Source organism: Vibrio tapetis subsp. quintayensis, from assembly GCF_030409945.1.
GTDB classification, from domain to species: Bacteria; Pseudomonadota; Gammaproteobacteria; order Enterobacterales; family Vibrionaceae; genus Vibrio; species Vibrio quintayensis.
Genome location: NZ_JAUFQV010000032.1, coordinates 288,358 through 346,028 on the forward strand (window position 1 = coordinate 288,358; position 57,671 = coordinate 346,028).

Annotated in this window: 45 protein-coding genes (2 of these 45 only partly in view); 29 read left to right on the forward strand and 16 right to left on the reverse strand. The window is 43.6% G+C overall.

Annotated elements, in window-relative coordinates; all coding sequences use genetic code 11:
- A protein-coding gene (locus QWZ04_RS16910; RefSeq protein WP_290329497.1) for a glycogen/starch/alpha-glucan phosphorylase crosses the window boundary here: on the reverse strand, positions 1-338 show its 5' portion. The gene continues 2,116 nt to the left of window position 1, outside the view; the window shows 338 of its 2,454 coding nt (coding positions 1-338); its start codon is at positions 336-338; the stop codon falls past the left edge of the window.
- A gap of 510 nt (positions 339-848) precedes the next feature.
- Here QWZ04_RS16910 and malT point away from each other — a divergent pair.
- The 3 genes from malT to QWZ04_RS16925 all read left to right on the forward strand — a co-directional run bounded on the left by malT (position 849) and on the right by QWZ04_RS16925 (position 6,135).
- On the forward strand, positions 849-3,557 hold the full coding sequence (gene malT / locus QWZ04_RS16915) for an HTH-type transcriptional regulator MalT (RefSeq protein ID WP_290329427.1): 2,709 nt from the start codon (positions 849-851) through the stop codon (positions 3,555-3,557).
- A gap of 153 nt (positions 3,558-3,710) precedes the next feature.
- Entirely contained in the window at positions 3,711-4,394 is a 684-nt protein-coding gene (locus tag QWZ04_RS16920; protein WP_290329428.1) for a DUF4336 domain-containing protein, read from the forward strand.
- Positions 4,395-5,220: 826 nt separating this feature from the next.
- The gene (locus QWZ04_RS16925) at positions 5,221-6,135 is read left to right on the forward strand and encodes a polyprenyl-phosphate transporter (protein WP_290329429.1); all 915 of its coding nucleotides are present in this window, start codon (positions 5,221-5,223) and stop codon (positions 6,133-6,135) included.
- A gap of 360 nt (positions 6,136-6,495) precedes the next feature.
- Here QWZ04_RS16925 and glpK read toward each other — a convergent pair whose 3' ends face one another.
- The gene (gene glpK, locus QWZ04_RS16930) at positions 6,496-8,007 is read right to left on the reverse strand and encodes a glycerol kinase GlpK (protein ID WP_290329430.1); all 1,512 of its coding nucleotides are present in this window, start codon (positions 8,005-8,007) and stop codon (positions 6,496-6,498) included.
- 96 nt (positions 8,008-8,103) lie between these two features.
- Complete coding sequence (locus QWZ04_RS16935; RefSeq protein ID WP_290329431.1) at positions 8,104-8,955, reverse strand: MIP/aquaporin family protein; 852 nt, start codon at positions 8,953-8,955, stop codon at positions 8,104-8,106.
- Positions 8,956-9,476: 521 nt separating this feature from the next.
- Here QWZ04_RS16935 and QWZ04_RS16940 point away from each other — a divergent pair.
- The 4 genes from QWZ04_RS16940 (at position 9,477) to glpC (ending at position 14,675) form a co-directional block, all read left to right on the forward strand.
- A complete protein-coding gene (locus tag QWZ04_RS16940; protein WP_290329432.1) occupies positions 9,477-10,241 on the forward strand; it encodes a DeoR/GlpR family transcriptional regulator in 765 nt (254 codons plus the stop codon).
- A gap of 170 nt (positions 10,242-10,411) precedes the next feature.
- The gene (gene glpA / locus QWZ04_RS16945; RefSeq protein ID WP_290329433.1) at positions 10,412-12,115 is read left to right on the forward strand and encodes an anaerobic glycerol-3-phosphate dehydrogenase subunit A; all 1,704 of its coding nucleotides are present in this window, start codon (positions 10,412-10,414) and stop codon (positions 12,113-12,115) included.
- Entirely contained in the window at positions 12,112-13,455 is a 1,344-nt protein-coding gene (gene glpB / locus QWZ04_RS16950; RefSeq protein ID WP_290329434.1) for a glycerol-3-phosphate dehydrogenase subunit GlpB, read from the forward strand. The genes glpA and glpB overlap by 4 nt, the downstream gene beginning before the upstream one ends.
- Positions 13,452-14,675, forward strand: coding sequence for an anaerobic glycerol-3-phosphate dehydrogenase subunit GlpC (glpC, locus tag QWZ04_RS16955; protein ID WP_290329435.1), 1,224 nt, complete (start codon positions 13,452-13,454; stop codon positions 14,673-14,675). Before glpB ends, glpC begins: the two co-directional genes overlap by 4 nt.
- A 32-nt stretch (positions 14,676-14,707) precedes the next feature.
- Here glpC and QWZ04_RS16960 read toward each other — a convergent pair whose 3' ends face one another.
- Positions 14,708-15,289 carry a hypothetical protein gene (locus tag QWZ04_RS16960; RefSeq protein WP_290329436.1) on the reverse strand — a complete coding sequence of 194 codons (582 nt, stop codon included), beginning with the start codon at positions 15,287-15,289 and terminating at the stop codon, positions 14,708-14,710.
- Positions 15,290-15,500: 211 nt separating this feature from the next.
- Positions 15,501-16,517 (reverse strand): glycosyltransferase family 2 protein, encoded by a 1,017-nt coding sequence (locus tag QWZ04_RS16965; RefSeq protein WP_290329437.1) that lies wholly within the window; start codon positions 16,515-16,517, stop codon positions 15,501-15,503.
- Positions 16,518-17,015: 498 nt separating this feature from the next.
- On the opposite strand from QWZ04_RS16965, the gene QWZ04_RS16970 reads away from it, so the two are divergent.
- Genes QWZ04_RS16970 through QWZ04_RS16980 form a run of 3 tightly spaced genes read left to right on the forward strand, consistent with a single transcriptional unit; the run spans position 17,016 to position 18,507 of the window.
- The gene (locus QWZ04_RS16970; RefSeq protein ID WP_290329438.1) at positions 17,016-17,453 is read left to right on the forward strand and encodes a hypothetical protein; all 438 of its coding nucleotides are present in this window, start codon (positions 17,016-17,018) and stop codon (positions 17,451-17,453) included.
- Positions 17,450-18,055: an SCO family protein gene (locus QWZ04_RS16975; protein ID WP_290329439.1), complete on the forward strand. Its 606-nt coding sequence runs from the start codon at positions 17,450-17,452 to the stop codon at positions 18,053-18,055. Before QWZ04_RS16970 ends, QWZ04_RS16975 begins: the two co-directional genes overlap by 4 nt.
- Positions 18,055-18,507 carry a copper chaperone PCu(A)C gene (locus QWZ04_RS16980; RefSeq protein ID WP_290329440.1) on the forward strand — a complete coding sequence of 151 codons (453 nt, stop codon included), beginning with the start codon at positions 18,055-18,057 and terminating at the stop codon, positions 18,505-18,507. Before QWZ04_RS16975 ends, QWZ04_RS16980 begins: the two co-directional genes overlap by 1 nt.
- Positions 18,508-18,615: 108 nt before the next feature.
- Here QWZ04_RS16980 and QWZ04_RS16985 read toward each other — a convergent pair whose 3' ends face one another.
- On the reverse strand, positions 18,616-20,970 hold the full coding sequence (locus QWZ04_RS16985) for a hybrid sensor histidine kinase/response regulator (RefSeq protein WP_290329441.1): 2,355 nt from the start codon (positions 20,968-20,970) through the stop codon (positions 18,616-18,618).
- A gap of 379 nt (positions 20,971-21,349) precedes the next feature.
- Between QWZ04_RS16985 and sstT the strand changes: the two genes are divergently transcribed.
- Positions 21,350-22,573 carry a serine/threonine transporter SstT gene (sstT, locus tag QWZ04_RS16990; protein WP_290329442.1) on the forward strand — a complete coding sequence of 408 codons (1,224 nt, stop codon included), beginning with the start codon at positions 21,350-21,352 and terminating at the stop codon, positions 22,571-22,573.
- A 156-nt stretch (positions 22,574-22,729) separates the two neighbouring features.
- On the opposite strand, the gene QWZ04_RS16995 is transcribed toward sstT, so the two are convergent.
- From QWZ04_RS16995 to QWZ04_RS17005, 3 genes are all read right to left on the reverse strand, one after another.
- Positions 22,730-23,863, reverse strand: coding sequence for a tetratricopeptide repeat protein (locus tag QWZ04_RS16995; protein ID WP_290329443.1), 1,134 nt, complete (start codon positions 23,861-23,863; stop codon positions 22,730-22,732).
- 201 nt (positions 23,864-24,064) lie between these two features.
- Positions 24,065-24,940 carry a MalM family protein gene (locus QWZ04_RS17000; protein WP_290329444.1) on the reverse strand — a complete coding sequence of 292 codons (876 nt, stop codon included), beginning with the start codon at positions 24,938-24,940 and terminating at the stop codon, positions 24,065-24,067.
- 74 nt (positions 24,941-25,014) lie between these two features.
- A complete protein-coding gene (locus QWZ04_RS17005) occupies positions 25,015-26,373 on the reverse strand; it encodes a carbohydrate porin (protein WP_290329445.1) in 1,359 nt (452 codons plus the stop codon).
- Between the two features lie 432 nt (positions 26,374-26,805).
- Between QWZ04_RS17005 and glgX the strand changes: the two genes are divergently transcribed.
- Positions 26,806-28,764 (forward strand): glycogen debranching protein GlgX, encoded by a 1,959-nt coding sequence (gene glgX, locus QWZ04_RS17010; RefSeq protein ID WP_290329446.1) that lies wholly within the window; start codon positions 26,806-26,808, stop codon positions 28,762-28,764.
- A 99-nt stretch (positions 28,765-28,863) separates the two neighbouring features.
- Here the strand turns inward: glgX and QWZ04_RS17015 are convergent, their stop codons facing one another.
- Complete coding sequence (locus QWZ04_RS17015; protein WP_290329447.1) at positions 28,864-29,850, reverse strand: arginine deiminase-related protein; 987 nt, start codon at positions 29,848-29,850, stop codon at positions 28,864-28,866.
- 343 nt (positions 29,851-30,193) lie between these two features.
- Here QWZ04_RS17015 and QWZ04_RS17020 point away from each other — a divergent pair, with 343 nt between their 5' ends.
- Positions 30,194-32,056: an ABC transporter ATP-binding protein gene (locus QWZ04_RS17020; RefSeq protein ID WP_290329448.1), complete on the forward strand. Its 1,863-nt coding sequence runs from the start codon at positions 30,194-30,196 to the stop codon at positions 32,054-32,056.
- A 128-nt stretch (positions 32,057-32,184) separates the two neighbouring features.
- Here the strand turns inward: QWZ04_RS17020 and QWZ04_RS17025 are convergent, their stop codons facing one another.
- The 6 genes from QWZ04_RS17025 to QWZ04_RS17050 form a co-directional block, all read right to left on the reverse strand.
- Complete coding sequence (locus QWZ04_RS17025; protein WP_290329449.1) at positions 32,185-33,201, reverse strand: GGDEF domain-containing protein; 1,017 nt, start codon at positions 33,199-33,201, stop codon at positions 32,185-32,187.
- A gap of 207 nt (positions 33,202-33,408) precedes the next feature.
- Entirely contained in the window at positions 33,409-34,287 is an 879-nt protein-coding gene (locus QWZ04_RS17030) for an NAD(P)-dependent oxidoreductase (protein ID WP_290329450.1), read from the reverse strand.
- 69 nt (positions 34,288-34,356) lie between these two features.
- On the reverse strand, positions 34,357-35,073 hold the full coding sequence (locus QWZ04_RS17035) for a YebC/PmpR family DNA-binding transcriptional regulator (RefSeq protein WP_290329451.1): 717 nt from the start codon (positions 35,071-35,073) through the stop codon (positions 34,357-34,359).
- An 83-nt stretch (positions 35,074-35,156) separates the two neighbouring features.
- Positions 35,157-35,366 carry a DUF3283 family protein gene (locus QWZ04_RS17040; RefSeq protein ID WP_290329498.1) on the reverse strand — a complete coding sequence of 70 codons (210 nt, stop codon included), beginning with the start codon at positions 35,364-35,366 and terminating at the stop codon, positions 35,157-35,159.
- Between the two features lie 231 nt (positions 35,367-35,597).
- Positions 35,598-35,798: a PA3496 family putative envelope integrity protein gene (locus QWZ04_RS17045; protein ID WP_102525457.1), complete on the reverse strand. Its 201-nt coding sequence runs from the start codon at positions 35,796-35,798 to the stop codon at positions 35,598-35,600.
- A 704-nt stretch (positions 35,799-36,502) separates the two neighbouring features.
- Positions 36,503-38,479: a replication initiator protein RctB domain-containing protein gene (locus QWZ04_RS17050; protein WP_290329452.1), complete on the reverse strand. Its 1,977-nt coding sequence runs from the start codon at positions 38,477-38,479 to the stop codon at positions 36,503-36,505.
- Positions 38,480-40,042: 1,563 nt separating this feature from the next.
- Between QWZ04_RS17050 and QWZ04_RS17055 the strand changes: the two genes are divergently transcribed.
- The 16 genes from QWZ04_RS17055 to QWZ04_RS17130 form a co-directional block, all read left to right on the forward strand.
- On the forward strand, positions 40,043-41,263 hold the full coding sequence (locus tag QWZ04_RS17055; RefSeq protein WP_290329453.1) for a ParA family protein: 1,221 nt from the start codon (positions 40,043-40,045) through the stop codon (positions 41,261-41,263).
- Positions 41,264-41,266: 3 nt separating this feature from the next.
- Positions 41,267-42,241 carry a ParB/RepB/Spo0J family partition protein gene (locus QWZ04_RS17060; RefSeq protein ID WP_290329454.1) on the forward strand — a complete coding sequence of 325 codons (975 nt, stop codon included), beginning with the start codon at positions 41,267-41,269 and terminating at the stop codon, positions 42,239-42,241.
- A 134-nt stretch (positions 42,242-42,375) separates the two neighbouring features.
- Entirely contained in the window at positions 42,376-44,472 is a 2,097-nt protein-coding gene (locus QWZ04_RS17065) for a tRNA(Met) cytidine acetyltransferase TmcA domain-containing protein (protein WP_290329455.1), read from the forward strand.
- Positions 44,473-44,897: 425 nt separating this feature from the next.
- Complete coding sequence (locus QWZ04_RS17070) at positions 44,898-45,161, forward strand: STAS domain-containing protein (RefSeq protein ID WP_290329456.1); 264 nt, start codon at positions 44,898-44,900, stop codon at positions 45,159-45,161.
- Between the two features lie 21 nt (positions 45,162-45,182).
- Positions 45,183-45,542: a response regulator gene (locus QWZ04_RS17075; RefSeq protein ID WP_290329457.1), complete on the forward strand. Its 360-nt coding sequence runs from the start codon at positions 45,183-45,185 to the stop codon at positions 45,540-45,542.
- Positions 45,543-45,592: 50 nt separating this feature from the next.
- Positions 45,593-47,776, forward strand: coding sequence for a chemotaxis protein CheA (locus tag QWZ04_RS17080; RefSeq protein WP_290329458.1), 2,184 nt, complete (start codon positions 45,593-45,595; stop codon positions 47,774-47,776).
- An 11-nt stretch (positions 47,777-47,787) separates the two neighbouring features.
- Positions 47,788-48,288, forward strand: a complete 501-nt coding sequence (locus QWZ04_RS17085; RefSeq protein WP_290329459.1) for a chemotaxis protein CheW — start codon at positions 47,788-47,790, stop codon at positions 48,286-48,288.
- Between the two features lie 3 nt (positions 48,289-48,291).
- Positions 48,292-48,756: a chemotaxis protein CheW gene (locus QWZ04_RS17090; protein ID WP_290329460.1), complete on the forward strand. Its 465-nt coding sequence runs from the start codon at positions 48,292-48,294 to the stop codon at positions 48,754-48,756.
- 11 nt (positions 48,757-48,767) lie between these two features.
- The gene (gene aer2 / locus QWZ04_RS17095; RefSeq protein ID WP_290329461.1) at positions 48,768-51,188 is read left to right on the forward strand and encodes an aerotaxis transducer Aer2; all 2,421 of its coding nucleotides are present in this window, start codon (positions 48,768-48,770) and stop codon (positions 51,186-51,188) included.
- Entirely contained in the window at positions 51,173-52,036 is an 864-nt protein-coding gene (locus QWZ04_RS17100) for a CheR family methyltransferase (protein ID WP_290329462.1), read from the forward strand. The genes aer2 and QWZ04_RS17100 overlap by 16 nt, the downstream gene beginning before the upstream one ends.
- A gap of 7 nt (positions 52,037-52,043) precedes the next feature.
- Positions 52,044-52,685, forward strand: coding sequence for a chemotaxis protein CheD (locus tag QWZ04_RS17105; RefSeq protein ID WP_290329463.1), 642 nt, complete (start codon positions 52,044-52,046; stop codon positions 52,683-52,685).
- A complete protein-coding gene (locus tag QWZ04_RS17110; protein ID WP_290329464.1) occupies positions 52,685-53,755 on the forward strand; it encodes a protein-glutamate methylesterase/protein-glutamine glutaminase in 1,071 nt (356 codons plus the stop codon). Before QWZ04_RS17105 ends, QWZ04_RS17110 begins: the two co-directional genes overlap by 1 nt.
- A 22-nt stretch (positions 53,756-53,777) precedes the next feature.
- On the forward strand, positions 53,778-54,935 hold the full coding sequence (locus QWZ04_RS17115) for a methyl-accepting chemotaxis protein (RefSeq protein ID WP_290329465.1): 1,158 nt from the start codon (positions 53,778-53,780) through the stop codon (positions 54,933-54,935).
- A 9-nt stretch (positions 54,936-54,944) separates the two neighbouring features.
- A complete protein-coding gene (locus QWZ04_RS17120; protein WP_290329466.1) occupies positions 54,945-55,244 on the forward strand; it encodes an STAS domain-containing protein in 300 nt (99 codons plus the stop codon).
- A gap of 24 nt (positions 55,245-55,268) precedes the next feature.
- Positions 55,269-56,930 carry an ATP-binding SpoIIE family protein phosphatase gene (locus tag QWZ04_RS17125; protein WP_290329467.1) on the forward strand — a complete coding sequence of 554 codons (1,662 nt, stop codon included), beginning with the start codon at positions 55,269-55,271 and terminating at the stop codon, positions 56,928-56,930.
- A gap of 289 nt (positions 56,931-57,219) precedes the next feature.
- On the forward strand, positions 57,220-57,671 hold the beginning of the coding sequence (locus QWZ04_RS17130) for a flagellar assembly protein A (protein ID WP_290329468.1). Its footprint extends 1,228 nt past the window's final position; the window shows 452 of its 1,680 coding nt (coding positions 1-452); it begins with the start codon at positions 57,220-57,222; the stop codon falls past the right edge of the window.

Consider the following 57,671-nt stretch of genomic DNA (forward strand, 5'->3'; position numbering starts at 1 on the left):
TCTTCTTCCAAAAGATCCGTTAGGTTTTGATCTAACTCGCCCATTGCTTCAGTGATTTGCTCGTAAAGACCCATGCTGATGAGGTTGTTGCCCGTAAGACGACCAATCAAAAACTCGAGTGACAGGTAGTTTAGGCTTTTTGCATTTTTGATTTTTGGATCGTTTTCTGTTTCTAACAGGTCAAACGTCGTTAGCTCAGCAAGAGCACGACCCATTGCTAGGTACCATGCACGACTATCAGCATTTTCAACTTTAACAGCGTAAGTAGACGCTAGGTGTTTTTTTACCGAGCGCTTAAACAGCTCTTTATCAAATTTCAGTTGTTCAGTAGGCTTCATCTTGAAATCTCGCTTTAAGGTGTAATCCATTTAATACCCATATCCTGCATGGACAGAGTTTGCGAAACATCCTCCTAAAACAAGGGAGGACAAGGAGGAGAGGCAAGGGCGTAGAGAAGGTGGTGAAACACATTCAGTGAGGCTACTCACAAAAAGTCCGGATTACTCATATCCGGGCGTGACTTCCTTCACATCAAACCGTTCAGTTGACGGTTTAATAACCACCACCAGCTTTCATTACATCCCTGCTTCTCTTTACTAATAATGCAAAGTTGATCACATATCGTCTTGTAATAGAACACTGCATGCATACCAAAATCGACAATTATCGTGTAAATAGCAATAGGTAACTTGATTACAATGCCACACAAGTTGATGATCATCACAAATATAAGGCGTAGTAGGGTCATATTGCGCTGTATATATACAATTCTGAACTTGATCATGGATGTGAGTGGGATCGATGAGTAGTATCAACACCAGCAACCCCAACAAAAAAAGATAATAACTATGTGGATCCCATCAAAACTGACTCGTCCTGGCCGCTTGCACAATGCTATTTTACGCCCTCGAGTTCTTGATATCCTGCAACAAGCGCCATGCTATAAACTTGTTCTTTTCCGCTCGCCAGCCGGGTATGGCAAAACAACCATGGCCGCTCAATGGTTAGCAGATAAATCCAATGTCGGTTGGTTTAGCATTGATGAAAACGACAACGACACTTTTCGCTTCGTAAACTATTTTATTCAAGCCCTTAACAAAGCAACGCAAAATGCCTGCCCAAATGCGCAAGCGTTAGCAGAGCGTCGCCAGTTTTCTTCTGCAACCAACTTATTCGGTGAATTGTTTACCGAGTTAAATGAATATCAACAAGAGTGTTATGTGGTGCTCGATGACTATCACATGATCGATAGCGATGATATTCATGAAGCCATGCGTTTCTTCTTAAAACACATGCCAGAGTGCCTCACAATTGTTGTCACCACTCGCGCCACACCGCCACTAGGGACTGCAAACCTGCGCGTTCGCGATCTATTAATAGAAATCGACAACGAATCCTTGGCGTTTGATAACGAAGAAACCACACGCTTCTTTAATCAACGCGTGACCGAAGGCATTGATGACGACACAGCGAACACCTTGTGTACCTATGTAGAAGGTTGGCCATCCGCATTGCAACTCATCGCGTTGCAAGCACAGCATCAAAAGCGCACCTTAGCTCAGTCTGCTGTTTCTGTAACGCAATTCAATCACGCCCACTTATGGGACTACCTAGTCGAAGAAGTGTTTGACTTACTCGATAGTGAAACTCGCCAATTTTTGATGCAATGTTCTGTGTTAGATACGTTTAATGATGCGTTAGCCGCCGAACTCACCAAGCGAGAAGATACGTTAAACATGATTGAATCGCTCAACCGTTTCGGCTTGTTTATTTACCCGCTGGAAGGGGAACAAAACTGGTATCGCTTCCATAATTTGTTTGGCGAATTCTTATCTCATGAGCGTAAAGCTCGTATCCCACAGCAAGAAGAACAACTCCATAACGATGCTTCCAATGCGTGGTTAAATCAAGGCAACCCGAACCAAGCACTAAGTCATGCACTGAAAGCGAATAGTGGCGAGTTGGTTACACAAATATTGGATCAATACGGCTGGAGCATGTTCAACCGCGGTGAGCTTGTGTTAGTTGAAAAAGCCATGGTGTCCTTAACTGACGACCAACTGTATGCCACTCCTAAACTGCCGTTATTACGAGCATGGCTCGCTCAAAGTCAACATCAATATAACGATGTTGCCGACATGCTTGCATTGGCAGAGCTCGAACTGGAAAAACGCAACATAGAGTTGACCTCTGACGACAAAGGCCAAATCAACGCTCTACTTGCTCAAATTGCCATCAATATGAACAAACCAGAAGAAGCGCTTGAACTTGCTGAACTGGCACTGGAACAAATTCACTCCACCACTTATCGCAGCCGCATTGTCGCTACGTCTGTTGTTGGTGAAGTTAACCATGTGCTTGGTCGCTTAGACAGGGCGCTACCACTGATGCAGCAAACTGAAAAATTAGCCCGTCAGTATCACATCATCCCTCAAGCACTTTGGGCATTGCTACAACAAAGTGAAATATTGATCGCTCAAGGGTTTGTACAAGCCGCTTATGAAGTACAAGACTCTGCATTCAAACTGGTTGAAGAACACCATTTGCACCAGCTTCCTCTGCACGAATTCTTACTAAGGCTACGAGCTCAAGTACTCTGGTGCTGGAATCGTTTGGATGAAGCAGAAGAGTGCGCCTATAAAGGTATCGATGTACTGGGTAAATCAGATCCTAGTAAGCACTTACATAGCTATTCAATGTTAGCACGCCTCGCTTTAGCCCGTGGAGAGCTCGATAAAGCCTCACGCTTTATCGAACAAATTCAGCACCTGTTGCAGCAGTCACATTACCACATAGATTGGACCGCTAACGCCTCACTGTCTTTATTACTTTACTGGCAAACTCGTGGCGATAACAGCGCGATTGAAAAGTGGTTAACCGAAGCTATTCGCCCAGTAAACTACAGCAACCACTTCTATCAATTACAATGGAGAAACATTGCTCGTGCTCAAGCAGCGCTAGGTTTGTGTGACGACGCCAAAGTAACCATCGCAAATCTACAAAAAGAAGCAGCAAGGCACCAATTACTCACCGACCAAAATCGTAACTTGGTTGTTGAAGCCGTGATTGCGGTTAAGCTCGGGGATATTGAGCACGCTGAAGCGCAACTGAAACTGGCATTAAGCTTAACTAATCAAACTGGCATGATAGGTAATTTTTTAATTGATGGCGCATCGATAGATAAAATTCTTGAGCGATTAATGAGTAAACCGGGGCTTGATGACTTAGAACGCCACCGCGCTCAGCAGCTCATGAAAGACATCTCTAGCAAGCAACGAAGCCGCTCTGTTCATTTTGATGAAAGCTTTGTTGAAAAACTCGTGACGCATCCAAACATCCCTGAGCTAATCCGCACAAGCCCACTCACTCAACGTGAATGGCAAGTACTGGGTTTGATCTATTCAGGGTTCAGTAACGAGCAAATAGCCCAAGAGTTGGATGTAGCTGGAACCACCATTAAAACGCACATTCGTAATCTGTATCAAAAGCTCAATATCGCAAATCGAAAAGAAGCGATTGAAACGGCAGAAAACCTCTTAAAATTAATGGGGTATTAACCTATTCTATGGTAATAGTAACACTCACCTATCATCGGATTTTATGCTCTCAAAAAGTAGATGCCAGATAAGTGATACGTATAGTGAGGGTGAAGGATCACGCTCACATGCACGACTTACTAGATCCCTAATAATTACGCTAGGATGCACATTATGTTGATAGAGTGGCACCCAAATAGGCTATGGTACGCAGACATGCCATGCCGTCACATTGTCGGCCATCACTTAAGACGCATGATAGTCTTAAAGCTTAACGATGGTAACTTGGTCGTGTTTTCGCCTATCGAACTCACCACGCAACTTCAAATTGAGCTGTCTGAACTTGGCCCTATTAAAGCCATCGTAGAGCCATCCCCCAATTACCATGACGCCCTATCTGATTGGTGGCTCGCGTACTCCCAAGCTTATTTTTTCGCGACTCCGTCCCTAATCCAAAAGCGCTCTGACTTAAATTTCGACGCCGCGCTTGGTTCAGATACCAATCCATTGTGGAAAGGCCAGTTACTTCAAACCGCTATATTAGGCATACGCAAACCGAGAAAGATTGTATTTTGCGATGTAGAAAGCAAAACCTTAATCCTCGCAGATCAACTGGTAGGCAACCAAGCTCATTTACCTTACCGCCAGAAAATTTCGGCATCATTCGCAGGCGCCTATCGAGAGTTTCGCCTTCCCGTTATCGAACGCATGGCTTTGGAAAACAAAACTCAGCTGCGCGCATCAGTGCAAGAAGTGATGACATGGCCATTTGATCGCATGCTGTCGAGTAATGGTTTGGTCGTTGAACAAGATGCGAAAGAAGCGTTCTATGAGGCTTTTTGGTGGGCATTTCAATAAGATGGAAATAACTCTCTAATTAAAGTTAAATGGAGACGCAGCAGAAGCTCCCACCCCCATTATTATTAAATCAATCAATAGCAATATTCTTGAATCAAGATCACACAAATAACCCACGTTCTCGCCGTTTTCCCACTACTCTTTTATAACCAATCCAAATTTAAGACAAAAAAAAGCCAACTGCTATAAGAAGCAATTGGCTGTAATAAATAAGTGAACAATATAGGTTCACTAACAACGTCAGTTGGCTAGGTGACCCTCGGCTTTAAAAAGGGTCACGTATACATAAGCAGAAACCGTGCCAACTTAATAAATGCTATTTTGGTGACTTACCGCCCAAATTCCATTGCTTTTATCAAGGTTATTCGCATAGTGCACTTGCAAAATGCAAACAGATGCAAAATGTGAAAGTAATTGAGTAATATATAAGTTGATTAGCGCCTCATTTCATAATAAATCCAAATAAATAAGAGCCAAGCTATAGCAAGGGGCCACTTTAGTGTGACAACATCAAATTATTGGAAAATAAACTATAAAAACAATAAGTTACATTTTAATATTTTCTACAAGCAAAAAAATAGCCAATCGCATGAAGCAATTGGCTGATATATAGTGTGAACAATAGGTTCACTAACAACGTCAGTTGGCTAGGTGACCCTCGGCTTTAAAAAGGGTCACTTATATATAAGCAGTATGTGTGCCAAGTTTTATAGCTCTGGTTCGTGCGTGGTACTGCACTAGAACAATACATAGTCAGAATCACTTTCAAAGCCATTCAATCTATATCATAATTCTCGCACCTCGAATTCTAAGACTAAATATTTTAATGAATCTTTTGAAAACCTTTTTTAAAGGCGTTGCCATGGGTGCTGCAGATGTTGTACCTGGTGTTTCTGGCGGCACCATAGCCTTCATTACTGGCATCTACGATACTCTGCTGGAAAGCATCAGACGTATTAACCCTTCTTTATTTGGTATTTGGAAACGCGAAGGGTTTAAAGCCGCGTTTGCTCATATCAATGGCGTATTTTTGATCACACTATTTAGTGGCATCATTTCCAGTATTTTGACCCTTGCCAAACTCATTTCTTGGTTATTGGTTACCCATCCAATTCCAACTTGGTCGTTCTTCTTTGGCTTGATCATTATCTCGGTCATACACGTATTAAAAGAAGTTGAAAGACGAGATCTCTTCACCGGGCTTTTCTTTGTGTTTGGGGTTTTCTTTGCTTATGGCATTACAGTGCTAAGCCCACTGCAAATGTCAGACACTAACTTGAATGTGTTCTTTGCTGGATCCATTGCGATTTGTGCCATGATTTTACCAGGCATTTCAGGCAGCTTTATCTTATTGCTACTAGGCATGTATGCACCTGTATTAGCAGCAGCGAAAGGCTTGCAAATTGATGTACTCATGCTATTTGCACTGGGTTGCGCGGCAGGTCTACTAAGCTTTTCTCACGTATTGTCGTGGCTGTTAAAGCGCTTCCGTAGCTTCACGTTAATGTTTTTAACCGGTTTAATGCTAGGTACACTGCCGAAAATCTGGCCATGGAAAGAAACCATTAGCTGGCGTACAAACTCCAAGGGAGAAGAAGTACCATTGCTTCAGCACAATTTAAGCCCGTTTGAATTTGAATCTATCACTTCAGAGCCATCGCACGTTGTTCTAGCCGTGGTCATGATGCTTGCAGGTATCGGATTAGTTTGGGGTCTTGAGAAGTTTTCTAGTAAAGATTAATGAAGAGTGGAGATTGCCCTTCCGTGTGCATGCGCACTTGGGCGATTTAAGCTGATAACGTGATTAATAGAAAATGATTGCGATAGCCATTAATAAAATTGGCATGCCGTAGACTGCAAGCTCACGAAAAGTAACAGCGGTACGGTAAGTTAGGTTATCTAACGTTGGGTTCATGGGAATTCTCCGGTTGATTTTTGACCGGCGCTATTATCACTGTTTGCCGATGGCGACTCAAGCATTAATTGAACATTAATCAAACAATTTGACTGGTAAATAACAAAGCGGAAGGTATACCTTCCGCTTTTTTGTTTTAGGCTAATCAAACCTATAATAATTTAGACTTAATCCTAGCATGAAACACTACTCGTCTTTCATTTCAGCCCAAACTTGAGCACATCGTACTGCTCGTTTCCACCCCGTGTAACGCTGCTCTCGCTTAGATTTGTCACTATTCGGAACAAAGCTTCGATCAATTTCTGCTTTGCCTTGCAACTCTTCCAAGCTATCCCAGTACCCCACAGCAATACCCGCTAAGTAAGCAGCGCCAAGTGCTGTTACTTCCGTTACTTTAGGTCTGTGTACCTCGGTATCCAACACATCTGATTGGAACTGCATTAAGAAGTTATTGGCAACAGCGCCACCGTCTACGCGCAGAGCTGCAAGCTTGATGTCGGAATCCGCTTGCATCGCATCCAACACGTCACGTGTCTGATAAGCAATACTTTCTAATGTCGCACGAATAATATGATTCGAGTTAACACCACGCGTAAGGCCAACAATGGTTCCACGTGCATAGGCATCCCAGTAGGGAGCACCTAATCCGGTAAATGCTGGCACGACATACACACCATTCGATGTGTCTACCTTAGTCGCAAAATACTCTGAATCGTGCGCGTCATCGAGCAGCTTCATTTCATCACGCAACCATTGAATAGAAGCGCCCCCCATAAATACAGCCCCCTCTAATGCATAAGCAGGCTCACCGTTTGGACCACAAGCTAGGGTGGTTAATAGACCATTTGTGGAGGTCACTTTTTCTTGCCCAGTATTCATCAACAAGAAACAACCCGTACCATAGGTATTCTTCGCCTGACCCGCTTCGACACACATCTGCCCATATAAGGCCGCTTGTTGGTCACCAGCAATGCCCGCAATAGGAATACGAGTTCCGCCTTTACCACCAATATTGGTTTGGCCGTACACTTCTGAAGAACGCTTAACTTCTGGCATCATTGCTAAAGGAATATCGAGCGCTTTAAGCAGCTTTTCATCCCACTGAAGCGTGTTGATGTTGAATAACATAGTTCGAGATGCATTGGTGTAATCAGTCACGTGAACACGCCCCTGAGTCATCTTCCACACCAACCATGTATCAACCGTACCAAATAACAATTTTCCAGCAGCGGCGTCTTCACGTGCCCCTTCTACGTTATCCAGTATCCATTTTACTTTGGTTCCAGAAAAGTAAGGGTCAAGCACCAGTCCTGTATTCTCGCGGACGTATTCTTCTAAGCCTTCCGCTTTGAGCTCTTCACAGATACTCGCAGTACGGCGACACTGCCAAACAATTGCATTATAAATTGGTTTACCAGTGTCCTTGTTCCAGACAATTGTGGTTTCACGCTGGTTGGTAATGCCGATACCGGCGACTTGATCACTGCTAATGCCTGCTTTACCAAGTGCTTCAACTAACGTTGAACTCTGAGTTGCGTATATTTCCATTGGATCGTGTTCTACCCAACCTGCTTGAGGGTATATTTGGGTGAATTCACGCTGTGACACGCTGACAATATTTGCGTCGTGATCAAGTACTACAGCACGTGAGCTGGTGGTCCCTTGATCTAGGGCTACCATATATTTTTGCTCTGTCATGATGGGATCCTTGTTGTTTCATGTTCTGTTATTGATATAAGTGTAGGTACAATTTCGTTTATTCTTATTCGCAGCCTTTATGAGGCATTCTATTTATTAAGCATTTGCTTCTTCTGCTTCATCGGTATCGCATTGATTAGGGATAGTACAACCTTGCCCTTCAACCGGTAAGTAAGCCGCTATCGCTTTTGGATATAACCAACCACCAAAACACGCACCAGCAATAGGCCCTAGAATAGGCACAATGAAGTAAGGAATGTCTTTAGCTCCCGTTAATGCATGCTCCCAACCTGCAAAATAGGCAAAAAGTTTAGGTCCAAAGTCGCGAGCAGGGTTCATTGCAAAGCCAGTCAGTGGACCGAGTGAACCACCAATAACGGCAATTAATACACCAATTAACAGCGGATTCATCGGGCCACGAGACGCTCCATTACTCTCATCACCTAATGCCAAAATGCCAAACATAAGCACCGCTGTGATAACAAATTCAACCGCAAGAGCACCTAAGAAAGAAAGTGAGGCATGAGGGTAGGTAGAAAAAATGCCTGCAGTCGACAATGCTTCTTCGCTGCTACGTGCAAAGTTATGCAAAATTTCATAGTCGGTAAATAAGTTGCTGTATAAGCCATAAACTAATGCCGCAGAACAAAACGCCCCCGCCATCTGCGCCACGATATATGGCAATACTTTTTGCTTGTCAAAACCGTGAAATGCAGCAAGTGCAATGGTCACAGCAGGGTTAATATGTGCCCCAGATACGCCAGCGGTGCAGTAAATCGCAATCGCAACTCCAAAACCCCATACAATGCTTACTTCCCATTGACCGAATTCCGCGCCCGTTAATACCAGTGCTGCAACGCAACCAACACCAAAGAAAATTAACAACCCCGTACCTATAAACTCTGCCAAGCACTCTCCGAAAAGAGTGTGTTGCCTTTTCGTCGTCATGATTTAGTCCTTTATTTATCTGTTTGTCATCATTCACGTTATGTTTCTTTTCACACGTTGCCTGTATTCACTCTTTGTCGCTTTTCACGCATTGTCTCTTATCACGCATTGTGTGTGAGGCTATTTTGCACACAATCTGTCATTCGAAAACACTTTACGCTCGAAATTGAGCGTTCGAACACGGATTTCGTTAATGAAACCTTACAAAATGTTAATTAGCTCATATATCACCCGCATTAGAATAATAGCTCTATGGCATTTGAAGCCTTTACCACCAACCCAGCAAGCGATATTCTTTTAAAACCCGATTCGCGCATCAAATTTTCGTCACTCACTACCAATTAATAACAGTTTTGTAATATCTCTCTCCGTAAGTAGCTGTTCAAGTTAACGATAAATTTGAAACAGCAAACTCTGTTTGCAATCAATATTGCTAGCAACAACCGCTTTCGTTAATTGAAATCACCACTCCAACGAGTACACTTACTGGGTAAATGATTACGTTTAGAAGGGAACAGTGCGTGAAAGCGAGCAAACGCCATCAAGAAATTATCGATTTAGTTCAAACTCACGGCTATGTAAGCACGGATGATTTAGTCGAACGCTTTAATGTGAGCCCACAAACAATCCGCCGCGATCTCAATGAACTGGCCGACAGTAACCGAATTCGTCGCAATCATGGTGGAGCAACCATCATCACCAGCTCTGAAAATTCGTCTTATAACAGCCGCAAGGTGATGTCTTCACAAGAGAAACAACGTATCGCCCAAACCCTGGTAAAACACATTCCAGATGGTGCGACGTTATTCATTGATATTGGCACCACCCCTGAAGAAGTTGCGAGAGCATTACTAGATAATCATCAACAACTTAGGATTGTCACCAACAACATCAATGCGGCAACGATTCTTATGACCAAACCTGATTTTAAGGTCATTTTGGCCGGTGGTGAGGTTCGTAACCGAGATGGTGGAGTCACAGGGGAAGCAACCCTCGACTTCATATCTCAATTTCGATTGGACTTTGGTATCTTAGGGATCAGTGGTATCGACTACGATGGTTCGCTACTGGATTTTGACTACCATGAAGTTCGCGTTAAAAGAGCCATCATCGAAAATAGTCGCTGTGTTTACTTAGGTGTCGATCACTCAAAATTTGGCCGCAATGCGATGGTCAAACTGGGCAGTATTACCGAAGTCGATCTCATCATTACCGACCAAACACCGCCTGAAGCACTTAGTGCGATCATTAAAGAGCATGAAGTGGCGATTGAAATAGCCAACTAACAATAATGTTCAAAAATTCAGAACCCACCAACACGGTGGGTTTTTTTGTTTATCACAAACTCAAAACGAAATTAAAATGCTCGTTCGCGCATTTGTGAGCATGATCATTCACTCATAATGAAAATAATGACACACTAACACTGTGTCTAATTGGCTTAAGAGTGCGTTATATGACTAAGTACCCTCGCTTTGAAACTCAAGTTGTCATCATTGGTGGTGGAGCAACCGGTACGGGGATCATGCGTGACTGCGCGTTGCGTGGCATCGACTGTATTTTAATAGAGAGAGACGACTTAGCATCTGGCACTACAGGCCGAAATCACGGCTTATTGCACTCCGGGGCACGTTACGCTGTCACTGATATTGAATCAGCGAAAGAATGTATTCAAGAAAACGAAATATTAAAGCGAGTGGCCAGTCACTGCGTCGAGTCAACCAATGGATTGTTTGTCACCCTTCCCGAAGACGAACTCAGCTTCCAAGACACATTCATCTCCGCCTGCCAACAAGCCGGGATCAGTACCGAAAAACTAACACCAAAACAAGCACTGCTGCGCGAACCTAACGTTAACCCAGCTTTACTTGGAGCGGTACAAGTACCAGATGGAACACTCGACCCATTTAGGTTGTGCTCTTCTAATGTACTCGATGCTAAAGAGCGCGGCGCACGTCTGTTTACCCATAGTGTGGTAACACAGCTTATTCGAGAACAAGATACCGTTATTGGCGTGCGGTGTTTTAACAGCCGGAATCAAAGCAAGTTTGAAATCTATGCTACCGAAGTGATCAACGCCGCGGGTATATGGGGGCAACAAATCGCTGAGTACGGCGATTTACGCATCAAAATGTTCCCAGCCAAAGGCTCTTTACTGATCTTGGACTATCGTATCAATAACTTGGTGATTAACCGCTGCCGCAAACCATCCGACGCAGATATATTAGTCCCTGGCGACACAATATCTCTAATCGGAACGACGTCAGAACACATTGATTACGACCAAATAGACAATTTACGAGTCTCAAACAAAGAAGTTGATACCTTATTGGAAGAAGGAGCAAAACTCGCCCCAATCATGGCCAACACTCGCGTCTTGAGAGCCTATGCCGGAGTAAGGCCACTCGTTGCTGTCGATGACGACGGCAGTGGTCGCAACATCAGCCGTGGTATTGTGTTACTCGATCATGCGGAGCGAGATGGTTTGCAAGGATTCACTACCATTACTGGCGGCAAACTGATGACCTCTAGGTTAATGGCGGAATGGACAACCGATCTGGTCGCTAAAAAACTGGGCAACACTGTCCCATGTACAACCCACAGTGAACTGCTTCCGGGCTCATCCGAGTTAAAAAAACCGCTTAAGAAAACCGCCAGCCTCGCAAAACCTGTTTATCAATCTGCGGTTTATCGTCACGGTGAACGCGCAGAACAATTTCTCACGAGCGACGCCCAGCGCCAAGCCGTAATTTGTGAATGCGAAATGGTCACCGCAGGAGAGATTGAATACGCCATCAAGAAACTCGACGTACATAACTTGGTCGACCTGCGTCGTCGCACTCGATTAGGCATGGGCCCATGTCAGGGGGAATTATGCACCTATCGTGCCGCGAGTTTATTTGAGCAACACGCACAACTGGACGGCCACGAAGCAAGCTTGCTATTAAGTGAATTCTTGGAAGAGCGATGGAAAGGCATTAAACCTGTATTTTGGGGCGACGCACTGCGTGAAGCCGAATTTAGCTACTGGATTTATGAAGGCCTATTTGGTGCCGGTCAACTTGAAACGCTAGCAGGCGCATCCAGCAATAAAGCGCAAACAACCACTAAAACGAATAAACAAAATAAAACGGCGATTCGCCCGCAGGAGCAACTATGAATTTCGACACGATTGTGATTGGAGGAGGCCTTGCAGGCTATAGCGCGGCGTTACGAAGTTTAGAGCTTGGCCGTAAGACTGCTGTCATTTCTCATGGTCAAAGTGCACTGCATTTTTCTTCAGGTTCAATTGACGTACTAGCGAAACTACCTAATGGCTGCGACATCGATAAACCGCAGCAAGGAGTGAAATCCCTCACGCAACTCGCTCCTCACCATCCTTATAGCAAATTAGGTAACGACAATATTTGGCCTGCGCTAGAGTGGTACAAAACGATCATGGCCTCCTTGGGGATTCCGTTAACTCATCAAGACGACGGCAGTAATCATCTACGAATCACACCTTTAGGGACACTAAAATCAACTTGGTTATCGCAACCCTTTGTTTATCAGATGCCAACTGACCTCGATTGCCATGAATTGAGCAAAGTTACCTTTGTCGGCATTGATGGGTTTCGAGACTTTCACCCAGAATTAGCTGCGGACAATTTTCGACGCTATGCCGCCTTTGAGCGACTCACAATTTCAAGTGCTCGTGTAACAGTACCAGGTTTCGAACAATTGAAGCGCAACCCGTGTGAATTGCGCTCTATCGATATTGCAAGGTTGCTGCGCAGTGATGACGCCCTTAAGGCCTTTGCCGATCAACTGCTTCGCATTGCGGCACCGTCGGATTTGGTTGTGATGCCGGCCATCATGGGAAATGGCGACGGCCTAGTATGGCTGAATAAACTTCGTGACTTAACCGGACTACGAATACATGAAGTCCCTACTATGCCCCCATCATTACTGGGTATTCGTTTAGAAGAGGCGATGAGCCGAGCATTTATTCGCCAAGGAGGCGTTCATCTTCGCGGCGATCAAGTGATCAGCGGAGAGTTCAAATACAGCGGGCAAACCGCTCAGTTAGACAAGATCTACACACGTAACCTACAAGATCATGCACTGCAGGCTAAGCGCTTCATCCTTGCGACAGGCAGCTTTTTTAGCCAAGGATTACACGCAAGCCACCAGCTGATCGCCGAGCCAGTTTTTGGCCTTGATCTCGCGCCTTATCAACAACGTGAAAACTGGCATCAGCATGATTTTTTCACTGACCAATCGCATCCGTTTTTGGAAATGGGCGTCGTCACCAACCACAGATTAAACCCAAGCATTAAGCAGCACACCGTAAAAAACCTATTTTGTGCTGGTGCCATCTTGGCTCATTACAATCCTATTTCCGAGGGCTCCGGTGGCGGAGTGGCGATCTGTACTGGCTTTCATGCCGCAAACCAAGCACTGGCATCAACAGAACATGTTCAAACCGATCACCACGTTCAATCGGAGGCTCCATTATGAGTGACACTTTGACTCCTATCCGAAAAGACACCAGCTTTGATCAGTGCCTAAAATGCACCGTTTGTACCGTCTATTGCCCAGTAGCCAAAGCTAACCCCGACTACCCAGGACCTAAAGAGTGCGGCCCTGATGGCGAAAGGCTACGAATGAAAAGCCCAGCGTTTTATGACGAAGCGTTAAAACACTGTACCAACTGCAAACGCTGCGAAACCGCCTGCCCATCAGGGGTAAAAATTGGCGACATGATTGCCGCCGCACGGGGTGAGTTCGGCGAGTTAAAACTCAACCCGAAAACGATGCGAGACTTCGTTCTTAGCCATACGGATTTATTCGGAAGCATCGCAACCCCTTTTGCACCGATCGTTAATTTTGCCACTTCTATTCCGGTGGTAAAAAAGATCATGCATAAGACTATCGGTGTGCACGACCATAAGTCTCTGCCAAAATATTCCCATGGAACCTTTCGACGCTGGTTCAAACAAAACTGCACCAGTCAGCCGCTTTATCCTAGGCAAGTCGCCTATTTTCATGGCTGTTACGTCAATTATAACCATCCTCAGTTGGGCAAAGATTTCATCAAAGTCATGAACTCGATGAGTGTTGGAGTTCGTCTACTCGATAAAGAAAAGTGCTGTGGCGTGCCATTAATTGCCAACGGATTTCATGACAAAGCTCGGAAGAATGCAGAGCTAAACGTCAAGCAGTTGCAAAACACAGTAGATACATACAACACCACCGTGCTGTCTACGTCTTCTACATGTTCATTCACATTAAAACAAGAATACCCCCACGTGTTGAACGTCGACAACAGTGGTGTTGCTGACCGAATTCAGTACGTGACTCGCTTTCTACTGCGTGAATTTATGAGTGGTAATATGCCGACAATGAAGCCTCTAAACAAACGCATTGTTTACCATACTCCTTGCCACCTTGAGCGCAGTGGTGGTGCTATCTTCACCATAGAATTGCTTAAGATGATCCCTGGGTTAGAGGTCATTGTCTTAGATAGTGAATGCTGTGGCCTTGCAGGTACTTACGGATTTAAAGAGGAAAATTACGATGTGTCTATGAAGATTGGCCAGCACTTATTTGACACCATCAAAGCCTCTGGCGCCGACTATGCCATTACCGATTGCGAAACCTGTAAATGGCAAATCGAAGAGAATTCTGGGCTAGAGACCATTCACCCGATTAGCCTCATCGCCCAAGCGCTGGCATAAAACACAGCACATAAATGGCAAGCACTTAAGGCTTAGATAGCGGCCGATTTCACGTGCTGCCATAACTCAAATAGGTGCTGCGTCGCTTCCATGTATTGCGGATATTCGCTGAATTTTTGGCGTAATTCCGCATTCATGTTGAAGACATCATCACTCAATTCCCAATACAAAACGGTCGTATAGAGCATTGCTTTAAGAGTTTTGCATACTTGCTGCTCATAGATGACTTCTATCTCAACTAACAGATCCTGTCTTTGAGCTTCGTTGGCGATACCTTGCTTAATGGATGCCACCAGGCGCTGGTAGGGTTCATGCTGCGTTAAGCTGACCATTACCGCAGGGGTTGCTTTAGCTAAAGGAATAAGCGCCTGTTCGATGATTGCCAACCAATTTTCTTTGGTCAAATCGCTGTCACTAATGCTGGTAAAATCGGAACGTATTTGTTTCTCAACCGAAGCCTGTGACTTTTTAAGGACAGAACGAACCTTTTGAAACGGCAGTTGATGCTCTTTACACAGATCAACAATGAGTGCGTGAAAGCCACCACCCGGTAAATGAAGGTTTTCTTTGAATATTGAAATGGCTTGTTCTTGTTGCTCTGTCAGTGCGCTCATTGTGTATTTTATCCATCGAAGCAATAATCTGCCGTAAGGCTAGAGATTTTCTGGTCTCGATTCAAGTACCCCATCACAACAATTTCCCTAACTCGGCATGAAAACAAAAAAGCGGATGAAAAACGCAGAGTCATTCTGCCCATTTCTATCCGCTACTTTATTTAGATCCATACCTTATAGTACGTACCCATCAACATTCAATATGCAGGTTTTACTTAACCACAGCATCTACAGGTGTTTCTGCAGGCGCTGCGCCATCTTGCTTACGTTGTCTGTCTTGTAGGCTTTTCACTACATAAACAGGCCTTGCCTTGGACTCAATAAAAATTCGCCCAATGTATTCGCCCAACAGGCCGATACTCAACAGCTGAATGCCCCCCAAAGCTAATTGCACAACCATTATAGTTGGGTAGCCTGACACGGTTTCACCAAAAACCATGGTTTTAACCACAATGAACCCACCAAAAATGAGCGCACCAAGCGCAACAATCGAGCCAAAGAAAGTCGCCAGTCGAAGAGGCCTGATAGAGAAGGAGGTGATGCCATCGACAGCTAAACCAAGCAGTTTAAAATAATTCCACTTCGTTTCGCCTGCGCAGCGAGAATCACGTTGATATTGAATCGTCGCGTGCTCAAAGCCCGGCCACATAAACAAACCTTTCATGTATCGGTTACGTTCAGGCAGTTCATTAATGTGTTCCACTACTCTGCGGCTCAATAGGCGAAAATCTCCGACGTTTTCGGGGATATTATTCTTAACTAACGAGTTCAACAGTCGATAGAAAAGCGCCGCAGACGCGCGCTTCATGCGTGTTTCACCTAAACGCTCGCTACGCTGCATATTTACGACATCATAGCCTTCGCGCCACTTCGCGATCATGTCCGGGATAAGCTCTGGCGGATCTTGTAAATCAGCATCAAGCAAGATAACCGTTTGACCTCTGCAGTACTTCAAACCCGCACTCATTGCCGCTTCTTTGCCAAAATTTCGGCTCAATACGATGCTTCTAGTACACGTAATTTCGTCACTAAAGCCATCAATCACTTCATGGCTTTTATCGGTGCTGCCATCATCGATATACACAATTTCGCAAGATTCAGGCAGTTCATTTAAAACCTTAACGAGCCTGGCATGGAGAATAGGCAAAACGGTTTTTTCATTAAAGTAGGGAACAATAACCGACAGCAGAATTTCATCGTTATCTTTGCCGCTCTTTACTAATTCCACTTCATTTCCTTTCAAACTATATTTATCCAAATCGATACTTCACTCACCTATACCGTACGAATACCACAATAATGGATAAATGTGAGGAAAATAAGGAGGAAGTGATAAGTAAACACTATATTAGCTAAAGATTGAATTTAAAATAATTTTATATGGAATCATTTTGATTGTTATTTACACAAAATATAATAGGTAAAATGAAAAACTCTCATTGATCATACGCTTGAAACATAAACGCTCAGCGAGGGAAGAATAAACACACCGTCAATACTCACATATTGTTACACTCTTTCTTCATAGGCCTATTTTGGCTGATATCCACTATTTATTTAAAAGCTCAAACCATTTTATTTAAAGCACTTAACTAGACTCTACGTAGCCATAATTCGCATCACAATAACGCAACCTAATTCATTAATAAGTAAGACTTTGTGGTAACATCGCCGACATTATCTGACTGCTGATACGCTGTTTTCAGTCCTCTAAGGAAGCGACGACATGATTCAGGCAAAACAATTAATGCCAATGACGTTAGTAGTGGCCGCCCTCGCGACAGGCTTCTATGCACAAGACCTGCTGACTTTGGTCAAACCCTCTAACGACCCTATCGACCTTTCCCAATATTGCCACCTAAGTAATGAGACCTGTACTCAAGAAGACATGAGCGCGCAACTTGAGCAAAATGTCCTTCACCCCTTAAAGCCAACCGTTTTATCCGTAAACTGGCCTAACAGTGATGCCGAACAATTGCGGCTAGAACTCAATGGTATGGAGATGGAAATGGGCACTCTGCGCTTCCAACTTGATAGAAATGAAGAAGGGGTGTACCAAGGCATTTTATTGTTGCCAGTATGCACCACAGACAACATGACTTGGTTAGGGCAGATCACAGGAAATAATCAAAAAATGAACGTTGCAATAAGGATGGAACGATGAATAAAAACTGGTCACTCGTCATTGTTGTTGCGTTTGCGCTCGGTTTAGGCACTAAGGCCTACATAGATGAACAAGCAAAAGTACGAGTAGAAACACAGCAAACGCACGCGAACTCCATTAATGGCCTATTGGTAGGAAAAGACAATAAAAGCATTGATATTTTCGATGGCGAAGACACTCGCGTTCGTGTTGTTTATTTTGGTTTTACGCGCTGCGCAGATGTATGCCCAACGTCACTTGCCATGCTTGCTGGTGCGCTAAATGAGTTAGACCCACAACAATTGAACCAATTTAGGCCTATGTTTATCTCGCTCGATCCTGAGAGAGATGGCGCCGAAGACTCTGCAACCTATGCCCACTATTTTCATCCAAATATCGAAGGGTTATCAGCTCCTTTAACGGTAACCAAACCATTGGCTGACAAATATGGCGTGATCTTTCGTAAAACCGAAATGAAAGACTCTGCAATGAAATACACACTTGATCACAGCTCTTATTTCTATTTTCTAAAACCAGATGGAACCCTGATCTCCAAAGTTCCACACACTTTATCACCAGCACCTATTGTTGCGGCGATGACCTCCATAATGAAGGAACAATAATGAAACTTAAGCCTCTACTGTTAACAGCTCTATTGCTAACTCCATTCGCACAGGCGGCGTCTCTTGAACCTCTTGAAGTTCATAACCCTTACGCAAGAGCCACACCGCCCAATGCGCCAGCAAGTGCGGCCTTTATGATGCTGCACAACAACAATGATGTTGCGCGCTACATTGTTTCAGCGACAAGCGCTGCAGCTGAAAAGGTGGAACTACACAACCATGTAAAAGAAGGCGATATGATGAAAATGCGCCAAGTCTCTGAAATTGAGATTCCGGCCAACGGTATGGCGACACTGAAACCAGGAAGCCTACACATCATGTTTTTTGACCTTAAAAAGCCATTTGCTGAAAATGACAGCATTGAGCTTACGCTTACCATGAAAAATGGCGACACCCAAATCATCACAGCTCCGATAAAAAAAGTGATGAAAGGCATGAAGCATAAGCACTAGGCACTAGGCACTAGGCACTAGGCACTAGGCGCTAGGCGCTAGGCAAGAATCAACCTCTAAAACAAGAACAGCGCTGAATCAGCGCTGTTCTTTTATACAACGAACGTATTAACCTTTGCCACTGTTCGTCTTTTGCTTGCTTCCACCTCCGCTGGTCGAAGAAGAAAAAGGTGACGATGAGTTTTCCACCAAAAATTCAAACGTAGCGATATGGCTACGCAAAGTATGAGAAAGCTTGCTGAAATTTACAGGCTTAGACACAAATCCATCCATTCCTACTTCGAAGCAACGTGTTTTTTCTTCCGCCAACACGTTTGCGGTCAGCGCGACGATCGGCACACGAGCAGTGCTGCCAATTTCCATTTTTCGAATCGAGGTTGTCGCTTCAAATCCATCCATAACCGGCATTTGGCAATCCATGAACACCAGGTCGTAATAATTGACGGCACATTTAGACACCGCAATTCGACCATTTTTAGCAATATCAACTTCGACACCTAATCTCTGTAGCATTTTTTTCATCACCACTTGATTAGAAAATTGATCTTCCACCAGCAGTATTTGAATCGCACTATCACGGGAATCAGGCTGTTGCTCTGGTGGCATACCGACATAGTGAGTCATCACGGGTCTCAGTAAACTGAGAACTCGATGCTCCAACTCTTCATTTCGGTATGGGCGGCTTAAATAACTATCAATGCCGTGAGGTTTCAAATCTTGATAATCTAATACCTCCGCAGAGATCATAAGAACCGACGGAATAGGCTCAGGTAACTTTTTATCGAAAGAGGCAGCAAGCTCTACCCCGTCAATCTGCGGCATATTTTTGTCTAACACAATCAGTTGATACGGCATTCCCTCCGATTGAGCGTCCGCCAGCAGTTTGATAACTTGAGTTTCATCGCCACAACTGTGAACATCCAATCCCATTTTAGACAACTGTAATGATGTAATCTTCATATTAAAGGGGCTGTCATCCACCACTAAAGCTCGAGGTAACGTCACCTTGTCGTTCTGATCGTATTGATTCAATGCTTCTTGATGAGTCGCTAAACGCAAAGTAAAAAAGAAATGGCTGCCTAAACCCGGTTCACTGTCGATCTTTAGATCCCCGCCCATCAAACGAACTAAGTGGCGAGAGAGCCCTAACCGAATACCGGTATTTTTCCGACACACAGCCCCGTCACTGTTTTCACAAAACGCTTGCTCAAAAATGGTCTCGTGCTGCTCTTTCGCAATGCCAATACCACTGTCTTTCACTTCTATTAACAGCGTTTCCGAATCATCGTCGTAAGACAGATGCTGTACATCCAGTAAAACATAACCATTTTCAGTAAATTTAACCGCATTGCTGACCAAGTTCCTTAACACTTGACGCAGTCTTGCTTTATCACCCACAAGTTGAGGATTAATACTCGAGTCCACCGTGCACTGAAACAATAACTCCTTCTCTGTGGCCACAGCCCTAAAAGAGGCATCGATATCTGCAACCATTTCAGCGATATTAATCATGCCTGTACACAGAGATAATTCGCCGACTTCAATTTGAGACAAATCGTGAATGTCATTCACCAGATCTTGCAAACTCTCAGCCGTGTGTTGCAGCAAACCGATGTATTCATCAAGCTCAGTTTCACTTGGCTTCTCTTTTAGCAAACTAATCAAGCCAAAAACACCGTTTAAAGAAGTCCGAATTTCATGACTGACTGTCGCCATTGATTCACTTTTCCGCTTTTTGGCGTCTTCGGCCTCTAAGCAACGATCAGACAACTCCAAGAAAGTATTTCGAATTCGGTTAACTGAATGGTTATACCTTTGGATAAAAAGAGTAACTTCATCTTTAAATAGACGGGATTGCAGTTTTATTTTTTTCGGTAGGCGGTCACCATCCATTTCTTCCACTTGGTTAGCTAACTGCTTTACCGGAACGATAATGCTCTTTTCTAAATAAAGATAGAAACCAAGTAGGATAAAAATAGCGAGCAATGCCTGAGTAGAAAAGACACGTCTGAGATGCTCAGCATCAGTCGCGATGGAAAGAGGCGACGCCAGATGGACCGTCATTTTACTGGTGATAGTGATACCGGTATTATTCTCGGTCAAAATAGGCCAGGTAATAACTTGGCTTGATTCCGAGCCCCCCCCTAAGCTGACCAATTCATGCCAATTATTGAATACGGTCACTGACTGCACTTCTGGTAAACGATAAAGCTCTTTTGCGATCCGCTCTGTCTGATACTCATCAGCAGTGATTAAGCTTTGCTTGAGTCTTGATACATAGTGAGAATCGATCGAAGCGATAACGGCATCACTGCGTGATACTCCACGCTGATAATCCCAAAACGAGTCCGCCAATGTAGAGGTAATAGCAAACAAGCTCCCAGCCAAGGTAAGCCCTATAAGCAATTGTGTTGCAAGACCCAGCCGAATCTTGGTGTTCAATAAGCCACGAGATAATGCCATCTGAAAGCCTGCTTATTTTTAGTTTTTATGACTTAAGCATAGACGCTAATTAGATGAGAATTGTTACGAATTGACGAACTCAGCCCTAGCCCAAATGACGACTAGCTTGATTTTGCATTAAATTCAACTAGATGCATAAGTAAATGGATTGTGTCTTTTTTTATTACGCCCCATCGCTCGAGTAACAAATCAGTGCCATCCACACCATTCAAAATAGATCATTAAATCAACATTAAACTCCACTTATATTAACCTCAACCTTATATAAAAGATAAATTTTAACCACTTTATAGACAAATTCACCATTAGCGCTATCATAGCCACGATTCTCTTCTTGTAGAGAGAATACGACTACAATTTAAAAAGTACAGGGACTGATATGAATAATAATTCATCTATGCTGATGAGATTTGCCAATGGTAACTTGGTCTACCAAATCTTATTCGGTATCTTTTTTGGTGTGATGCTTGCCATTTTTTCACCAGAAACCGCCGTTAGCGCTCAACTACTGGGTAGCCTCTTTGTGGGAGCCTTGAAAGCCGTTGCCCCCATTCTGGTTTTCATTCTAGTTGCCGCGTCGATTGCTAATCAAAAGAAAAATCAACACACCAACATGCGCCCAATTATTGGGCTTTACCTAGCAGGTACTCTTTTTGCTTCTCTTACAGCCGTTGTAATGAGTTTTGCATTTCCAACCACTTTAACACTTGCTGCGGGCGCTCAAGGCGCAACACCACCACAAGGCATTGCTGAAGTGCTGCACACCTTGCTATTTAAGCTTGTCGACAACCCAGTAAACGCACTGATGAACGCAAACTACATCGGTATTCTTGCTTGGGCGGTGGCTTTAGGTTTAGCGCTTCATCATGCCTCTGATACCACTAAAGCCGTGTTTGAAGACTTAAGCCAAGGCGTATCTCAAATCGTACGCTTTATCATTCGTTTAGCTCCATTCGGTATTTTCGGCTTGGTTGCTGCAACGTTTGCTACCACCGGTTTTGGTGCCATCATGGGTTACGCACAATTACTGATGGTATTGCTTGGTTCTATGGCGTTCATGGCGCTTGTCGTTAACCCTGCGATGGTTTACTTCAAAATACGCCAAAACCCCTACCCGCTAGTATTTCAATGCCTACGTGAAAGTGGCGTAACCGCATTTTTCACCCGTTCAAGTGCCGCGAATATTCCTGTCAACATGAACTTGTGTAAAAAGCTGGATCTTCACGAAGACACTTATTCAGTGTCTATCCCGCTAGGCGCAACCATTAACATGGGTGGCGCTGCCATCACGATTACCGTGCTAACACTTGCTGCCGTACATACGATGGGCATTCAAATCGATATTATGACGGCTCTATTGCTAAGTATTGTCGCTGCAGTATCAGCTTGTGGTGCTTCTGGGGTTGCTGGTGGCTCTCTACTGCTCATTCCACTTGCTTGTGGCCTATTTGGTATTTCCAATGACGTGGCAATGCAGGTCGTTGCGGTAGGCTTTATCATTGGTGTAATCCAAGATTCTGCTGAAACGGCGCTCAATAGCTCAACAGACGTGGTGTTCACAGCAGCCGTGTGCCAAGCAGAAGAAGCCAAGAACAACGCATAATGGCTGCTCTCATTGAATCACGGTTGATAAGCACCAAACGATGCTGATAAGCCATGATTTAGATAGGCCATAACAAAAAGCCCGCATACAGTTTTCAGTATGCGGGCTTTTTTAATGCTTCGACTTTCAATGGGTAGATGTAGCGTATCCCGCACGTTATGAGGACGTTTGTTGCATCCCTTGACTGTAATTTGGGGGCGAGGCTTGAGTTTGTGGCTCCTGCCCTTTTTGTTGTCCTGCTGAATCAGAAGATGGCGGCATCATAAATTCATCACCATCAACATCAGGAAAATACGTCTCACGTTTGTACATCTTATTCAGTGCTTTTATCACGGAGTGCTTCTTGATTTTATTCTCTTTCATCCGAATAAGAATTGGCTTAGATACCCCTTGTAAGCCAACGATAGAGTCGATCTCAATCTTGCTTGAAATCTCATCCCTACGCTTTTTGGCTTTTTCATAACCAAATTGCGCTGACAAGTATAACCAAATATAGGAAAGCGCGTATCCGTGGTCAGTATCGACTTTAGCCCACAATTCACCGGCTCGATATTGCGCACGTCCATTACCTGTTTCAGCGGCGACTTCCAACCAATAAGATGCTCGAACAAAGCTTTGCTCAACGCCGACCCCTTTCTCATAGTCCTGAGCTAAACGTATCATGCCCTCAACGGAGTTTAACTGTGCCGCACGATAATGCCACTCTGCCGACGCCAAAGGGTTAGGATTAGGATTTGAATCCGCCACACACCAGTCACCCATGTATAACTGGGCATCGATAATGTCTTCGTTAGCGACTTCTTCAATCATCACAATAGCAGCTTCAATGTTCTGATCGACACCCAGCCCTTTCAACAAGCATAAACCCGCTTCAAACTGAGCGTGTTTATCACCACCACGAGCTTGAATTACTTTTGTCCAGTATTTTGATTTTAGCTTTAGTACCGGATGCTCTGAATGCTTCTCACATAATCGAACCATGCTGTACATCGCGATTTCATTGTCAGCTAGCGAGGCGCGTTCATACCAATGCAAGGCTTCTCTTAAGTTATGCGATTCTGCTTCTTTAGCTAAAAACAGCTGCGTTGGCACATGGCCCGTCTCTGCCTTATATATTCTTTCTTGGCTTTCACGTTCGCGAGCCGCGAGCATCGCTTTACGATAAGCCGCTTCTCTAGCCAGTTTTTCTGCTTGCTCTCGCTTTTTTTTCGCCGACAAAGAAAACAACCATATCACGACCAAAAGAAGTGAAATAGCGCCGGCGCCAATCGCGATAGTAATTATATTCATAGGTCACTGTATAAGGTTTATATCCCCTATAGTGTAACGGTATTAGGGGAAGTTTATTAAACAATTTAGCTCTGAATATTGAAGGGGGTTGTCATTTAGCTAACGTGATTCAGCGTAGAAATGGGTTATTGGTTGATATAAAAGAGGATTTAAAGTGGGGAAAGCCATGGCTCAAATGAACCATGGCTTTGTAATAATCAGTTACTGTGTATTTGTGCTATTAACCGCTTTCACAAACACCGATTGCGCGTCTTTAATATTCAGCGCTTTAGCTTCATCAAGCAGGCTTAAGGCTTTCGGAATATTGCCGCTTTCTACCGCAGTTTTTATGGCATTGTGGTAGTAGGTTTGGGTTTCATCTGTAGCGGATATAGAGTTTTTGGTCTCTGTAGTAGTTTCTTTTATATCTACGGCTGAAAGTGCAGCTTCTTCTCCATAATAAGTCGTTCTTTCAACTTCATTACTTGAAACTGGCTCTAATGATACCTCAACCAAACCACTGTAACTATGGGCTGCAACTGGATCATCAATTGCTGGTGGATCGACACGTTTTGCTATTGCAAAAGCTTTTGCTGGGTGGATAAGTACAGTGCTATCTGACACATCTTGATCTGTTGTATAAATCAAAGCGTACACTTTAGATACATCGCTACCAAAAGACAGGACAACTTCACCTTCTAGCACTTCTCCAGCAATAAAGTCATTACGATCATAATCAAACGCTGCAGATTTATACTTGCGTAACAATTTAAAATTTTGATCATAAATAGCTAAATTAGGAGCAAAGACGGACAGATTCTTTACAGGGCTTGAGATGCTTAGCTTGCTTGAACGCCCATCATTATCAAAAACAAAGCCCGCAACAGGGCTAACAATGTCCATACTATGTAAACGCTGACTATCAGTGTTGATATCAAAACTAAAAGAGCTAGATAGCTCAACTGGATTCCAGTTGATTTGACGAACGTTAGACACTTGTTGCATTTCAGCACTTTGTGGTGTCGTCGTTACATCAGTAGTCGATGCGCAGCCAAACAACGTAAATACGCTAAGAGTAGAGATTAGAACACTTTTCATCAGGTTTCCTTTTATACAAATAGCCAGCAAGTGCTGGCTATTATCTATGTTATTGACTCTAAACAGTTCTTAGCTTACCACCAAGCTTCGATCTGTGCGCCAACCATCATATCGTTTTTCTCTTTAACTTGGTCGCCACCGTACATGCTTGCAAATACACGGATTGCAGGACGAGCCCAGAAACTTGAACCAGCTTGCCATTGTTGAGCAAGAGTAATCTTATTCAAGTCTTCTGATTTATCCATCCACGGGTCATCTTGAACGTAGTAACCAGCTTCAAGAACTGTGCTCATAGTATCAGACCATTTGTATGATGGGCGTACAACTGCGTTATAACGAGTACCTTTTTTGTCTGAACCTGGGTTGTCTAACTGAGAATAAATGAATGAGTATCCAAGATCCCACTTATCACCTTCAATCACACCCCAATCAATGATACGTACTGACTTACGGCCTTTTTGACCTTGCTCCATGTTGTAGCCAATACCCATGTGGCTGTTTACACCGTAACCATCCCATGCAAAGCCTTCTGTGCTGTATTGAACAACAAACTTATTGAAGCCACCGAAAAAGTTACCTTGCGTATGTTCAACTGTTAAGTTGTAACCAACTTCATCAAGTCCCCAGTCACCTACATTTGGAGATGATGTACCATCTGAAATTGCATTCTTTTGAGCGTCTGTGTAACTTGGTTTAGCAATAAAGAATGTGAAATCTAGCGTGCCATTTTCATTTACTTGCAAACCATTATAACGAAGATCAAGCGTAGGAGCAGAAGCGTAAACTTGAGTATCTTCTAAGCCTTTTGTTTCATCTTCTGGCGTTGTAGGATCATCTTTAACTGAAAGTGGCGCTTTCCATTTACGGTTAAATACTGCCGCAGAAAATTTACCCGGGCCCACATCAATGTTTTCCAGACCGATACCATCACCAGACGTATTCACGTAATACATATCTAGGATATGCACGTCTTTACGACCATAGTAACGCTTACCAGCCCACAAGCTCATTCCGTTTTCCATTGAGTAATCAACCCATGCTTCACGGAAAGAAGCACGCTGACCACTCCAAGGGTCATTCATTTCACCAATACCTTGGAAAGAACTACCACGAGTATCGCGTTGGTTAGCACCATCTTCAGCAGTACCAAACGCTAATAAAGTATGTGCATTAAATGTGTTACCATCTTTATCGTACAATTTATTAGCATTAAGAATGAACTCACCGTACATGTCACTTTCATCGCCAAGACGACCAACAACATGCGCACCAGGGCCACCGTTACCGTAGCTATACTGAGAACCACCATCTACGTTGAAGCCCATACCAGCACGCATGTATCCGTGATAATCCACTTCAGCAGCAAATGTTGCGCTAGATAGTAAAGCTGTGCCCACTGCAGCAGCTATTACGCTTACTTTCTTCAATGACATCGTTATCTCCTTAACGATTAATTTATTATTCTTCTCTTTTGATTAGTGGGCTCTTACAGGTAACAAGGCAGTAATTACCTATAAAAGCACTAATTTTTAAGATTCAGAGTTTTTGTTCCACGAGAGACATACTATTGCGAATAAGGAGATAACAGGTCCTCCACCCCGAGTATAATTAGGGGGGAGTAGAAAGGAGGAGAAAAACCCGTCACAGTGCTTTTTGCGGGTGATATCACTAATTAGGGTGTGAGTTTGATACCACATTCAATTTTACAGATCTACATAATGAGAGGCCGTTCAAAGATCTGCTATGGTGAGGAGATAAAAAAGAAATAAACTTTCATTTTAAAAAATGTATTTAGGTGGTTGCGTCTCATCGCTAAAACTCATATTTTTAGACCATAAGATAAAACAACAATATTAAGAATAATCATGGATACGAATCAAGCACGCCCTTACCCTTTGGGTGCGACCTTAGATAGCAGTGGATGTAACTTCTCGATACATGCACCCGATAGCGAAAAAATTTCACTGGTTCTATTTAAAGACAACGACGAATTCGAAACGTTCGAATTAAATAGTGGAAAGTTAGGCATTAAGTACACCTACGTCGCCAATATCCAAGCAGGGCAAAGATACGCTTACATTGTTGAACATAACGATGAGCCGCTTCTTATCTCCGATCCGTACGCACGAGCACTCGATAAGCCATTACATTACCAACCTCCGTTTACAGCCGATAAAAGCTGGCATATCGCTAAGTCTGTCGTCGTGGATAACCAATTCGATTGGCAAGGGGTGCACTCACCTAACCGACCAATAGACGAAGTGATCTTATTTGAGACTCATGTTAAAGGGGCAACGAAGCTGCACCCAGAACTAACCGAACACGAACAAGGCCGTTATTTGGGCCTCGCAAACCCAGCGATGCTCAACTTCTTCAGTCAACAAGGTGTTAATACCGTGCAACTGTTGCCAATTACCGCCTGTATGCACGAACCTCACTTACTTGAACAAGAACGTGTCAACTATTGGGGATACAATCCATATGTATTTATGGCGCCAGACCCAAGGTACGCCTACCAAGATGCCGTCACAGAACTCAAAACGACAATAAGAGAGCTCCACCGCAATGGCGTTGAAGTTGTGATGGATGTGGTATACAACCACACAGCAGAGTCAGGCGACGGTGGTCCAATATTTAACCTCAAGATGCTTGATGGCAAACATTACCTACGTCACGATCACCACTTTTCAAATTACACAGGCTGTGGTAATACGTTAGATTTAACCCACCAGCCAACCTTGAACCTCGTAATGGACACCCTACGTTACTGGGTTAAAGAATTCCATATCGATGGCTTCCGCTTTGATTTAGCCGCAACTCTTGGGCGCAATCACGACAGCTTTAATGCTCAGGCTTCTTTTTTCCAAGCGGTAGGACAAGACCCCGTCTTACGTGAAGTTAAGCTAATTGCAGAACCTTGGGATATTGGCCCTAATGGCTATCAAGTTGGTAATTTCCCTGATGGTTGGAACGAATGTAATGATAAGTTCCGCGATATTACTCGTAGCTTCTGGCGTGGCGATCATGGCTATCTAAAAGAATTTGCCACCCGCATTATGGGATCTCGTGATATCTACTCAGCAAGTCGCTGGCCTGAAAAACTCACGGTTAACTACATCACCTATCACGATGGCTTTACCCTACAAGATTTGGTTTCTTATAAACATAAGAACAACATCAAGAATGGGGAGGGAAACCGAGACGGCCACGGTGACAACCGATCTGACAACTACGGTATTGAAGGCGAAACCAGCAATATGCTGATCAAAGCCACCCGTGAGAAGCAAAAACGCAACTTCATGGCCAGCTTACTGTTCGGTTTTGGTATTCCGCATATTCTTACTGCCGATGTGCTTTCCCACAGCCAAAATGGTAACAACAACGCATACTGCCAAGACAACGAACTTAGCTGGCTAAATTGGGAACTTAACGACACAGAGCAACACTTTAAGGATTGGTTAGCTGAATTAGTCGCAGCAAGAAAACAATACATGCTGCCATTCATCAAAGCTTTTAGTGGACCAAGCCGCAATGACAACCGCGTAAATTGGCGCCGTCCTGATGGCGAAATGATGAGCCATGATGATTGGAATCGGCTACGTGCTATTTCTCTACAACTTGGGATTGGCAAAGATGGGGATGAACTGATTTACCTGATCAACCAATCAACAGTGCCTGCTCGCTATAAGCTTCCGTCTCAAGAAGACAAACAATGGCGATTAGTGTGTGACACCACTTTACATAAATCCGATGAGGGCATTGTAAAAGGTGAACAACTCGTTGAACCAATGTCGATGACTATTTTGCTTTGTTCTAATCCATAGAGCGGCATGCACAACGCATCCACTAAATAGGCTTGATGTATTATCAGCCTATTTTTTTGTCTAAGAAAGACGAGCAATCGAACCAGCATTGGGCGAAGATTAAAGGTTAGCGGTGCGTACTGGCAAAAACACTTCTCCTAACATACAACGAACACTGCCACCGCCAATTTGTTCGATAGTGCTAACATCGAAAGCAAGTAACTTACCATGACCGGAAAGTTGCTTTTTTTGTGCCTTAGAGAAGCTGTTAAACGCAGAGGCAGACATCGCAAGAACTCGCCCACCATTCACCGTTTCCAGTTGCAGAATGTTACCGCAAAAGTTCAGCATTTGTTGGTAGGAAATGGAAATGATCTGCTTATGTTTCGCAAGAGAACGTAATACAAATCGGCGCTCAAACTCCGGAATAAGTTCATCACAAATAACACAAAATGACTCCCCTACTGCCATCATCACATTGGTGTGATATACAGGGCTGCCAGAGGGAAGTTGAGTTTGAAAACTCACTACTCTAGAGTAACCAAGCAGCTCGGCATATTCTTCCAGCAACGCTCGGTCACAACGCGCCGACAAGGCCGCATAAATGGTTTTATTTAGATGATCTTTAACCATGACTCCAGTGCTTTCTAAATGCGCCTCACCGTCACTCAGTGCTCTTACATCATGATGGCTTGCCATGACACGACCACTGGATAAAAAAGCCTGTTGCAACTGTTCTATGCGCACTTCATTCTGGCGATTCTTACACGCCATCGGAAAGGTAAAGACCAGCCCTGTTGACGTAGTGGAAAACCAGTTATTCGGAAAAACGGCATCTGGCGTGGCAACATCACTAATATGATAGTCAAGCTCGATCACCTGAACTCCCTCAGATCTTAGCCTTGTTACCATCGACTGGTATTCTTTCATCGCTTGAGCGGTGATCTGCTGCTGAGTCAAATTCAGGCTATGTTGAAATTCGTTGTCTTGCGCCGTTTGTGCATTAAAAGCAAACTCTTTTGGTGGCACCATAACCACCGCGTTAGCGGCATGTTGAGTGAGCACCTCTTGTGTTAGGTTTCGCATTTCAGGGGAAGACTGCAACATAGAACATCCATAAATTAATGAGCAAGAAAGCTCAATTGTAATCAGAATGTTAAATAAGGTTTACCTGAAGTCGCTCGATTTCTTACTGACTTTTGGTAATAATTGCTGTCATAACTATCAATAACCGTAAAAAAACCTGCTATATTGCAGAGTAAATCATTCCTTCAACCATTCATTGTGACAAATTGAATTGACCATACGTCTAATTTCGTTACAAATTACCAACTTTGCGGTAGGCTAAACCATAAGCACACTGCTTCTTTTCCCACCAATAATAATTCAAACCAAATGTTCAACTTGTCTTCGTCAAACGTGATGGAGATTCGATGCTAGGAATCACTATATGTTCAAAAAATTCGAAAGTTTTACCCAAGCTTTCCCCAAAGAAGATCCCGAACAACCCCCAAAAGGCATATTGGCTTTTTGTCGTCACTATACTCGTGGGTTTGAAAAACCATTACTGGCAATGGCGTTGCTCAGTACTACTGTAGCCATCATTGAGGTCTCTCTATTTGGCTTTATGGGCCAATTGGTCGACTGGTTAAGTACGAGCAACCCTGAGACATTCTGGCAGGAAAACAGCACAACCCTAATCGGTGTGGCGGTGTTACTGCTGGTGGTCATGCCGATTTTGGTTACCATTTACTCTCTCACTGTTCACCAAACTCTGCTTGGCAACTACCCAATGTCTATTCGTTGGTTAGCTCATCGATACTTACTTAAACAAAGTGTGTCGTTCTATCAAGATGACTTTGCAGGCCGAATAGCCACAAAAGTGATGCAAACCTCATTGGCGGTGCGTGAAACCGTGATGAAAACCTTTGATGTCTTTGTGTACGTCTCGGTTTATTTCACCTCCATGTTGGTGATACTCGCACAAGCAGATATTCGCTTAATGATCCCTTTACTGATTTGGTTATGCGCTTACATTGGCATTCAGGTCTACTTCGTGCCGAAATTGAAAAAAGTCGCTTCACTACAGGCCGATGCTCGCTCAACCATGACCGGTCGTATTGTCGACAGCTACACCAACATCTCGACAGTAAAACTGTTTTCACATAGCCAGCGAGAGCTTGAATACGCTGAAGAAGGCATGGAAGAGTTCCTAGGTACCGTAAAAAGTCAGATGCGCTTAGTCACAGGTTTCGATGTGTGTGTCGAAATCGCTAACTACCTATTGGTATTCAGTGTTGCCGCCATGTCTATTTTCCTATGGACGGAAAGCGCGATTACCATTGGTGCAATTGCCCTTGCGATCAGTTTAGCACTGCGTATTAACGGCATGTCGATGTGGATCATGTGGGAAGTCGGCGCATTATTTGAAAACATGGGTACCGTTGTCGATGGCATTTCAACCCTGTCAAAACCCGTCAGTATCGAAGACAAACCCAACGCACCCGATATTAAAGTAGAAAAAGGCGGCATTCATTTTGATGACGTGAGCTTCAATTACGGTGAAGATGATAAAGGCGTATTGAATAACCTCAACCTGAACATCAAGCCTGGCGAAAAAGTTGGCTTGGTTGGTCGTTCTGGTGCAGGTAAATCAACGCTGGTCAACTTGCTATTGCGCTTTCACGATGTTGAAAAAGGGGCCATTCGCATTGATGGGCAAAACATCTCTGAAGTAACGCAAGATTCTCTACGCAGTAAAATTGGCATGGTGACGCAAGATACTTCTCTACTTCACCGCTCCATTCGTGACAATATTCTTTACGGCAGGCCCGACGCAGGCGAAGACGCACTGCTAAAAGCAACACAGCAAGCCCATGCCCACGAGTTTATTGAAACCCTAACGGACCCATTTGGCAACGTCGGGTACGATGCACAAGTCGGTGAACGTGGCGTGAAGCTATCAGGTGGGCAACGTCAGCGTATCGCAATTTCTCGTGTGCTGCTAAAAAATGCGCCGTTACTGATATTGGATGAAGCAACATCTGCGTTAGATTCAGAAGTGGAAGCTGCTATTCAAGAAAGCTTAAACGAATTGATGCAGGGTAAAACGGTGATTGCCATTGCACACCGCTTGTCCACCATTGCCGCAATGGATCGCCTCATCGTCCTGGATAAAGGCAATGTTGTTGAGCAAGGTACTCACCAGGAGTTAATTCAATCTGGCGGCATCTACGCACAGCTGTGGGCACACCAAACTGGTGGCTTCATTGGTAAAGATTCGGAACAGAAGGAAGACAATTCAAACAGCTAATCGCAATTGAATTGTCCCCCTGATATTAAAAAGGCTCAAACAACCTATTGTTTGAGCCTTTTCTTTATCGAACTGTTTGCTTACTAATCATTTAATTTTCGAGCTAGGGCAATTTCTTGCACATAAGCCTAAATCGGCATCACTCGATTTCTTCCTAAACGTTTAGCTTCATAGAGCTGAATGTCGGCTTTATCGACAATGTCTTTAGCCTGCTCTCCGTCTTTGAATTCAGCCACGCCAAAAGAAGCGGTAATACTATCAACTTGCTTACCACTGCGGCGATCGCGGATAGTGAGCTTTTCTAGCGCGCTACGTACTGACTCGGCAAACCGGATGGCCAAACGTAAATTCTTATTCGGAACGATGAACGCGAACTCTTCGCCACCAAATCGGTAAGCGGAGATGCCGTCACGGCAGCATGATTGCAATCTCTTCGCAAGAGACTTAATCACTGCATCGCCAAATAAGTGGCCAAATTGATCGTTATAGTTTTTGAAATGATCGATATCGAGAATAACTAAACTAAAGGGGGCATCGCCCAAACAATAGGCAGACAAATCTCGGTCAAATGCGCGGCGATTAAGTAAACCTGAAAGGCCATCAAATAAAGCATCTTGTTGAAACTGAGTTAATTGCTCTTTTAATTGCTCTATCTCGCCACTAGCCACACTCAACTGACTGTTCAAAAATTGGGTTGTGTGACGAATGTCTTTTGATTCGAGCATCAAGTTACGTACTAACCCCATCACTTCATCGAATGACAGCCCTTCATCTTCCACTCGCTCAAGGCTACTAAAACTTTTATCAATCTTTAGTTGAAAGTTATTAGTGTTCACTAAGGTATCATTCATAGAATGAGAAACCTCAGTCAGCATGCGCTCCAAACTTTGACGGAGTTGCTGGACGTCGGATTCTGTCTTGTTAGCCACATATTCGCGATAGAGGGCCTCTCCTTTCGCTGGTGGACAGATCCCGTGCTCACCGACCACTTGATCCAACTCTTTATTTAGCTCAGGTAATGCGTTGTCTACATACGTATACCACAACGCATAATTACTCGGAGTGGTGGCCACCTGATTTTTAATCATCAAGGGCACCGCTTTACGCAGGTTTTCCGTAGCCTTCTGAAATTCTTTTTTACTCATATACACTCACTACAGTTGGCGAGATCATTCTTTTCATAAGATTAGCTGAAGACGGCCCATGTTTCTCGCTAAACAAGGGAAATTTCCAATCATCAAACTGAAGGAGCAGCATTAGACTCTTACCGCACCTGTTTAACCTTCATTAAATCTAATCCGGAAACGCAAAAAACTCAACAATTTACACTGTAAAGTAACTCAATCATCCACTTAGTTTGACTCAGCTTCTTTTTGTACCGCTTTAATAATCACAGACGTATCCATTCGGTTGTGACCTTGACTCGCCAATTCCTGATACGCAGCCATTGTCTTATCGGTAAGGGGTAATGTGATGCCTTGATTCTTTGCTTCTTGTAAACAAAAACCTAAATCTTTGATCATCCAATCGATAGCAAAACCAAAATCGAACTCACCTTGTGACATCGTCACGGCGCGGTTTTCCATTTGCCATGAACCTGCAGCACCATTTTTGAGGCAATCCACTAGCGTTGGAATATCCAAACCGGATTTTTCAGCCAGTAATAAACCCTCTGACAATCCATTTAAAACGCCGGCAATGCAAATCTGATTAACCATTTTGGCTCGCTGGCCTTGGCCATTAGCACCCATTAGAACGGATGATTGAGCATACGCGGCTAAGACTGGCTGCAGAGTTTCGAACAAAGCTTTGTCTCCACCACACATCACCGTCAGTTTGCCGTTTTCAGCACCCGCTTGGCCTCCTGAAACAGGCGCATCCATAAAGCGGATATTGGCAGCACGAGCAGCAAGAGCCAGCTCTTCAGCCAATTCTGCCGAAGTGGTGGTGTGGTCGACAAGAATAGCACCTGATTTCATTGCAGCAATAGCACCGCTTTCGCTGACGGTCATGGCACGCACATCGTCATCATTGCCCACGCAAACACACACGATATCAGCCTGTTGAACACAGTCGGCTACAGACTCAGCCATTTTGCCTTGGTAACGCTCAACCCAACGCTGAGATTTTTCCGTTGTACGGTTGTATACCGTGACATCAAAACCTGTTTGTTGCAGATGCCCAGCCATAGGGAACCCCATCACACCCAGCCCAATAAAACTGATTTTCATTCTCTACTCCCTGTATTTATTCCTTAATAAAAAAAGCCGAGCTAAGCTCGGCTATTTTCAATTTTTTTCTTACAACTCAGCGTTGTGATAAACCTGCTGAACGTCATCACAGTCATCAAGCATGTCTAAGAACTTTTGGAACTTCTCAGAATCTTCTTCAGCTACTGGTGTAGTCGTTTGAGGAACGAAAGTGATTTCCTCAACCTCTAGAGTGAGCTCTGGGAACGCAGTGTTTAGTGCCGTCTTCGTTTTGAAGAACTCGGTCGTTGGAGCGAATACAGTGATAACACCGTCTTCTAGCTCAACGTCAGTCACGTCTACGTCTTCCATCATTAGCGTTTCTAGAATGATCTCGTCATCTTCGCCTTTAAACTGGAATACAGCTTGGTGAGCGAACATGTGAGAAACCGTACCTTCAACACCGATTTTCGCGCCAGTCTTAACGAAACATTGGCGAACGTCTTGGAAAGTACGGTTGCCGTTATCTGTTAAACAGTCAACGATTACGCTTGTGCCACCAGGGCCAAAACCTTCGTAACGAGCTGGTTGGAAGTCTTCACCTCCGCCGCCGTTCGCTTTATCGAGCGCTTTATCGATAACGTGAGCGGGTACTTGGTCTTTCTTCGCTTTAGCAATCAGGTGCTTAAGAGGTAAGTTCATGTCTGGGTCAGAGCTACCGTTCTTAGCCAGTACGTAAATCTCTTTACCGTATTTAGAATAAACTTTAATTTTTGCGCCTGCAGTTTTAGCCATTGAGGCCTTGCGCACTTCAAAACTTCTTCCCATCGGGATCTTCTCTCTAATTCAATTAACGGAGCAAATTCTAGCAAATCCTGTCCTCAGTTCAACTGAGCGGCTCACTAAGGTGATCAAGCAAGTCCCATCACCCGCTTATACTTTTGCACAGATTGGTCAAACAACTCGCATTCAGGTTCACTTTTAAGCGTTCTTCGGTGTTCGATTAACGCTTCAGGGCCAGCTTGAGCTTGCTTAATTTTCCAAACCAAAAACGATGCTTGCTTATCGATCTCGATCTTATTCTTCTCATCGGAAGGCAGAAGAGACAAATTAAACGACATTTGAACGACCTCAATCGGTGTTAAATAGGGGGAAGAATATAACATAGCAACCCTTTTATGGGGAATGCTCAAACGAATAATTCAAGGATGAACATTGTTTTGGCTCAATAACCACACAATTAGGCGATTTTTGCAATGGCATTACGGCCTGAACCCATGAGCTCAAACACAATAAAGGGCGCCGAGGCGCCCTAGTCTGTCACTATTTAGTTGATCGCATTTCATTTGCAATCAGTGGTGGATCAAGCCAAGTTCTTCAGCCTCTTCCATGGTTAAACCACTTTCTCTTATTTCCCTCAACGCTTCGATTCTTCGACGCGCTTCAGCAGATTTCATTTGTTTATTTGATGATTTCGGGGTGTCTTCGTCATGAAGATCCCACTTTTCAGCAATCCGAGTCATTTCATTATGGTCAATAGAATTAATGGACATATTCACCTCAAGCAACACCATGTTCGGGACACCTAATCAGTATCAAAGCCATTCAAACTTGTTAAGCAAAATTACTATGGAATGTGAGCTATACAATAGTTCCGATACTAATTTTACAACCGTCATAAATATGCTTTGCGATTGTCAAAAAGGACGATTAAATTTGAAAATTCCCCTCAAATAAAACAGTGTGACTTAGCTCACTGCTTAGTGCGCATACACTACACATTCATATTCGAATGGCTTCCAAACACCCTTTCTAAAACAAGTATAGCCTCATAATTTAGGAAGCATGATCAAGACGTACAATTCACCTTGATCATCGTTCCATTGACCTAACAAGATCGGGACGTATTTCAAGTTCGATAAGTCAGCAAAGTATGCGACGTATGATCGTGCCCCGCACAGCCAATAGCAGAACGATGATCAAGAGAAAAAATCTGAGTTAAGGTCTTTAGATAGAAGAGGTAAAGAGGTAAAGAGGTAAAGAGGTAAAGAGGTAAAGAGGTAAAGAGGTAAAGAGGTAAAGAGGTAAAGAGGTAAATTTTGGACAAAAAAAAGCGAGTAATCCATACTCGCCAAAGATTTATTATTCAAGAATGAACAATATGAGCCATCTATTAAATCATTGAAATGAAAAACTTCATTTCGTAAACTAATATACGGATAACTCAGCTTCAATTGTCAAAGTAATGTCAAATAGATTAAATACCCACCGCAACTTCATCCAGTACTCGAATCACAGATTCATCAATGTGGCCATCAAGTATCTGCTTGCAGACTTTTCGGCGCACGGCTAATCCACCAATCAAGCGTTCAATCGACAAGTGCTTAGTATTCGATTGACTATTAAATAGCTCAATAGTTTTACTAAGGGTTTCATAAGGAATAGGTTCTTCACCCACTCTTAGCCAATCAAGCTTCTCTATGAGCTCCTGACATTCATCTTGTATAGAACCGGCCGAATGACCTGTCATTGCTGATAACGCCGTAATGCTGCGTTCTAGGGCCTCTGGAGAGGTATATTTTGACAAGGTTATGGTTAATTCGTCGGCGTTGATCTCTACAAGGTGCTTACGCTGCTTCACCCGTCGGCCCAAACGACCTTTTGGCGACGATGGACGCCTTTGGATTGGCTCAAACTCACCGTCAATGATTTCGGCGAGTTCGGCTAACTTCTGGGTAGACACCATTTCGTGTCTCAGCGGATTAGGTAACGTCGGCGCCATGTTGCGTTTGCCAGCGTTGGTCATACGAGCACGTGCAAATCGCAATACTTCATCAACGTCACATCGAATATCGACCTGATAATCCACCACTTTTCCTTTATCTTCGATGCTGTTTACCGTTAGGTGATAACCCCAAAGATTAACCGAGAAAACTGTTTCGGAAATCTCTCCATCAGAAAGTTTCTTCAGTTCTCTTATCAACTCCATCGAGAAACGACGCCAGTCGATGTTACGAGCTAATTTTTGATTCAACTCACTGAGCAGCATGCTATCGGTGAATCGACGTGACATGCGGCTTCTGAAGAAGGAATAGAGCTGGAATACTAAAGTATGCTGACGCAAGATCTCTGGTGGGAATAAGAAAAAGTAATCTTTGGTGAGCAACTCTTCGTAAAATGAAGGTTCCCAAACCAAAATATACAAATTAGGTTTGATCCTGATCTCGCCTGCCTCGTTTTCTTGTGGTGCTTCTTCCGATGCGGTGATGGTTCGTGCTAAGAAGCGAAAGCGATCACTTTTGAAACCCTCAGGCATATTTTCACTCATCCAACGGCCAGTCAACTCATGCAGTTGAAAGTCAGTAAACTCAATGCGATCAATGCTTTCTCTGATTGAATCACGGGCAGGGCCACTGTCTTTTTTACCTCGCAAAGACAAAATATCCGTGATGTATAACGGTGTTTTGTTTGGAACTTGCTTACCGTTCAGCTGATAATCTTCTTGATGATGTTCATGGTATTGTACCGTTAAGGTAAATAACGCGAATAACGTCATGAGATCATCAACAGTCATGATGTTCTTAGATGATCTTGTTTCGATCACAGCACGGCTTCCAGAAATAGAAACCATTGATTTTTGATAGCTTTTACGGGTTCTTGGCGGAGCAAGTGCCTGATCAATGATACCGGCCCAGTTTGTTGGTGATACTACAAACTGCTCAGATTCATCTTTCATTGATGGTGGGATATTCAAACCGTGCTCAGTCAACAAACGGCGGTTAACTTGAGTTTGGGCCAATGCTTTAGAACGCTTTTGTTTATCGCTTAATTTACTCGATTCCGTCATAAGGCTGGTCGCACCTAACACTGAAATCAACTGACTCGGGTTTACAAAGCTATGTAGCATAGTTTTTCCTGCTAAGCCTTGTTCAAACCTTACTCCAGCTTGTTTAAATAAACCGATACTCACTGCGGCACGTAAGCGTTGCTGAATGGCAGCTCTGGTCAATTGACCCTCTGTAGCTTCAATCAATTCTGTGGTAGAGACGTAACCATCTTTACTTGAAAAACCTCTAAGAGAAATGAGATTAAGCAGTTCTACAATACTTTTTGTTACGCCTTTGAAGTGTTGATATTGTTCGATCCAATCTACGGTTTGTTCACTGACCAAAAATAAGTGCCCATCTTTATGGCTTCGAGGAGCTTTAATTAAGATCTTTTCATCTGAGGTCATTATTGGGTCCGTGTTCCATTAACCGTAATTTCACTATAGTTCCAAGAGAATAAAGAAAATTGTCATAAAAATAAAGAACAAATTTATGATTCTTTTAAACTGATCTTATTGGTTAAACTGATCTATATTGATTAACTGATCATATGATCTGTTGAGTGTTTTACTCGTAAGGCACTGTAAATTAAGAAGTAAAAAAATCAACGGATGGAAGCATGATCATAGAAGTAAGGAAACGATGATCAACAAGTACCTGAAAGCATGATCAAAAAAGGCTGAAAAGATGATCATGATAAGATCGAACCAGTGATCATCAACAGATCGAAACGATGATCAAGAAAAGCTCACAGGTTATCCACAGAGACGGTAAAAGATCGTCAAGTTATCGCGCTTATTTTGGTGAAAGCATGATCACCGAATTCCATTTTACCATCAGTCGTGTTTATTTTGAACAATATTGGATCCAAATACAGCACTGATATGGGTTAACGAGTTAACATTATAAAACACGCCTTATTGAAAGCATGATCAAAGGATATAAATGTCAGTCGAACTGTATTTGGACTTTCCTTGTTAGTAAGAAACAGTCTACAAATCCCCCAGCCTACCTTACTTCACCGTACATTCACCGTAAAATGGCTCGCTATTTACATGCTTCCGAAGAATGAACACTCTTGATCATCGATCCGATATAGATCCGTGTTTGTTGTGCTGTAATGTGTTTATTTATTATTCGATATGCCTCTTGATCATTTTTCCGTAATACTGAATATCAACCGAAAGCATGATCAAGGGGTCATTCCTTGATCATGCTTGCGTGTTGTTACCCATTTTCCGCTTCTCGTGATAACTTTCTGAATTCCAGTTATCTAATCTTGAGTGTACATTGACCGTAGTTTGGCCTGTGAAAGTAATCGTTCCGGTGTAAATCCAAGCGTTCGCACACATTTATCAGAGGGAAGTTGCTCCATATCCGAAGAAAACCTCCGTAAGCATGATCATGTAATGTGTATTTCGATTAGTAATTTGTTTGCGATTGTTCCGCTTTTGCGCGTAGTTTCCCCCTAATTTTATCGTTAATGTGCTCGGTTTTGGTCAAATATGGGGATAGATTTTCATCCCATGTCGTTAGATATTCGCTAGGTTGAGTCGTTTACTAGCAAATTTTTAGCGAATAAGATGAAACGTGATGATTGCTTTTATTTTGTCTGCTTACTTTTATGGCCAAAGTAGGAGTACTTTGATTAATACATTCGTGTTGTTTTGATTTTGGGGTAAAAAGGAGTTTAAGAGATTTCGTTAATATCGTTTTTATCGCGCTATCATTTAGGTCAAGAATTAAACTTTACACTGTAAATAAGTGACGTCGTAACACTTTAAATCTGATGTTCTTATCCTAATTAGTTACGTGTAAATAAGTAACAATTTTGATGACAAAAGCAGCAGATAAATGTTTGTTAGCCATTTAAATGTGATTTAACTCTAAAATGCATGTGCACCTTTTTATTGTCTAAAGTCATTAATTCTGTACAATTGAGTCAAGGTATTTTTTATGGATAGATAATAATGAAACGAGAAAAGACGATAGAAAGCCTGAATCGACTTGCGGAGTTAACACAGCAAGTACAAGCTGACCGTATTGAAATTGTGTTAGAAGAGCGAAGTGATGACCATTTTCCACCTATGTCAAAAGCATTGATGGAAACTCGTTCTGGTTTAACTCGTAGAAAGTTAGACGAAGCAATCAATAAACTCGAAGCAGACGGGCATCAGTTTACTAAGAACAACGCGAATCATTATTCTATTTCATTACAAGAAGCGCACATGTTAATGGATGCGGCTAACGTACCGAAATTTCATGAGCGTAAGCAAAGTAACAACAATAAACCTTGGATTGTTAACGTTCAAAACCAAAAGGGCGGTACAGGTAAATCCATGACGGCTGTCCACTTAGCGGCGTGCTTGGCGTTAAATCTAGACAAACGTTACCGAATTTGTCTTATCGATTTAGATCCACAAGGTTCTTTACGACTGTTTTTAAACCCGCAAATCAGCATTTCTGAACACGACAATATCTATTCCGCGGTTGATATTATGCTTGATAATGTCCCTGATGATGTTGAAGTTGACCGTGAGTTTTTGACGAAAAATGTCCTACTGCCGACTCAATATCCTAACCTTAAAACGATTTCAGCATTCCCAGAAGATGCTATGTTTAACGCTGAAGCGTGGCAAAGTCTGTCTCAAAACCAGTCGCTAGACATCGTTAAACTGCTCAAAGAAAAACTCATCGACAAGATTGGCGACGAGTTTGATGTCATTATGATTGATACTGGACCGCACGTTGATCCTTTAGTTTGGAACGCAATGTACGCATCTAACGCGCTGTTGATCCCATGTGCGGCTAAACGCTTAGATTGGGCGTCGACCGTTAACTTCTTCCAACATCTACCTACCGTTTACGAAATGTTCCCAGACGATTGGAAAGGTTTGGAGTTTGTTCGTTTGATGCCAACCATGTTTGAAGACGACAATAAGAAGCAGGTATCCGTACTTACCGAAATGAATTACCTGCTAGCAGACCAAGTTATGATGGCGACCATTCCGCGTAGCCGAGCATTTGAAACCTGTGCGGATACTTATAGCACAGTATTTGATCTTACCGTCGGCGATTTTGAAGGTGGAAAAAAGACATTGTCTACCGCTCAAGATGCGGTGCAAAAAAGTGCATTAGAATTAGAACGCGTGCTTCATAGTCATTGGGCGTCGCTGAATAAGGAGTCTTAACAGATGGCAATTAAAACATCCGATCTAAACGCTAAGCTGTTTGGAAAAACAAATAAACGTCGTGCTACCTCTCCACAAGAAGCACAAACAGCAGTTAAAGAAAAAGCGAATGTGATTGAACTTGCGGTGGCGGGTGAAGACATGGTGTCGTTTGAGCTAGTGCGTATTCCTGCGGCAGATGTTTCGACTAAAACAACGGTATTCGCGGAAAATTCACGTGAGCAGTCCTTTTTAAACCCTCATGCGTTGTCTGATATTCTTTCGACACTTGAAGAGCGAGGTCAACAATACCCGGCGGTAGGACGTAAAGCCGATGATGGAACGATTGAAGTTCTAGACGGTAGTCGTCGTCGTATGTCTTGTATTATCGCGAACAAAGATTTCTTGGTTTATGTTGCGGATGATATCAACTCTAACCATGCGAAGTTTCTTTCTGATGTAGCAAATGCCCATAAGCCATTGTCACTGTATGAACGTGGCCGTGAAATGCAGGCCAAGTTGAACAGTCATGAAGCCGAAGATCAGAAAGCGCTCGCGCAAATTTTCCAGTGCAGTGAAGCTTTGGTGAGTGGCGCCTTAAAAGCGGCGGCCTTGCCAAGAGAACTATTGCAAGCGTACCCAAATGTGAGTGACTTAGGCCGACCAACAATTGTGAAACTGCACAAACAGTTTTATTCATTGAGCGATTCTGAGCGCACAATCTTGTTGAAAAAATGCCACAGTGCCAATGGTTACGTCTGGCAGCAAAGCCAAAGCCACGGTGTGGCGCGTATTACAAAAGAAGTGACAGAGCAAATAGAGGCTTGGGTAGAAGAGCTAAAGCCGTCGCCAGTGAAAGAAAAACCAAACAAGGTTGAGCTTGTGAAAGGCCTTGCTAGTTACACTCGTAAAGGAGATACACTAGCGATTAACCTAAAAAAAGTTGACGATAATACCATGGCCGAGATTTTGAGCTTTCTAGAAGAGAGAATGAAATAAGCCAGCATTGATACATTGATATGTTACCCGGAAGCCGCATTTTTTGCGGCTTTTTTTATGCCTGTGCTATGATCGCTATTCAGCGTTAAGACACAGCTCTTAGCCCAACTTATTCCGAAATACGTGAGTTCTCCATGCCCCTTGATTATCTGATTGAAGTGTCTAACCAAGCAAAACAGCAACATCATCGTTTTGGTGTTGAGTTGATAGGTAGCCAAGAGTGGTCTCTCAAACTTATTGAGCAATTTCTTGCGAAAACTAACAATTACGATATTGGTTCCATTGCCTATAAGTTAGGAGGAAAACCGGTAACTTGGGCTAAGTCGTTACCAAAAAATGGTGGTGCGCAGCTGCTTGGTCACGACACCAACTATGTTATTTATGATGCAGTCGACGGGATTGACGCAAACAGTCTAACCGCAAGTGCAGGTACCGTTGTCGGTGGAGGGCTATTGTTTATTATTCACCGAAGCGACAAGGACGCTCAACTCAACTCTTCGGCTAATTTGGTTAACTATGGAGAGCAATGGCTGGACGCGTGTTTTGTTAATCTTATTCAGATCAAGCAAGTTGATCCAGATCCAAATACTGTCACGGCAGGCAAGCTGCCCGAACACAGAATGACGGAAATAATTGAGCAGGCAGGCGACGTGGCATCACTTGTTGATTATTCTGAGCAACAAGCGGCGATTGCGAGTATAGGAAAAGTGGTTACCGGACATAGAAAGCGTCCATTGGTATTAACGGCGGATAGAGGGCGAGGGAAAAGTGCTGCGTTAGGAATGGCAGCAGCGCAACTAATGGAAACACGCGATATCGCTATTATTGTTACAGCACCCTCTGTTAAATCAGTCAGCACTGTTTTTAAGCATGCGGAACTTAGCCTTGACGGGGCGACAAGAGAAAAGCTTCAACTTACGTTTGGTGGCTCAACCATACAATTTGTCGCGCCAGATGAGTTGCTTTCTAGTCGGCCAAATTGTGATTTGCTATTGGTTGATGAAGCTGCCGCGATTCCTGTGCCCATGCTTAAAGCGATGGTATCAACGTATCATCGTTTGGTTTTCTCCAGTACTGTTCATGGTTATGAAGGTTGCGGCCGTGGCTTCACTCTTCGTTTTTTGCCTTGGCTCCAAGATGCCAGGCCTGGCGGTCGCCACCTTCACCTGTCACAGCCGATGCGTTGGGCCAAAAAAGATCCGTTAGAGAATTGGCTTTTCGGTAGTTTTTTATTAAATGCCGAATTACCAGCATTGTCGCAGTCTAATCAGGGTGCGGTTCCTGAGTTTCGTAAGATCTCTCAGAAGGAGTTACTTGCCAACCAGTGTTTACTTCAAGCCTGTTTTGCTTTGTTGGTTAATGCTCATTACCAAACATCACCTAATGATTTATTGCATTTGCTAAGTGATGACAGCGTTACTTTGTATGGCGGATTTAGCAATGGTGAATGCGTTGCCTGTGTAACAACCGTTAAAGAGGGAAACATCGAAGCCAGTTTGGTGGAAGACATCGGCAAAGGGAAAAGGCGACCGAAAGGGCATTTAGTACCAACGACTATCATCAACCACCTCGGTGACTCCGAAGTCGCCAGTCTAACTTGTCACCGGGTTATGCGAATTGCGGTGCATCCAGAACTGCAAAGACAAAGTGTTGGTTCTCAGTTTATTGGTTGGTTAGTCTCTAGAGTTGAATCAGAAAATGCGTATGTGGCGACCAGTTTTGGAGCCAGTCCATATTTACTTGATTTTTGGCTTCACTGTGGCTTCCAGCCGATCTGGCTCGGAAGCAGTAAAGATCAGGCCAGCGGTTGTTTTTCTGTTGTGATGGTTCATCTTTCTGAATCTATGCCGCATCAATGGGCACGTGAAAGCCAAGCTTATTGGGCGCAGAACTTTTCGTTGTTACTCTCGAGTACCTACCGTGATTTGAACGTCGACATCGTTGCTAGGTTTCTGAATTACTGTGTGGGTGGTACACCGACTAACAGAGAGTTGATTCATTTGCGCCATTACGTATCCGGTGGGGCATCTATGGATTCGATTATGTGCGCTGCAAGAAAGTTGGTCTTGCATGTGGCTCCCAACCCATCTGAAAGAGTGTTATTGGCGGCTTACTTTCAACTACAAGATTGGCCATCGCTCAGTGCTCGTTTTAATCTGTCTGGCAGAAAACAAACAGAAGCTTTGATTAGACATTCGTTAGATGGATTGTTATACCGATTTACAGTGTAAACTGAAAAGGAATTTACACTGTAAATCGATATGAGATAAATCAGACTAGCGAGGGGCGCCTCGTAACCCAACGTTTGTTAATCCATTTTCTACCAGATTAGGGTTTCAATTTACACTGTAAATTGAAATCCAACGCCTCAAGTTACCCTCAGTTATTTCGCTTGTCATCATTATTCGCTAACAAAAAATTGAGCTATTAGACAAAGCTAAGTGACCTCTTGCTCAGCATCTTCTATTTCCCACTGTTATTACCTTTGTACGCCATAAGCAATTCCGTACGTTCAAAAATCTTTCTGCTACAGCTCACATTTACCAATGCTACATCTGTTTCATATTCGCTAATTTATTGATTAATGAGAAAGCCTGCCTACACTCAAATAAAGCGTCACTATAATAATCAGCTAGGTAATTGTTAGGATCGATACATGCAATGTCAATTAGATGAATCTCTAGAAATCAGTAATGTCCTCAATTCAAAGATTGAATATCAACAATGGCTTGATAATCATGAACTACTCATTATAGACGCCTCGTCGGTTTCGAGAATAGATGCAGCAGGTCTACAAGCTCTTGCGTCGCTATTCTTAACGGCTAAGCAAACCCACACAGAAATCCGTTTGATCAACGTGCCAGACAAATTGGCCGACGGAATCGAATTGCTTGCCCTTACCAGCATGTTTGAAAGTTAAAGGAATAATGAGGAGTCATTAATGACGAAGATACTAGCAGTTGACGATTCAATCTCAATCCGTCAGATGGTAAGTCATACGTTGCAAGATGCAGGATACGAAGTAGAAACGGCAAATGATGGTAGCGATGCGTTGAAGAAATCCCAGATGAAAAAATTCGATGTGGTGATCTCTGACGTCAATATGCCGATCATGGGCGGCTTTGATTTAGTCCGCGCCATTCGTTCCAACCCGCAGTATAAGTTCATTCCCATTTTGATGCTGACTACAGAAACCAGCATAGAAAAAAAACAAGAAGGGAAATCTGCAGGGGCCACTGGTTGGTTAGTTAAGCCATTCAACCCTGACACCTTGTTAAAGACAATCAAACGAGTGATCTGAGTTATCGCATAGCAACAGCATAATATTATAAGAATAAGAAGGACCTCGTCATGGCTTTGGACATGGACCAACTGCGAAAAATGTTTTATGAAGAGTGCCGAGAAAACCTCGAGGTGCTTGAAACCATTTTATTAGGGCTAGACCCAGATGATGTTGAACAGGAAACCATAAACACAATTTTTCGTGCTGCGCACTCAATAAAAGGTGGAGCAGCTACGTTTAATTTGTTCGACATTAGTGAATTTACTCACTCCGTTGAGGCGTACCTAGATGAGGTGCGCAATCATAATATGGAGCTTAGCGCCCACAGTGTCGATGTGCTGTTAAAGTCTGGCGATTGCATAACCGAAATGCTAGAGGGCCATGAGAATGGTGAACCGGTTGAAAGTGAACTCAAGCAAAGTGTGACGAAATCTCTCGGACATCTCCTCAACGGTGAAGATAAACACAAATCACCGTCAACGGTGTTTGAGCCAGCCGCCTCTTCTGTGACTGCCAATGAATTCGAGCCCACAATTGAGCCATCGTTAGCCAATGACACTCAGGGTTCAAGTAGCGAATGTCTACTCGCTAATTGGCAAATTGAATTTGCTCCTCATCGAGATTTGTTTTTCAGTGGCAATGACCCCCTTCGTATCATCGCAGAGATTAAAGAACTCGACCCAAAAGCGAGCATTGTCTGTAATGGCGCTAAACTTCCTGACCTTGCCGAGCTTGAAGCAGAACTGTGTTACTTGAGTTGGAGGATGGAAGTTTCTAGTGAAATAGACAAAGACGCGCTGGTAGAAGTGTTTGAATGGGTGGAAGACCAGTGTGAGTTGAGTATTAGCAAGCCACAATCAACGGATCCTGAGAAGGCTGTGCCACAACCTAACTCTGTTGAGCCAAATATTACCAATGAACCCACTCAGTTGGTGGATTCAAATACCAATGAAGCGGAACTAAATAAAGGTCAAGTAAACACAACTGCGGAATCTGGCAATAAACAGAATAAGAAAACGCCGGCGAAAAATGCCAAAGCCGAAAGCGCGGTGAGTTCGATTCGTGTTGATATCGATAAAGTTGATAGCTTGATCAACTTGGTAGGTGAGTTGGTAATAACTCAGTCAATGCTAACGGAAATAGGCAATGATTTTACTGAAGACAAACTGGAAAAACTGAAAACCGGCTTAGATCAGTTGCTGCAAAACAGTAAAGACTTGCAAGAAAACGTCCTTAACATACGAATGCTGCCGATGAGCTTTGCTTTTAGCCGTTTTCCTCGTTTAGTCCGCGACCTAACGGGCCGTCTTGGCAAACAGGTTGATTTACAAATAAAAGGCGAAAGTACCGAACTGGATAAAACCGTATTGGAACGAATTGTAGACCCGCTTGTGCACCTTGTTCGTAACGGTGTTGATCATGGTATTGAAATGCCCGATGTGCGTAGCGCTCACGGTAAACCGGATATGGGCGTTATTGAGCTCAATGCGTTTCATCAAGGTGGCTCCATTATTATTGAAGTGAAAGATGACGGTGGAGGGATCGATTGCGATCGATTATGGCAAAAAGCCGTCGATAAAGGCGTGTTACCGAGTGATTCTAAACGAGAAGAAATGAGTGACCAGCAGGTCGTAAATTTGATTTTTGCTCCTGGTTTTTCAATGGCTGATGAAGTGTCTGATATTTCAGGGCGCGGCGTCGGAATGGATGTTGTGAAACGAAACATTGAAGAACTCGGTGGCAACATTGAAGTTGAGTCAAAACTTGGGCTTGGTAGCGCATTTACCATCAGCTTACCTCTTACCCTTGCCATACTCGATGGTCAACTTGTTAAAGTGGCAGGGCAAGTCTACATCATCCCCTTACTTACCATCGTTGAATCCATTCAGATCGAAGCCGACTGCGTTAAACACGCGTCTGGTGGGGTTGAACTGTATCGACTTAGAGATGAGAACATCCCGCTGCTTAGGCTGCACGAAGAGTTTGAGATGGGCGAAAGTGGCGATCTTGAAGGGCACATCATGTGTTTGGTCGAGGGGGCGGGTAGCCGGGTTGGCCTGTTGATCGACGATTTACTGGATCAGCAGCAAGTGGTGATCAAAAGTTTAGAGTCCAATTATTGCAAAGTTCCGGGCATTTCTGGGGCCACCATTTTAGGGGACGGGTCAGTTTCTTTGATCTTAGATATACAGGGCTTGATCACCTCCTTTTTACGAAGACACGTCGATAGTAAAGGCGGTCTCGCTGCATAAGGAGCTGCGAAATGGAACTGGCAATAAATCAAGAGAATCAAAGCTTCATCGACAACGAGATCAGTGAAAATGCCGACTTTTTGAGTTTCAGTTTGGCAGACGAATTGTATGGCGTTTATATCCATGATGTAGAAGAAATCAGAGTATGGGAAAAACCAACCCCTATTCCTAGGTCACCTTTGTATGTGAAAGGAGTCATTAACCTCAGAGGCATGATAGTGCCCGTTATTGACTTAAGAGCGCGATTTAACGTTGGAGAGTGTACTTACCTTCCGACAACTGTCGTGTTGGTATTGAGGACTGTAGTGAGCGATAACGAGCGTTTGATGGGGCTAGTTGTTGATGCGGTAGCCGATGTGGTCAGTCAGGGTGATAAAGAACTTACTGCGCCTCTGGGTGAATCACAAGTAACACCATTCATTCTTGGTCTACTCAACGTCGAAGAGCAAGTGATGTCGCTACTTGATACAGAAGCACTATTGGATATGGACACGATTTTAAAGGCTAGGTGAGTCATGGCGGCGCAAGAGTATTTGAGTTTTATATTGGACAGTGAGGAATACGCAGTCCCGATATTAGATGTGAGAGAAGTTCGTGGGTGGAGCAGTATCCGCACGGTACCAAACTCGCCAGATTTTCTGCATGGCGTGCTAGAGATCCGCGGTGAGTACGTGCCTATAGTGGACTTAAGAAAGCGGTTTGGGCTAGAGCCTGCAGTCATTAATGCAACCACGGTTGTGATAGTACTTAATGACGGCCAAGCTCAGCCTTTAGGTATCATCGTAGACGCAGTTTCGGAAGTGTATGCCCTAAATGAAGAGGACATAAAACCCGCACCGAAGATGTCACACAGATTAAAGGAAGCATTCATTGTTGGCATTGCTTCTGCAAATAAGACACATGTCATTCTAATAAATTTAGAGGCTCTATTCGACGTTACTGAGCTTAACCAATTAACAGAAGAAAAAGCGCTCATTTAAGAGGTGAATTCATGGCTTTTTGGAACAGAAAACAAGAACCTGTCGCAGAGCAGTTTGCTAGCAAGGCACAAGACAGTCTTATGGAACAACAGTCTCAAAGTTCAAAACAATCGGTTGGTTACGAGCAACTCATGTCGGCTTTAGATGTGGCTCAAACCGCTTTGATGATGATTGATCGTGATTTCAAAATAACGTATTTGAATAAACGATCTTTGGCCTTGCTTGTACAGCATGAATCACTGTTTCAGTCTGTATGGCCAGGTTTTCAAGCGACTGAAGAATACCTAATGGGTTTTTGTATCGATGGTTTTCACGCGAATCCTGCCCATCAACGACATATGATGTCCAACCCAAATAACATGCCGCATACCGCAACCATCGATATAAAAGACGTGCAAATCGAGCTTAATGTGGGAGCGATTGTTGATGCTGACGGCAATTACATTGGCAATACGTTGGAATGGTCGGATGTAACCGAATTAAGAAAGCAGCAGCATGAGGTGTCGCAATTGCGTTCAGCGGTGGATCAAGCCCAAACTGCGATGGTCACCATCGACCGAGATTTTCTGATCACCTATTACAATCGAGAAACATTAGCGCTATTTAAAAAGCACGAAGAGAAATTTCGTACGGTTTGGCCTGGGTTTACCGCGTCGGAAGAGTGGTTGATGGATCGTTGCATTGATGATTTTCATACCCATCCCGAGCATCAACGGAAAATGTTGAGTGATCCTAATAACTTACCTTATCGCACCGACATTTCTGTGTCTGATATTAAGATTGAACTCAATGTTGCTGCCGTTATGGACGCGCAGGGTAACTACGTAGGGAACTCCCTTGAATGGCGAGACGTAACGGAAGCTCGTGCTAATGAAGAAGAAGTGGGCCGATTAGCCTCTGCGGTAGCAGGCATGACCACCAATTTGATGATGGCCGATCAAGACGGCATTATTCGTTACTTAAACCCGGCTGTTGCCAAATTGATGAAGGACAGGGAAAGTGAATTAAAAGCAGCACTACCAGGTTTTGATGCGGATAAATTGGTTGGGCAAAATATTGATATTTTTCATAAAAACCCCGCCCATCAACGTAACATTATCAATAACCCAGAGAATCTTCCTTTCAGCTCAAACGTTAAAGTGGGCACCTTAGAATTCAATTTAACCTGTATTGCCATGTTAGACAGTAATGGTAACTACATGGGGCCAGCCCTCCAGTGGCAAGACATAACAGAACAACAAGATGGCCAACGCCAAGTTGAGTCTCTGATTCAAAAAGCCATTGATGGCGACTTAAGCCAGCGGATAGACACGTCGCAATACAGCGGATTTATGTCGGAGTTAGGTAATGGCGTAAACAGTTTGCTAGAAGCCATTGTCGCGCCTGTAAGTGAGTGCATAGACGTTATGAGTCGTGTGGCTGATGGTAACCTTAATACTGATATGAGCGGTACCCACAGTGGTGAATTTGGTCGCTTGGCCGACGCAGTGAACACTTCTATCCTTAATATCCGCAACATGGTCGAAAAAATAACGACTTCCTCGGCACGAGTCGCCACCGCCTCAACAGAAATCGCTGAGGGTAATAACGATCTAAGCCAGCGAGTTGAGGCTCAGGCTTCCAATCTGGAAGAAACCGCCGCCAGCATGGAACAAATGACCTCTACCGTTAAGCAGAATGCTGAAAATGCAAAAGGTGCCAATGCCTTGTCTGATGACGCTGCGGCTAAAGCAGGCAAAGGTGGTGCGGTTGTGGGGCAAGCGGTTTCGGCGATGGCTGAAATCAACAACGCCAGTAAGAAAATCGCCGACATCATCGGTGTGATTGACGAAATTGCGTTCCAAACTAACTTATTGGCATTGAATGCGGCAGTAGAAGCGGCAAGAGCAGGCGAGCAAGGTCGTGGATTTGCCGTGGTCGCAGGAGAAGTGAGAAACCTCGCACAACGAAGTGCTGCTGCTGCCAAAGAGATCAAAGGACTCATCAACGACAGTGTTGAAAAAGTTGATGAAGGTTCTCGCTTGGTCGACGAGTCCGGTGAAACACTCAATGAAATTGTCGATGCGGTGGCAAAAGTATCAGAGCTAATCACTCAAATCGCGCAATCGAGCCAAGAACAGTCAACCGGCATTGATGAAATTAGTCGTGCTATTGCGACCATGGATGAAATGACCCAGCAGAACGCTTCGTTAGTTGAAGAAACCTCTGCGGCGAGCCAATCGCTTAAAGATGAGGGCAAAGACTTACTAAGCTTGATGAACTTCTTTAGTAGTGATCAAAAAATTGCAACGCTGAGCCATCAACCTACAGCGGCTCAAGAGGCACAAGCGCCAGCGGTCAACGTCAGCAGCATTCGTCAAAAGACGTCAACTAAGGCCGTGAATTCAGGCATTCAGCTCAGTGAGGATGGCGACGAATGGGAAGAGTTCTAGACCACGCGTCTAATACCATAGATCCGTTGGAAGATCGTGAATTTGAGTTAACCAATGATGACTTCAAGTTCATTCAGTGGTTCATCCACAAAAACGTGGGTATTTTTCTGTCGGACAAGAAAAAGGCCATGGTGTATGGCCGTATAAGCCGTTTGTTACGTGAGCATGGCATGCAACGCTTTAGTCAGTACCGAGAGCGGATAGAAATTGATGAAAACGAAAAAATCAACTTCATAAACAATATCACGACCAACAAGACACAATTTTTTAGAGAGATGCATCACTTCGATTACGTGGCGAATGTGCTCGTAAAGCGTTGGATGAGTAAACCAGATAAGCAAGTTCGCATTTGGTCAGCAGGCTGTTCAACAGGGGAAGAGCCGTACAGTTATATGTCGTTGCTGGCGACAATGGGATCATTAGATAACGGGATGGATGTTCGCATGCTGGCCTCTGACTTAGACACCAAAGTCCTCGCCCATGCCAGAGCAGGGATCTATACCGACGGCTGCTTAGAAAGTATTCCAGAACAGTTTTTGAAATCGTCTTTTGTAAAAGGAAAAGGCGATCAAAATGGCAATATAAAAGTGAAGAAGAAGCTGCAGAATGCCATTACTTTCAATCAATTGAATCTACTAGCTGAATGGCCAATCAAGCAAAAGTTTGATTTGATTTCATGCCGAAATGTCATGATTTATTTTGATAAGCCAACTCAAGAAACCCTAATCCGTCGATTTTATGATTACTTAACCGACGACGGTGTTTTATTCATTGGGCATTCTGAAAGTGTCGGTAATTGTACCGATATCTTCCGGCACATAGGCCACACAATCTATTTGAAACAGTGAGGCTAACATGAAGGAGTTAACGGGCAGGATGCAAACCCACTCAGACCAATTTAACCGTTTTTACCACCAGCATAAGAAAGTGCACATGGTGAAGGTTATGCCGGGTGGCGTTTATACCTCATGTGAGGAAGAAATTATCTGTACAGGATTGGGATCCTGCATTGCAGCCTGTATGTGGGATCCAGTAGCCGAAGTTGGCGGGATGAACCACTTTTTACTGCCTTTTAATAACAAAATAGAACAAGATCATTGGCACCCGACAGAGATCGTATCGACGGCTTCTCGTTACGGCAATAATGCGATGGAAATATTGATTAATCAATTGCTTGGCGCAGGAGCCGAGCGTTCTCGAATCAAACTTAAGTTGTTTGGCGGAGCACAAATGTTAGGCAAGTACGCCATGATTGGAGAAAAAAACATCGAGTTTGCTCTAAGTTATGCTAATGCTGAGCATTTCGACATCGTTTCAAAAGATCTGGGAGGCTTGGAGCCAAGAAAAATTATGTTTGATCCACTTACCGGCCGAGCTTGGGTGAAGAGAATTCGATTCGCAGAGGTTGAACGTGTCAAGCAAAGTGAAGCCGAATACGCTCATCAATTGGATCAAGAAAGTCATCGTAATCATGACGACGACGTGGAGCTATTCTAATGAATAAACCAGTGCTACTGAAAAAGCCAGTAAAGGTAATGATCGTTGATGATTCTCCCGTATTTAGAGCGCTATTGAATGAGATCATTAGCTCGGATCCGGATCTAGAGGTTGTGGCAATGGCGGAAGATCCGTACCAAGCACGATCTTTGATCAAGCAGCACAACCCAGATGTGCTTACTCTTGATATCGAAATGCCGAAAATGAATGGCGTGCAGTTTTTAAAAAACTTGATGCGCTTACGGCCAATGCCTGTCGTGATGATTTCCACGCTTACTCAGCATGGTGCGGATGCGACTCTTCAAGCGTTAGAGCTCGGGGCGGTGGACTACTTTCCTAAACCTAGCATTGATGACCCGGCTCAAATGGTGAAATACAAACAGCTGGTGAATGAAAAAGTAAAAGTGGCCGCCGGAGCCAACGTAGGTAACCAGCAAATGCACGTTGCACCTATTTCAGTAGATAAGTCCATCAGAGGCATTGGTGTTGGCTGCGAACTGATAGCGATTGGTGCATCAACAGGAGGGACAGAAGCTATACGTAATGTGCTCAGTGTATTGCCAGACAAACTTCCTCCTATCGTGATTACGCAGCACATTAGTGAGCTTTTTACCGCCTCTTTTGCTGAGCGCTTAAACAGCAGCAGTAAGATTAAAGTCAGCGAACTACAGCAGGAATCCACTCCTCTTATTCATGGTTGTGCTTATGTCGCTCCGGGTAATCGACATATGCTGATCGTGAAACGCAACGACCACTATTACGCAGAATTAGATGATAGAGAAGCGGTGAATCGACATAAACCATCCGTAGATGTGATGTTCGATGCTATTTCAGAAACCGTTGGGCAAAAAAGTATCGGTGTGATTTTGACGGGAATGGGGCAAGACGGGGCACAAGGTCTGCTCAAAATGAAGCGAACAGGGGCGTTTACTATAGCACAAGATGAACATACATCGGTTGTCTGGGGGATGCCCAGAGTCGCTGTTGAGATAGGCGCAGCTGCTCAAGTGGCACCGCTCGACAAAATTCCAAAAATGATCTGTGACGCTTTAATACATACTAATAACTAAGCCACCGATTAAGGTGATAAAAATGAACGACAGTCGTCAGTTAGCTAAAAATAAGATCTTAATAATGACATTACAGGGAGCGGTTTTGGCATGCGCTGTCGCTTTGTCTGCTTCGTGGCAAGCCATTGCACTCATGTGCGTGCTTATCGCATTGCACTGGAGTGTTACCTCACTCGGTGCTCAGAGTCATTCCAATAGTACTTCATCGTCTGGCAAACACAGTGACGGCCGTGAGGGCATTCAAGTTGTTAATGACTTATTGCGTTACGAAGTTACCCACATTAACGACTCACTTACTAAGCAATACCAAGTTACCAATGAATCTGTGATAACGCTTAACGACAGTTTTTTTGGCCTGCAAGAATTATCTCAAACTCAAAATCAAGTTTCAGAGCAATTGGTGAGTAATTTCCTCGCGAATGAAAACAGCGAATACAGCTTGAGAAATGTCTTACCGAAAACTGAAAAAATCATCAGCCAGTATATCGAAATATTGATCAGTGTTTCAGAGCGCAGTATTTCTGCAGTACATAGCATTCATGATATGTCGAGTAAATTGGACAAGGTGTTTGGGTTACTCGACCAAGTAAGAGGGCTGTCGGAGCAAACCAATTTACTGGCGTTAAATGCAGCGATAGAAGCGGCAAGGGCGGGGGAGTCAGGCCGAGGTTTTGCGGTAGTGGCATCAGAAGTTCGTAATTTGTCCGTGCGTTCAGAAGAGCTGAATAACTTGATTCAAGCCGAAATCAACGTGGCACAAAGTACGATAAAAGAGGCGGATAAGACCGTGGGTGAAATTGCCTCGATAGACATGACCATTGCTATTGAATCAAAAGATCAAGTGGAGGAGATGTTGCAAGGTGTGCAGCAAACCAATACCGAGGTTCGATCTGAAGTGGACAGATTACGTGAAATCGGTTCTCAACTGACGCAACAGGTAGGGAATGGGATTAGGGCGTTGCAGTTCGCAGACATAGTGTCGCAGCAAGGGGAGCATGCGATGAAAAGCGTAACGTTACTGGATGAGTTAACCCAAGAAATAGAGCGTTACCAACAGGGAAAAGTACAAATGTCAGAGTTTATTGATACGGTTTCAGAGTTTAAAACTAAAGCGAAGAGTCGCGGCGAGGCCGCTGCACAACAATCAACCATTGATGAAGGCGAAGTCGAGCTTTTTTAGAGAGGTTTTATGTCAGTTACATGTGAAGTAGATAACAGTCAACGATGCGTCACCATTTCCATTGAGGGGGCGTTTGGTTTCAATTTGGTGCATGAGTTTCGTCAAAGTTATGCAGAGCAACAGAGTTATAAGTTTGTCGTCGACTTTCGTAAAGTGGACTACATAGACAGTGCTGGGCTAGGTATGCTGTTGAATATGCACAAATACCTAAAGCAGTCAGATGGTGAAATTACCATCGCAAACAGCATGCCTCAAGTCAAAAAGATATTACTGATCTCTCGCTTTGATAAGAAGTTCTCTATTGAGTAAACCTCATCGATAAGGAAAGAATGGATGCGCGTAGTTATTGTTGATGACCAGAAAACCAATCGAGAAATGTTTCGCTATATGTTGCTCAGCATCGCGAGTGATATAGAGGTTTTCGAAAGCGGTGAGGGCGTGGTTGATGCACTCAAGCAAGCAGAGCAACTTCCCGATGTCATTTTGATGGATGTCATGATGCCCGTTAAAGATGGCTTCACGACGGCAAAAGAGATAAGAGCGGAGTTTAAGCATGTGCATATTCCAATCATCTTTCTGACCGTATTGGATGATAGGGATTCATTTGGCCGTTGCCTATTCTACGGAGATGATTTCATTTTAAAGCCCGTTGGGCGCAGCACATTACTTGCTAAAGTCCAGGCACATTACCGCATTGCGAAAATGCACAACGAAGTGAGCCAGCAAAGAGACGAATTAAGCCATTTCCATGAACAAGTGAAATATGACTACGCAATGTCTGAGTCGATATTTACTAATTTGGTTGAAGAAATGACGCGAGACCTACCGAGTATCGACTATATTTCTACGCCCTCTACGGTTTTTAATGGCGATCTTATTGTGGTTGCAGACCGGCCTCAAGGTGGTGCCTATGTGATGATTGCTGATGCGACAGGGCATGGTTTACCCGCCGCTATTTCAACCATTCCGGCTTCACGCGCTTTTTTCTCGATGGCAGAAAAGGGTCTGTCTCTTGGCGAAATTGTCATCGAAATCAACAGTTCGTTAGCGCGATTCTTACCTTTAGGGATGATGGTTGCAGCGAGTGTATTTGAAATATCCTCAAATGGACAAGATGTGATGTGGTGGGGAGGTGGTCTACCTGATGGCTTTATTCTCGATGAAAACGGTAAGATCATCAAAAACCTCACCTCAGAACACATGCCTTTGGGCGTGCTTGCCAATGACGAATTTGAAGTCAACTTGTTAAGGTTGAGGCTCGAGCGAGGCCAGCAAATTGTATGTTATACCGATGGTGTGACTGAGGCTGCTAATTCAGATGGGGAGCAATTTGGTGAGGATCGCCTAAAGGCGGTACTCGACGGATGCCGATCCGTGATCCCAACTTTAAACGCAGCGGTGAACGACTTTGCAGTTCGCAAGAAGTCCGATGATTTATCTATTCTGGCCATGACATTTCCGATTTTGCACTCCAACGTAAAGCCGCATGACTACGAAAAACCGTTTGTTAGCAGTGTTCCATTGAGTTCGACATTACGCTTTTCCAAACAGACACTGAATGACGTGACATTAATGGCTGAAGTGCGAAGCTATTTGTCTGGCATCATTAGTGGGGGACAAGACCTTGACCTGATTTGCTCTGTACTTTCTGAATTATTAGCGAACGCTCTAGAGCATGGCTTGCTTGGGCTAGAATCAAGCATCAAGTCTGATGAAGAGGGTTTCTTTAAATACTATCAATTAAGAGAAGATGGCCTTAGGAGCCTTGATGATAGTGCCTATTTGACCTTAACTTTCGACTATTATCCAACAGACCGTAAATTGCATATGGTCATTGAACATAATGGAAATGGCTTTGATCATCACACCGTACACAGACAAGCAAATGACGAAGTTCATGGACGAGGTATTATTCTCGTTTCAGAGCTTTGCGAAACGCTTGAGTATTCAAATAGTGGCACCAAAGTCGAAGCGATTTATCGGCTTACGCTCTAAGCCTTATTTATGAATACGAGAATATTCATGAGCCAAATGTGTAACTGTTTGTAAGTATAAAATGATGACTATTGGGTTTTCTCTCGAATATATGGGGTTAAAGTCTCAATAAATTAATTAAAATCAATATTAGGTGAGCTTTTTAAGAAATTCGCTTCTTTGGTTATTTATTCGGTAATGGGATTAGTGACGCCCGCCTTAATTTGAAGATAAAAATCCCTTTTTTCAGAGTTAATTCGATACACTCATTCCATAAATTTAGCTTTATTTGTAGATCGAGAACGAGACTATGTGGAAAGAGTTCATCAAAATGTCTGATGATGACCAATTTGTCATAGCGCTGATGCCAAACAACCAAATGGTGGAAACCACTTTCAGTGAGGTTGGAATTGAGCGAGCGCTAGACGATATTGGCGCGTCTGCATTATTTATGGACGAAAAAGCCATTCAGTCTTTTGTTGCGGCAGCAAAAGGAAGCAAAAAAGAAGCCTTTCAGGGAATCAAAGTCGCTTATCGGAAGAACGCGGTGGTTGAGGTTTCCTTAGAAGACAGCGACATGCTCGCTAAAATGACGATCCATGGTGCATGTGGTGGTCGTGGTCTTCGTGGTTCTGAAATCGTTGAAGCACTAACCAATGCTCATGTTAAAAAAGGCATTAATAAGCTGGCACTTAAAAAAGTGCTCGCGATGAGTAAACGTGTTCCGGCGAACGAGTCCTTTGTTCAAGCGGTCGCGGTGGG

Coding starts and splice junctions, on each gene's coding strand:
- malT (WP_290329427.1), top strand. CDS start 849: ATGTGGATCCCATCAAAACTGACTCGTCCTGGCCGCTTGCACAATGCT.
- QWZ04_RS16920 (WP_290329428.1), top strand. CDS start 3,711: ATGTTGATAGAGTGGCACCCAAATAGGCTATGGTACGCAGACATGCCA.
- QWZ04_RS16925 (WP_290329429.1), top strand. CDS start 5,221: ATGAATCTTTTGAAAACCTTTTTTAAAGGCGTTGCCATGGGTGCTGCA.
- glpK (WP_290329430.1), bottom strand. CDS start 8,007: ATGACAGAGCAAAAATATATGGTAGCCCTAGATCAAGGGACCACCAGC.
- QWZ04_RS16935 (WP_290329431.1), bottom strand. CDS start 8,955: ATGACGACGAAAAGGCAACACACTCTTTTCGGAGAGTGCTTGGCAGAG.
- glpA (WP_290329433.1), top strand. CDS start 10,412: ATGACTAAGTACCCTCGCTTTGAAACTCAAGTTGTCATCATTGGTGGT.
- glpB (WP_290329434.1), top strand. CDS start 12,112: ATGAATTTCGACACGATTGTGATTGGAGGAGGCCTTGCAGGCTATAGC.
- glpC (WP_290329435.1), top strand. CDS start 13,452: ATGAGTGACACTTTGACTCCTATCCGAAAAGACACCAGCTTTGATCAG.
- QWZ04_RS16960 (WP_290329436.1), bottom strand. CDS start 15,289: ATGAGCGCACTGACAGAGCAACAAGAACAAGCCATTTCAATATTCAAA.
- QWZ04_RS16970 (WP_290329438.1), top strand. CDS start 17,016: ATGATTCAGGCAAAACAATTAATGCCAATGACGTTAGTAGTGGCCGCC.
- QWZ04_RS16975 (WP_290329439.1), top strand. CDS start 17,450: ATGAATAAAAACTGGTCACTCGTCATTGTTGTTGCGTTTGCGCTCGGT.
- QWZ04_RS16980 (WP_290329440.1), top strand. CDS start 18,055: ATGAAACTTAAGCCTCTACTGTTAACAGCTCTATTGCTAACTCCATTC.
- QWZ04_RS16985 (WP_290329441.1), bottom strand. CDS start 20,970: ATGGCATTATCTCGTGGCTTATTGAACACCAAGATTCGGCTGGGTCTT.
- sstT (WP_290329442.1), top strand. CDS start 21,350: ATGAATAATAATTCATCTATGCTGATGAGATTTGCCAATGGTAACTTG.
- QWZ04_RS16995 (WP_290329443.1), bottom strand. CDS start 23,863: ATGAATATAATTACTATCGCGATTGGCGCCGGCGCTATTTCACTTCTT.
- QWZ04_RS17000 (WP_290329444.1), bottom strand. CDS start 24,940: ATGAAAAGTGTTCTAATCTCTACTCTTAGCGTATTTACGTTGTTTGGC.
- QWZ04_RS17005 (WP_290329445.1), bottom strand. CDS start 26,373: ATGTCATTGAAGAAAGTAAGCGTAATAGCTGCTGCAGTGGGCACAGCT.
- glgX (WP_290329446.1), top strand. CDS start 26,806: ATGGATACGAATCAAGCACGCCCTTACCCTTTGGGTGCGACCTTAGAT.
- QWZ04_RS17015 (WP_290329447.1), bottom strand. CDS start 29,850: ATGTTGCAGTCTTCCCCTGAAATGCGAAACCTAACACAAGAGGTGCTC.
- QWZ04_RS17020 (WP_290329448.1), top strand. CDS start 30,194: ATGTTCAAAAAATTCGAAAGTTTTACCCAAGCTTTCCCCAAAGAAGAT.
- QWZ04_RS17025 (WP_290329449.1), bottom strand. CDS start 33,201: ATGAGTAAAAAAGAATTTCAGAAGGCTACGGAAAACCTGCGTAAAGCG.
- QWZ04_RS17030 (WP_290329450.1), bottom strand. CDS start 34,287: ATGAAAATCAGTTTTATTGGGCTGGGTGTGATGGGGTTCCCTATGGCT.
- QWZ04_RS17035 (WP_290329451.1), bottom strand. CDS start 35,073: ATGGGAAGAAGTTTTGAAGTGCGCAAGGCCTCAATGGCTAAAACTGCA.
- QWZ04_RS17040 (WP_290329498.1), bottom strand. CDS start 35,366: ATGTCGTTTAATTTGTCTCTTCTGCCTTCCGATGAGAAGAATAAGATC.
- QWZ04_RS17045 (WP_102525457.1), bottom strand. CDS start 35,798: ATGTCCATTAATTCTATTGACCATAATGAAATGACTCGGATTGCTGAA.
- QWZ04_RS17050 (WP_290329452.1), bottom strand. CDS start 38,479: ATGACCTCAGATGAAAAGATCTTAATTAAAGCTCCTCGAAGCCATAAA.
- QWZ04_RS17055 (WP_290329453.1), top strand. CDS start 40,043: ATGAAACGAGAAAAGACGATAGAAAGCCTGAATCGACTTGCGGAGTTA.
- QWZ04_RS17060 (WP_290329454.1), top strand. CDS start 41,267: ATGGCAATTAAAACATCCGATCTAAACGCTAAGCTGTTTGGAAAAACA.
- QWZ04_RS17065 (WP_290329455.1), top strand. CDS start 42,376: ATGCCCCTTGATTATCTGATTGAAGTGTCTAACCAAGCAAAACAGCAA.
- QWZ04_RS17070 (WP_290329456.1), top strand. CDS start 44,898: ATGCAATGTCAATTAGATGAATCTCTAGAAATCAGTAATGTCCTCAAT.
- QWZ04_RS17075 (WP_290329457.1), top strand. CDS start 45,183: ATGACGAAGATACTAGCAGTTGACGATTCAATCTCAATCCGTCAGATG.
- QWZ04_RS17080 (WP_290329458.1), top strand. CDS start 45,593: ATGGCTTTGGACATGGACCAACTGCGAAAAATGTTTTATGAAGAGTGC.
- QWZ04_RS17085 (WP_290329459.1), top strand. CDS start 47,788: ATGGAACTGGCAATAAATCAAGAGAATCAAAGCTTCATCGACAACGAG.
- QWZ04_RS17090 (WP_290329460.1), top strand. CDS start 48,292: ATGGCGGCGCAAGAGTATTTGAGTTTTATATTGGACAGTGAGGAATAC.
- aer2 (WP_290329461.1), top strand. CDS start 48,768: ATGGCTTTTTGGAACAGAAAACAAGAACCTGTCGCAGAGCAGTTTGCT.
- QWZ04_RS17100 (WP_290329462.1), top strand. CDS start 51,173: ATGGGAAGAGTTCTAGACCACGCGTCTAATACCATAGATCCGTTGGAA.
- QWZ04_RS17105 (WP_290329463.1), top strand. CDS start 52,044: ATGAAGGAGTTAACGGGCAGGATGCAAACCCACTCAGACCAATTTAAC.
- QWZ04_RS17110 (WP_290329464.1), top strand. CDS start 52,685: ATGAATAAACCAGTGCTACTGAAAAAGCCAGTAAAGGTAATGATCGTT.
- QWZ04_RS17115 (WP_290329465.1), top strand. CDS start 53,778: ATGAACGACAGTCGTCAGTTAGCTAAAAATAAGATCTTAATAATGACA.
- QWZ04_RS17120 (WP_290329466.1), top strand. CDS start 54,945: ATGTCAGTTACATGTGAAGTAGATAACAGTCAACGATGCGTCACCATT.
- QWZ04_RS17125 (WP_290329467.1), top strand. CDS start 55,269: ATGCGCGTAGTTATTGTTGATGACCAGAAAACCAATCGAGAAATGTTT.